This window comes from Pseudomonas defluvii (assembly GCF_001695625.1).
GTDB lineage: Bacteria > Pseudomonadota > Gammaproteobacteria > Pseudomonadales > Pseudomonadaceae > Aquipseudomonas > Aquipseudomonas defluvii.
Genome location: NZ_MBPN01000002.1, coordinates 1 through 57671 on the forward strand (window position 1 = coordinate 1; position 57671 = coordinate 57671).

Below are 57671 nucleotides of genomic sequence, written 5' to 3' on the forward strand. Positions count from 1 at the left end.
GGCTTTCGTCGAGCGACCAGCCAAAGCGCAGCAGTACAGCCGATCAAGCCGCCTGCCCCCGTTGAATCGCGATGCTCCAACTCGCCCTGATACACAATGGTCACCGTTTCGAACCCCCGGTGGGGGTGCTGCCCGACCCCACGCCGGGCAGCGGTCGGGGTAAAGGTGTATGGGCCGGCGTAGTCCAGCAACAAAAACGGGCTGATGTGCCGCGCCAGGTTGTCGTAGGTGAACAGGCTGCGAACCGGAAAGCCGTCACCCACCCAATGGGGCTGGGGGCTGCGGTAGATGCCTTGGATCGTTTTCATGAGATACCTCCTCTCGTGCATGGCTTTTTCGGAAGCGTCCTACAACCAGCAGCACCCTCTTCGCAATAGACTGCCTGACTGAACGACAAGGAGTGTGCACGTATGGCGAACCCCGGCTACATGACCATCACCGGCAAGGCTCAAGGACTGATTTCAGCAGGCTGTTCAAGCCAGGATTCCATCGGCAACAAATATCAGTCAGCGCATACTGACGAAATCATGGTGCTCGCTTACCACCACAACATGGCCAACATTGGCAATATCAATAAGCCCACACACAGTCCGATCCTAATCACCAAGGGCGTTGATAAATCGTCTCCGCTGCTTGCTCAAGCGCTTTCCAGCAGAGAAGAAATAAACTGCACGATCAGTTTCTACCGCGTCTCGTCCTTTGGCATACAGGAAAAATTCTATTCCGTTTCGATTCACGGCGGAATCATTGTCGATCTAACGTCTGATCTACCCCATGCTGTTTTGCAAGGCGACGCCGAACCTGAAGAACAATTGGCCATTCGCTACCGCCAGATTACGTGGACCCACCACTTGGCAGGGACCACCGGTCAGAGCTTCTGGGGGGAAGAGGGATGAACCCTAACCGTCATGACATCTGGGACGTCAATAGCGCCGCTGGCAAGTTGGTAGGGCAAGCCCTCTCAGTCAGTGCTCGCCATCTTGCCTCCGGTACGCTGCGCATACAGTTCAATCGGGAAGTCACCTATTACGCAAAGCACATTGCCGATGATGTCGCGCTGGGACACACCACCCCAGAGCGAGGCATACAGACCATAGTGCAAGAGCAGCGCGACCTCTTGAACCAATCCAGAGCCTTGTCGCACAAAGGTAAAAACGCAATCACCCATCGGGTTGAACGCATTCCGCTGACTGAGCTCACGCGGGTCGTATTGAAACGCGACCCTGAGCGGTTGTTGCGCTTTGTCCACGCTCAAAACCTTAAGACAAGCACCAATAAGGAAATCACAACGCGGGCTGCAGCACCGCAGTCGCCCTTTGACCCTTTTGCATTTTTTCCTCGTGAGCACTGGCCAGAGCCTATCCAGGTAAACGAGCCGGGGTTCTACGTCGTACCCAAGAGCACAACGGCGGCCACGTTAGAGGCTCAGTTGTTTACCGTCCCTAACCCGGTCGTTATTGCCAAATTCAGGGCCCTCAACCCGAACCTGAACCAGGTAAAAGCGGGCCAGATGATCGTGCTGAGTGACCCCAACAACCCGCAATGCACCCGTGAAGAAGCTCAATTGATGGCGGCAGCTGAGAAGGTGAATGCGGCGCTCCAGGCCCTGACACCTGATGAGGCTGATTTCATGGTGCGTCACCATGACGAGATTTTGTCGTTTCTCACGCAGGGTTCCACCTCTATTGGTGTTGGGGAGGCGATATTCGCCAGGAACCTGGAAAGCGTGAAAGGCTCACTACGGGATATTGAGGCCCTGCACCAACGTACCTTCCAGCGTGACGGGCATCTGCGCTCGCCTGAGTTCTTTGCCGAACGCAAGCGCCTGTTTGGCCAGCTCGATAACCACCTCACGGGTCTGACCAAAAAAGGTATCGGCTTCCCCGATCACCCGAACCTCAAGAGTGCCCTAGGGATTTCCAGCCGTAGCCTGGTACACCGCTGGACCAAGGCGGGGACGCCAGACCAGATCCCCGGCTATGCCACACACATCGACGGGGTCGCCAAGGCTGCTAAGTACGTCAAGTACGGCGGCTGGCTAGGCACTGCAGTCGGTGGAGGCGCCTCATACATGAAAGTTCAGGACGTGTGTACCGCGGGTGATGCAGAGGCCTGCGAGCGCATTAAATTCACTGAAAGCGGTGGCTTCATAGGTGGAATCGCGGGCGGCGTTGCCGGTGGTGCGATTTTAAGCGCGGGTGCGACGGGTGCCGTTTGCGTGGCTCTCGGGCTGCCTACAGGTGGCGTGGGTAGTCTTGTATGCGGCCTTGTGGTCGTCGGTGCGGGCTCCTTGGCAGTGGGGGGCGCACTAGGAAAGACTGGAGAAAAGACAGGTGAATTAATTTATGAGGTTACTAAGTGAGCGTGAGTACCGCTGACAAAATTTTCCTCTGTGCCAGCTTAATTGGTTTCGGAGGTGTCTTCGTGTTCCTTGGTCTTGCGCTGCACCTCGCCTATACCAAGATGGATGTAATGTTGGGCCATTTGAAGAACTGTCCCGCTGTTATGGCCCGAGCCTCCTTCAAGAACGGCGGCCCTTGGGGGAGGCTGTTTGTGCTGGGCGCAATAATGGGGCTAATGACCTCGCCTCGTCTCTATCTCCGCGATGGAGGAGGTAGCGCAGAGGATCTAAAGAACTTTCCTTCAAACCTTAAACATAAACTGATCGTACTGCACTGGGTCGGTTGGGGAGGCATATTGTTGCTGTTTGGATTGTTCACATTAGACGCACTTGGACTTGTCTAAGCCTTGCGTTGTTTTGCTCCCACTGCACCTAAAACGCCCTCAGCGTTCCATCTACAGAACAGTCCGAGCAGAACCGTCCAAGAGAAAAGCCTCGACGCGCTTGGCGCTGTCAGCAGGATGCTCCTGCATGAAGCAATGCCCACCGGGCACCACTGCCGAGGTGACGCAACGGTTGATGCTTACCCAGCGCGCGACCGAGGGCGGTACGAAGGGGTAGGTCTGCTCGCCGTGCAAAACCAGCGTTGGCGTCCTGACCTTGGCCAGTGATGCCCACAACCGCCGCGGAAAGGAACTGAACAATTCCATCTCGCGGCTGGGCCGACACTTCAACGCTACCCCTTCGCCACAATCCGTCAAGGCATGCTCCACATAAGCCTGCAGCGCCGCATCGCTCCAGCCCTTGAAGGTTCCCCGCCCCTGAAGCCCTGCATGGGCAGCGGCACGGTCCGGCCAGTGGCTGCGGCGCGTGGCCGCCTTGCGCGCCAAGGTATGCCGACGGTGCATGCCCACCATCGACGCCACGCCCAACACGGCGATCATCGAGCGGCTGAACAGTACCGGATCAAGCAGCACCGCCCGTTGAAACAGCGTCGGTTCATGGGCCAGGATCAAACTGGTCACTACCCCACCGAAGCTGTGCCCCAGCGCAAAACAGGGCACGTCGGCATAGGCGCCACGCCCAGCCTCAAAGGCCTCAACAGCCAACTCGGCGGTACGGTTCCAACCAAGAAACGCCCCACCATGGTCGCTGTCGCCATGGCCCTGGACATCGCTCAGCCACAGATCGAAGGACTCACTGAGCACCTCCAGCATGGGCCGGTAGGCCAGGCAGCAGAAACCGGTGCCGTGCAGAAAATGCAACAACGGCTTGCCACTGGGCGGCGAACGCCAGCCACGCAAGGTGAAACCGGCTGAAGACGGAAAAGACCACGGAACGAGGTGCATGCAGGTCACTGAATACAGGGCGGCACAATAGCCAGGGAGGCTGATTACAACGTCGCCCCCTGGCAAGTTCAAGCACCTTGCGATTTAGTCGGCGTGTTTGTCTGAAATCGCCGGTTCCACGCCTCGCACGCTTACTGAAAACTGTGTGAGGCAAACAACAATGGGTACAGCGAAATCACCAGCAATGCCGCCATCAGCCAATTGAATGCCATCAACCAACGTGGGTTCTGCAACACCTGACGCAACGCACTGCCAAACATGACCCAGACACAGACGCTGGGCAGGTTGACCAACGCGAACAGTGTGGCAATGACCATGACATTGGTCAGGTAACCCTGCGCCGGGGTGTAGGTGGTAATCGCACCAACCGCCATCACCCAGGCCTTCGGATTAACCCATTGAAACGCCGCCGCGCCCCAGAACCCCAGTGGCCTGTGCGTTTCCGAGCGGGTCGCCGACAGCGGGCCGGACGTTGCGATCTTCCAGGCCAGGTACAACAGGTATGCGGCACCCACATAACGCAACACGGTGTAGAGGGGAGGAAACGTCTTGAATACTTCACCCAGTCCAAAGCCTACCGCCAGCACCATGACCATGAATCCGACACTGATGCCGACGGCGTGAGGAATCGAACGACGCACGCCAAAATTCACCCCGGAGGCCAACAACATGGTGTTGTTCGGCCCCGGCGTAATCGAGGACACAAAGGCAAAGAGCACAAAGGCTAGAAGCAGATCGAGGGAGGCAAACATGGCTGCGGCATCCTTGGAATAGTTGTGTCACGACACTAACGGAGCCCGCTGCTGCAACAGCCATACAGTTACCGAAAAATAGTGCACTACACCTACCTGTGCCGCACCTGCGTGATGGCGCTTGCCGACTAGCCACGGGGCAAGCGAATCCTGAACTGCGCACCGCCCAGCGCCGACTGCTCCGCCGTCAGGCTTCCACCCTGGCTCTCGATCGCCCGTCGACTGATCGCCAGGCCAAGCCCAAAACCACCGGTGGTGCGATCGTGGCTGCGGTCCAGGCGGTAGAACGGCTGGAAAATCCGCTGACGCTCCTCAGGTGGAATGCCAATGCCGTCGTCTTCCACCGTCAACAGGCAGGCACCCTGCTCGTCCATGTCCACGCGCAACAGCAAACTGCGGTGACAGTAGCGCATGGCGTTGCGTATCAGATTCTGAACCGCCCGCGCCGTGAGCCTCGGGTCGAGCACGAAACGCGGCAAGCCTGCTTCGGCCTGCACCTCCCACTCAATACCACGGCCATCCAGTTCCTCGGCGAAACTGCCGAGGATACTGTCGACATACTCGCTCAACGACACCTCGACGCGTTCAGCCAACTGCCCGGGCGTCTGCAAGCGGCTGTAGGACAGCAGTTCCAGGACCAGCTCATCCAGTTCCCGCACATGGCCAACCAGTTCCAGCAGGCGCTTGCGACTGGCCGGCGGCACTTCGTCGAACAGCAACACCAGCCCGAAGTCGAGCCGGGTCAGTGGGGTGCGCAGTTCATGGGAGACGGCATTAAGCAATTCACGCTGTTGGGTCAACAAGCGCTCAATATCCTGGGCCATGGTGTCGAAGACCGTGGCCAGGTCGCCGATATCCGAGCGCGGCGAAATGTGCGTACGCTCCGACAACTGCCCTTGGCCCAGGCGCTGGGCCGTCGCCTGTAGCCGTTTCAGGTCTCGCCAGTGCGGCCAGACCCAGAGCAACAGGCAACTGAGCAAGGCCGCGCCGATCAATACGGTAATCCCCCAGGACAACAGGTTGATCTCCAGAGGGTCCGGCGGGTTGCGCAACTCAACCAGCCACTGGTCGTCCAAGGGGGCAATGGCGGTGCTGTAGTAGCCCCATTCGCCCACCCGAACGACAAACTGCCCGGCGCCCAGGCGCGCGCGCTCGACAGGGCTCAGTTCAGTCTCGTCCTGACGGCGCAATTCGACTTCCAGCGGTGCAAAGTCAGCTGCCAACGCTTGCGCCACTTCAGGCCACTGGGCCGAGGGCACGTGCTGGAACTGCTTGAGCATCAAGCGCTGCACACCTTGGGCCTGCTGCAGGTTGTAGGCTTCGTAGCGCTCGTGGAACACGCTCAGGATCAGTTCGGGAATCAGGAAGATGGCCCCGGCGTAGCTGACGATGGTGATCAGGTACAGGCGGACAAGGATTTTCAGCATGGTTCGGGCAGCGCCTTCAGCATTCCCATTCGACTCGGCTGAACAAGTAACCCTTGCCCCAAACCGTCTTGATCTTGCGTGCTTCGCCCGCATTGTCGTCAAACTTGCGGCGCAACTTGGAGATAGCGACATCCACCGAGCGGTCAGTGCCGTTGAACTCGATACCGCGCAGGTGCTGCAGGATGCAATCCCGGCTGAGTACCGTGCCGGCATTACGCGCCAGCACCACCAACAGGTTGAACTCGCCGCTGGACAACTCCACCGGTTGCGCGTCCCAGTGCACACTGCGCTCGGTGAGGTCGATCTGCAGGCCACCGATCTGGATCAGGTCCGAAGCCACTTGAGGTTCATTGACGCTACTGCGCCGTAGCAACGTGCGCACCCGCGCCAGCAGCACCCGAGGCTCACAGGGTTTGCTGACATAATCGTCGGCCCCCATCTCAAGGCCCAGCACCTGGTCATGGCTGTCATCACGCGCGGTGAGCATCAGGATGGGCAACACGGCCGACTCGGCACGCAGCAGCCGACAAACCTGCAAACCGTCCAGGCCCGGCAGCATCAGGTCGAGGATGACCAGGTCGGGCTTGTTACGGCGTGCTTCCTCAAGCACGTGGTCGCCGCGAGCGATCACCCGGACGAAAAAACCGTTGCGTTGCAGGTAGCTGGCGATCAGTTCGGACAGCGCGCTGTCGTCTTCGACCAAAAGAATATTTGTCATGGAAAGTGCGTAAGCGCAAATGAGTCCGGCAGGATATCGAACCTCGCACACGCGAGGCGGTAATCTTCACACTTTTTCACAGACCGCCTACAGAGCTTAACAGTTGCGCCGGGGGTGCCTGCCTTAGCATGGCCGGGTCATTTTCGGAAGATCCGCATGTCCAGCCCAAGCCCCTCCCGTCTACGCACCCTACCCGCCCTTGTCCTGCTCGGCCTCACGCTGGCGGCCTGCGACAAGCAAGCCCCGGTCGAAGAAAAAGCACCGCCACGCCCTGTTTCGGTGGAAACCGTGCGTGTCGAACCCTTGGCCATCAGCAGCGAGTTGTCCGGGCGCATTCTGGCCCCGCGCACCGCAGAGGTGCGCGCGCGAGTCGCCGGCGTGGTGCTCAAGCGGGTGTACCGCGAAGGCAGCGACGTCAAACAGGGCGAGGTCTTGTTCCGCATCGACCCGGCACCGTTTCAAGCCGACTACGACAGCGCCCGTGCCGCCCTGGCCAAAGCCGAGGCCAACCAGTTCCAGGCGCGCCTGCAGGACCAGCGCTACAGCGAGTTGATCGCCATCAATGCGATCAGCCGCCAGGACTACGACAACGCCCGCGCCGCCGCTCTCCAGGCCAATGCGGACGTCGCTGCTGCCAAGGCTGCACTTGAGCGCGCACGCCTGAACCTGGGGTATGCCACCGTCACCGCGCCGATTTCCGGGCGTATTGGCCGCGCCTTGGTCACCGAGGGCGCACTGGTCGGGCAGAACGAGTCGACGCCTCTGGCGACGATCCAGCAACTGGACCCGATCCACGCCGACCTGACCCAGTCCACCCGGGAGCTGAACGCCCTGCGCCGGGCACTGCGCGCCGGCGAGCTGCAACAGGTCGGCCAGGACCAGGCACGTGCCACGTTGATCCAGGACGACGGCACGGCTTACCCGTTGCCCGGCAAGTTGCTGTTTTCGGACATCAGTGTCGACCCGAGCACCGGGCAGATTACCCTGCGCAGCGAGTTCCCCAACCCTGATCTTGACCTGCTGCCGGGCAGTTTTATCCGCGTTCGCCTGGAACAGGCCATCAAGCAACAGGCAATCAGCGTGCCGCAGCGCGCCATCCTGCGTGACAGCGCCGGCCAACCGCGTGTGCTGCTGGTGGATGCCGAGCAACGCATCAGCGAGCGCCCGATCGTGCTGGGCAGCGCGCAACAGGACCGCTGGATCGTCAGCGAAGGCCTGATTCCAGGCGAGCACGTAGTCATCGAAGGCCTGCAACATGTGCGCGTAGGTGATCAGGTGCACGTCACCCCTGCCGCCAAGGATGCCGCTTCTGTCGTACAGACCACTGGCCAATGAGGGCCTGATCAATGCCGCAATTTTTCATTGACCGCCCGGTGTTCGCCTGGGTGGTCGCGCTGTTCATCCTGCTGGCCGGCGCGCTGGCCATCCCGCAACTGCCGGTGGCCCAATACCCTAACGTAGCCCCGCCACAGGTAGAGATCTATGCCGTCTACCCGGGTGCATCGGCACAGACAATCGATGAGAGCGTCGTCAGCCTGATCGAGCAGGAGCTCAACGGTGCCGACCACCTGCTGTACTTCCAGTCGCAAAGCAGCCTGGGCAGCGCCACCATCACCGCCACCTTCGAGCCGGGCACCAACCCTGAACTGGCTCAGGTGGATGTGCAAAACCGCCTGAAAATCGTCGAGTCGCGTTTGCCGCGCGCGGTCACTCAGCAAGGCCTGCAAGTGGAGAAAGTTTCCACCGGGTTCCTGATGCTGGTGACCCTGACGGCTGAAAACGAGTCTCTGGACGAAGTCGCCCTCAGCGACTTCCTGGCGCGCAACGTCATGAACGAGATCCGCCGCCTCAACGGTGTCGGCAAGGCGCAGCTGTACGGCGCCGAGCGCGCCATGCGCATCTGGATCGACCCGCAGAAACTGATCGGCTTCAACCTGACCCCCGAAGACGTCAACCTGGCCATTGCCGCACAAAACACCCAGGTAGCACCCGGCAGTATCGGTGACCTGCCAGGCCGGGCGACCCAGGAAATAACCGCCAACGTGGTAGTCGAAGGCCAACTGTCGACACCGGAGGCGTTCGCCGACATCGTCTTGCGGGCCAACCCGGATGGCTCGCGGGTAACCCTCGGCGACGTCGCACGGGTAGAGATTGGCAGCCAGGAGTACCAGTTCGGCACGCGCCTCAACGGCAAGCCGTCGACCGCCTTCAGCGTACAGCTGTCACCAGGTGCCAACGCCATGCAAACCGCGACCCTGGTCCGCGCCAAGATGGACGAGTTGTCGCGCTACTTTCCGGCAGGCGCCCGCTACGACATCCCCTATGACACCTCGCCGTTCGTGAAAGTCTCCATCGAACAGGTCATCAACACCCTGCTCGAAGCGATGCTACTGGTGTTCGCGGTGATGTTTCTGTTCCTGCAGAATATCCGCTACACCCTGATCCCGACCCTGGTGGTGCCTGTGGCGCTGATGGGGACCTTTGCAGTAATGCTCGGCATGGGGTTCTCGATCAACGTACTGACCCTGTTCGGGATGGTGCTGGCCATCGGCATCCTGGTCGATGACGCCATCGTGGTGGTGGAAAACGTCGAACGGATCATGGCCGAGGAAGGCCTGCCGCCCCGAGAGGCCACCCGCAAGGCCATGGGCCAGATCAGTGGGGCCATCGTCGGGATTACCCTGGTGCTGGTCGCGGTGTTCCTGCCGATGGCCTTCATGCCAGGCTCCGTGGGAGTGATCTATCAGCAGTTCTCGTTGGCGATGGCGGTGTCGATCCTGTTCTCGGCCTTCCTCGCCTTGAGCCTGACACCCGCCCTGTGCGCCACCTTGCTCAAGCCCATCGAAAGCAGTCATGCGCAAAAGCGCGGTTTCTTTGGCGCGTTCAACCGGCGCTTCGAGCGCCTCACCAACGGCTACCAATCCTGGGTGACCCATGCCCTAAAGCGCAGCGGACGCTACCTGCTGGTGTACGGCCTGCTGCTGGCCGGCCTGGGCTACCTGTTCAGCCAACTGCCCTCCTCGTTCCTGCCGACCGAAGACCAGGGCTACACCATCACTGACGTCCAGCTCCCGCCCGGTGCCAGCAAGCCACGTACCGAGCAGGTTGCGGCGCAGATCGAAGCGCACAACGCTGAAGAACCCGGTATCGGCAACACCACGGTGATCATGGGCTTCAGCTTTTCCGGCACCGGGCAGAATGCGGCGCTGGTCTTCACCACACTCAAGGACTGGTCCGAGCGAAGCGCCGAGGACAGTGCAGCGGCCATCGCCGAGCGCGCCACCGCCGCTTTCAGCCAGTTCAAGAACGCAATTGCCTACTCGGTGCTGCCGCCACCGGTCGACGGGCTTGGCACGTCCAGCGGCTTTGAGTTCCGCCTGCAGGACCGTGGCGGTCTCGGCCACACCAACCTGATGGCCGCACGCGATCAGCTACTGGCCGCTGCCGAGAAAAGCCCGGTGTTGATGAACGTACGTGAAAGCGCCCTGGCCGAAAGCCCTCAGGTACAACTGGAGGTAGACCGCAAGCAGGCCAACGCCCTGGGCGTTTCCTTTGCCGACATCGGCACCGTGCTCAACACCGCTATCGGTTCGACCTACGTCAACGACTTCCCCAACCAGGGCCGGATGCAGCGGGTGGTGGTACAGGCCGAGGGCGACAGCCGCAGCCAGGTCGAAGACCTGATGAAAATCCATGTCCGCAACAGCGGCGGCAAGATGGTGCCACTGTCGGCGTTCACCCGCGCCCATTGGGTATCCGGGCCGGTGCAGTTGACGCGCTACAACGGTTATCCGGCGATCGCGGTGTCCGGTGAACCAGCGCCCGGCTACAGCTCGGGCGAGGCCATGGCAGAGATCGAGCGCCTGGTCAGCCAGTTACCACTGGGCATGGGCTTGGAGTGGACCGGCCTGTCGCTGCAGGAGCGGCTGTCCGGCAGCCAGGCGCCCATGCTGATGGCGCTCTCGCTGCTGGTGGTGTTCCTGTGCCTGGCGGCACTCTATGAGAGTTGGTCGATCCCGACCGCGGTGCTGTTGGTGGTGCCCCTGGGCGTGCTGGGCGCGGTGCTCGCAGTAACCCTGCGAGGCATGCCCAACGACGTGTTCTTCAAGGTCGGCCTGATCACCTTGATCGGCCTGTCGGCGAAGAACGCGATCCTGATCATCGAATTCGCCAAGCATCTGGTGGACGAAGGCCACGACCTGATAGACGCGACGGTACAGGCCGCGCGCCTGCGCCTGCGTCCCATCGTCATGACCTCACTGGCGTTCATCCTTGGCGTCGTGCCGCTGGCCATCGCCACTGGCGCCAGTTCGGCCAGCCAGCAGGCGATCGGCACCGGGGTAATTGGCGGCATGCTCAGCGCAACGCTGGCCGTGGTATTCGTACCGGTGTTTTTCGTGGTGGTCATGCGCCTGGCGGGCACGCGACGACGCCAGCCTGAGGGCACGGTCAGCCTGGAAAGCTGATGGACAGCCAAAGCCGGTCATGGGATCGTGAGCGGCTTTGGCGCTACAGGTAAACATCATGATCCAGCTTCCGTCGCCCTGCTCCATCCTCCTCTTGGCGGGCGGTCGTGGCCAGCGTATGGGCGGACGCGACAAGGGCCTGATTCCCTGGCACGGGCAGCCCCTGATTGCCCACGCCCAGGCCGTGGTGCGTCCACTGACCGATGACCTGATCATTTCCTGTAACCGCCACGCCGAGCAGTACCGGCCCTATGCCGATCATCTGGTCAGTGACGAATCAGGCGACTATCCAGGCCCGTTGGCCGGTGTGCTCAGCGGGTTGGCCCAGGCGCGTCACCCGTGGCTACTGGTGCTCGCGTGCGATGCACCGCTGATCGACCGCACACTGGTTCTTGACCTGCTGAGCCAGGCGAACGATCAGGGGCGACCGGCGATGATCCGTCAGGATGGCCACTGGCAACCGATGTTCTGCCTGCTGCCGAGCAGTCTGCTCGACGACCTTCGCCAGCGCTGGAGCCAGGGTGAGCGCAGCCTGCTGCGAGCCCTGCTGGCGCAGCCACTGCAGGCGCTGGACTATCCGCTTGACGATCCACGCCTGAGCAACTTCAACTCGCCAGAACACCTGGTGCCATGACTGTCAGCAAGCGCGAACCGGACACGGAAACGCGATATAGCGACCGCACTCAAGGCCTGAGGTCATCGAAGAACGCTTTACTGCCATCAACCTGAGACGATGCCCGGGGCAGGTTCTGCGCCTCCCCGGTCGGCGTCTCGACGTGCCAGTAACAATGCCTGACGGCGCGGGTAACCGCGACATAGGCCAGGCGCAGGACCTCATCCTTCTGCGCGTTGTCGTAGGCTTCAGGGTCACCGCTACGGCCAAGCCCAGCCTGGCGATAGACCTGGTTCTTATACGGGGAACGGGTCACGTGCTGACAATCGCCAAGCATGAACACCGCATCCGCCTGCAACCCCTTGGCGCTGTGGTAGGTCAACTGACGGAACCGGCGCTGCCCCGGCGCAAGGCTTTTCTCATGATTGATCAGTGGCTGTAAATACTCTGAAATCAATGACTTATCACTGCTTTTTCGATACAACATCATCACCGAATCGCCCTGCCGGTAATGCGCCATCAACTGCTGGGCAAGCGCAGCCTCGTCACGCGGCTGTACCGTGACCGGCACTGCATCCTCGGCCGCCAGGCCGCAGGCCTTGGCTTTCTTGCCGTTGATCGCCGGCGCCGGCTTAACGATGTGCTCGGCCGCATCGATGATGTGCTGGTGGCTGCGGTAATTGTCGCTGAGCATCACCCGCGTATTGGCCGGCGAGACGAATTCCTTGGTGAACTCCATGAAGTACTTGGGTGAGCTACCGCGCCAGCCGTAGATCGATTGCCAGTCATCGCCCACACACAGCAGCGACGAATGCTGGGCGGTGCGCCCCACATGCAATGCCGGCCCGCGCCGACGGATTTCACGCAGGCTGGCCCGTAGCCAGGAAACGATCTGCGGCGAGACATCCTGGAACTCGTCGATCATCAAGTGCGCCAAAGGCCTGAGCAAGGCATCGGGCAACAAGCGCAGGTTCTCGGGGTTGTTCTCCGAGAACAGGGCGAACATCCGGTTATAGCTCATGATCGGCGGCGACTGCGCCAACAGGTGGTTCTCCAGCGCCCGCCAGTACAGGCTCAACGCCTCGAAGAACAGTGCATCACTGTCACCTGCCGGAAAACTCATGCTTGCGACTGCCGCGCCCACATCCAGCCCGAGGTTCTCGATGAACCCGGCAGCACTGACGAAAGCATCCAGGAGCGGCACCGACGAGAGCTCGCCCTTGACCTTGTAGTCAAAGCCCGGCCCGGCCACGGCATCCGTTGCAAGGGAGGCGGTCAAGCGTTTGGCTGCCGAATAGTTTTCCAGCCATATCAAGGGTTTATCGCAGAAAGCTTGAAACAGTGTGCGCTTGATAACCCATTCGGCCCACACCGGTAACTTGGCGTTCGAACGTTTGTAGTCCTTGTTTTCCCCGGGATCGAAGCCCAGTACCACCCAGGCATCGAGTTCGGCAATATAGCCATGGACGTGAAAACGGCTGCCATTGATCTCCAGGGTTTCCCGACGTGGCTCAATGCCCTTGATCGGCCACGCGCCCGCCCTGAACCAGAGGTCTTCAATCGTGTCGCACAACTCCTCGTCGCGCTCGGCGGACAGTTGCGTCACGGCCACACGCTTCTGCACGTCGGGATGATCGCGGTCCAATGCCTTGAGCTGCAAGGCTTGGCGCCGCAGGGACATGATCAACTCGGCAAAGCGTGGGCTGCCCTGCATCAGGTCGCGGTAGCATAGGTTCAGTTGCTGGCGCTGGGCATCATTGATACGCAGGTCGAACGGGTTGGTCTCGGCATTCGACTCGCTGCCACCCGGTACCTCACTGCCCAGCGTCTCAAAGGCCCGCAGCTGGCTGAAACCCGGCAGGCTGCGCACCAGTGGCAGAATCCGCGAATGGAAGGTGCGCACCAACTCGCGGGCCTCTACCGGGCTCAGGTTGATACCCCACAGGGCAAACACCTGGGTCAGTCGTGCGATGAAGTCCTTGCGCGACTCGCGCGTGAACGTGACCACGGTCATGGCGTCCAGTTCATAGCCCAGGTAGTGACGCAACAGCAGAATACGCAGCACCAGGGACGTCGACTTGCCGGCACCGGCACCGGCAATCACGCAGGTCGAAGGCGTCTCACTGAAGATCATTTTCCATTGCGCAGTACTTGGCTGCGCCTGGGCTGGCAAGCGCTGCGCAACGTCGGCCTTGAAGCGTTTTTTAAGCTCCGTGGTGAGCGGCAGGCGCCAATCGTCGAACAGGCTGTCGTCCTGCCCCGGCACTGCGTGGGCATCGGGGCGGGTATCACGAATCACCAGAACCTGGCGGCCCGCCTCGAAGCCGTCGACACGGCCCTCCTCATAACCCTCGCGCAGGCCCTCGGCATGGCCGGTACGTTGACCGCTGGCATGCCCCTGAAACCACGAGTCGCGGTGCTGAGCCTGCAGCCGGCTCAGGCCTCGACCCAGTACACGGGCCAGCAGCCGTCTGACCCAGGGTAACTGGGCCGGCGGGGTTAATTCCGGGGGGTGCTTGGGGCGCTCGTGTGACACACCGACTCCAACTGAAAAGGGCTCTGCCGCCATGTTCGCTCCATTGACCGCAAAGCACCAGCCGAATGCTTACAGATCAGTCAATTAGGCGATGAAGTGAATCAATCACTGCACCTTAAGCATCTAATAAACCGATCAGAATCAGCCATAATTTACGCTTAATTTCGATCATTAATTGGGCGATCATCGTTCACATAAACCTTGCCGAGGAGATGAATCATGCTGCAACTTCGCCCGTTCGCCACACTGGGCCATGCCAACCACGGCTGGCTGGATGCCCATCATCACTTCTCATTCGCCGAATACCACGACCCCGAGCGCATGCACTGGGGCACCCTGCGGGTCTGGAACGATGACCTGATCGCCGCAGGCAGCGGTTTCCCACCACACCCACACCGCGACATGGAGATCATCACCTATGTCCGCGAAGGTGCTATCAGCCACCAAGACAACCTGGGCAACAAAGGCCGTACCGAAGCGGGCGATGTGCAAGTGATGAGCGCCGGGACCGGGATCGTCCACAGTGAGTACAACCTGGAGAAGGTTAATACACGCATCTTCCAGATCTGGATCATTCCAGAGCGCAGCGGCGAGGCGCCCTCGTGGGGCACCCGTCCGTTTCCCAAGGGAGAGCGCGGTGAAGGCTTCGTGACCCTGGCCAGTGGTCGTGAAGGTGATGAGCAGAGCTTGCGCATTCGGGCTGACGCACGGCTGGTCGCGGCTACCCTGAAAGCCGGAGAAAGCGCCGAGTACGTGCTGGACAGCGGACGTCGCGGCTATCTGGTGCCGGCCAAAGGGCTGGTCGAGGTCAACGGTGTGCGCGCCGCTGCCCGTGACGGCCTGGCGATCGAAGATGAATCGTTGTTGCGGGTGACTGCGCTGGAGGACAGCGAAATCGTTCTGGTGGATGTCGCCTGACCGCCCCCGCCAAGCCTGCTCCCATAGAACCTGTAGGAGCCGGGCTTGCCCGCGATACAGACGCCGCGAACTCACGGATACCCCACCGACGCTATCGCAGGCAAGCCTGCTCCAACAAAGCCCGCGCAGCCTGTGGGAGCGGGTCTTGCCCGCGATGCAGACGCCGCGCACTCACTGACACCGCATCGAGGCCATCGCAAGCAAGCCAGCTCCAACAAAGCCCGCGCCAGCCTGTAGGAGCCGGGCTTGCCCGCGATGCAAACGCCGCGAACTCACGGACACCCCACCGACGCTATCGCAGGCAAGCCAGCTCCAACAAAGCCCGCGCAAGCTGTGGGAGCGGGTCTTGCCCGCGATGCAGACGCCGCGAACTCACGGATACCCCACCGACGCTATCGCAGGCAAGCCAGCTCCAACAAAGCCCGCGCAGCCTGTAGGAGCCGGGCTTGCCCGCGATGCAAACGCCGCGCACTCACGGATACCCCACCGACGCTATCGCAGGCAAGCCTGCTCCAACAGGGCCCGCGCTAGCTGTGGGAGCGGGTCTTGCCCGCGATGCAAACGCCGCGAACTCACGGATACCCCACCGACGCTATCGCAGGCAAGCCTGCTCCAACAGGGCCCGCGCAAGCTGTAGGCGCGGGGCTTGTGCGCGACCGATGATCAAGAAATGGCGTTGTCGACCAATTCCTGGGCTTCGCTTACCAGGCGCTGCAAATGCGCATCATCGATAAAGCTTTCGGCGTAGATCTTGTAGATGTCCTCGGTACCCGACGGACGCGCCGCAAACCAGCCGTTGGCGGTCATCACTTTCAAACCGCCAATGGCCTGGCCATTGCCTGGAGCATGGCTGAGGATCTGCTGAATCGGCTCACCGGCCAGCTCAGTGGACTTCACCTGCTCCGGCGCCAGTTTGCTCAACAAGGCTTTCTGTTGCGGGTTGGCCTTGGCCTCGACACGCGTTGCGAATGGCTCACCCAGCTCGGCAGTCAGCGCCGCATAGGCCTGACTCGGGTTACGCCCGGTACGTGCAGTGATTTCCGCCGCCAGCAACGCCGGGATCAGGCCGTCCTTGTCGGTGGCCCAGACACTGCCATCCTTGCGCAGGAACGAAGCGCCTGCACTCTCTTCGCCACCAAAACCGAGCGAACCGTCGAACAACCCTTCGGCGAAGAACTTGAAACCCACCGGTACTTCATAGAGGCGACGCCCCAAGCGTGCCGTCACCCGGTCGATCAGGCCGCTGCTGACCACCGTCTTGCCGACGGCTGCATCGGCGCGCCACTGCGGACGGTTCTGGAACAGGTAGTCAATGGCAACCGCCAGGTAGTTGTTCGGTGCCAGCAGGCCGTTCGGCGTGACGATGCCGTGGCGGTCGTGGTCGGGGTCGCAGGCAAAGGCAACGTCAAAACGCTCACGCAGGCCGATCAGGCCCTGCATGGCATAAGGCGAGGACGGGTCCATGCGGATCTGGCCGTCCCAGTCCACGCTCATGAAGCGGAAGGTCGGGTCGACCTCAGTGTTGACCACCTCCAGGTTCAGGCGATAGTGATCGGCAATGGCCGACCAGTAGCGCACACCGGCACCGCCCAGCGGGTCAACGCCCAGGCGCAGGTTGGCACCACGAATAGCATCGAAATCAATCACATTGATCAGATCGCTGACGTAGTTGCCCAGGTAGTCATGGCGATGGGTCGTGCTGGCCTTGAGCGCCTGCTCGTAGTCCATGCGTTTCACATCTTTCAGGCCATCGGCCAGCAGTTCGTTGGCCTTGGCCTCGATCCACTTGGTGACGTCGCTGTCAGCCGGGCCGCCATTGGGCGGGTTGTACTTGAAACCGCCGCTCTGTGGTGGGTTGTGCGACGGCGTGATGACCACACCATCGGCAAGCCCGCGGCTGCGACCACGGTTGTAACAGAGAATCGCGTGGGACACTGCTGGCGTTGGCGTGTACTCATCGTCCTTGGCCAGCATCACTTCGACGCCATTGGCCGCCAGCACCTGCAGTGCGGTAGCCGCTGCCGGGGTGGACAGTGCATGGGTGTCGATGCCGACGAACAGCGGACCATCGATGCCTTTGACCTTGCGATACAGGCAGATGGCCTGGCTGATAGCCAGCACATGGTCTTCGTTGAAACTCAACTCCAGCGAACTGCCGCGATGCCCGGAGGTACCAAACGCCACGCGTTGGGTGGCGATGCCGGCGTCCGGCCGGCCAGAGTAATAGGCGGTCAGCAGTCGAGGGATATCGACCAGGATCGACGCAGGTGCCGGTTTGCCCGCCAGGGGACTGAGCTTCATGCAAAACCTCAAGAATGGGTGTTCAGGGTAATGAAAGGACACAGTTTACTGGCAGTTTGACCTTAAGGCGACGAGGAAGCTCCCTGCCCTGACGACTATTTTTTTTGCGGTGCCCACCAGACTGGAAACATCTGCTGTACCTTCTGCTCGGCGAATCGATCATCAATCAGCATGACCACCCCACGGTCCTGCGGGCCACGAATGACGCGCCCTGCGGCCTGGATAACCTTGCGCACGCCCGGGTACAGGTAGGTGTAATCGAAGCCCGCGCCAAACCGCTCGGCCATGCGCTGCTTGATCTGCTCGTTGACCGGGTTGACTTGTGGCAGGCCCAAGGTGGCGACGAATGCGCCGATCAGGCGGGTTCCCGGTAGATCGACCCCTTCGGCGAACGCCCCGCCCAACACCGCGAAACCAACCCCTTGCCCACCTTCGACAAAGCGTTCGAGAAACGCCTGGCGTGCCTCCTCCGCCATCCCTTGCGACTGACGCCATTGGGGAATGGCCGGGTACCGCGTTGCCAGCATTTCGGCCACGTGCTGCAGGTACTCGAAGCTGCTGAAAAACGCCAGGTAGTTGCCTGGTTGCCGGGCGTACTGCTCGGCAATCAGCTCGCTGATAGGCGCAATAGACGCCTGACGGTGCTGGTAGCGCGTCGACACATTACTCACCACGCGCACCTGCAACTGCTCTGCGACAAAGGGCGATGCCACTTCCAGCCAGGCAGTGTCGCCTGGCATCCCCAGCAGGTCGGCATAGAACTGCCGGGGGCCGAGGGTGGCGGAAAACAGCACAACGCTGCGCGCCGCCGCCATTTTCGGCGCGATCAATGCCGCGGGCAGCACGTTGCGCAGGCACAGGGTGGACAGGCTGCGCCGCCCCTGCCCCTCGCGCTTACTGATGTCGAACAGGAAGTTCTCATCAAAGACCTCGCTCAAGCGGCTGAACTGCAGCGCACGGAAATAGAAGTCCATCAGTGCAGGGTCCAGCCCCGACGGGGCCTGATTCATCTGTTCCTGAATCAGCGTCAGGCAGCGCTGCAAGGCCTTGAGAAAGGCCGTCGGCAACTCGGCACTGGCCCTGTAGGGCGCAACCTGGTCATTGTGCAGGGCATTCCATTGACGATTGAGTTGCTGCAGGGCACTGCTCATGCCGACAGGCTTGCTGCGACGCAGGCTCTGCAACAACCACTGATCGAGGCTCGCGCTGTACATCTGACGGGCGCGCTCGACCAGGTTGTGCGCCTCGTCCACTAACACCGCCACCCGCCATTGGTTGGCCTGGGCCAGGCCGTACAACAAGGCGCTTTGATCAAAGTAATAGTTGTAGTCGGCGACCACCACATCGACCCAGCGCGCCATCTCCTGGCTCAAGTAGTAGGGACAGACCTGATGCGTCAGCGCCACCTCGCGCAACGCGGCTTTATCCAGCAAGGCGACTTCCCGGGCCGCCTGGCGAGCCGCCGGCAATCGGTCATAAAAGCCCTTGGCCAACGGGCAGGATTCGCCATGGCAGGCGTTCTGCGGATACTCGCAGGCCTTGTCCCTGGCCACCAGCTCAAGGCTGCGCAGCGCCAACGTCGGGGCACTGGTCATGACCTGGCGCACCGCCTCCAGCGCCAAGGCCCTGCCCGGCGTCTTGGCGGTCAGGAACAGTACTTTGTCCAGCTGTTGCGGCACGACAGCCTTGAGCATCGGGAACAACGTGCCCAGGGTCTTGCCGATACCCGTTGTGGCCTGGGCCATCAGACAACGGCCGGTGCTGACCGCCTTGTACACCGTTTCGGCCAGATCGCGCTGGCCGCTGCGCATCTGCGCATAGGGAAAGCTCAATGCCTGCAACCCGCTGTTTCGCTCGCTCAGGCGCTGCATCTGCGGGATCGCCCAACCCAGAAACATTGCACATTGCTGCTTGAAGTACTGTTCCAATGCCTCGGCCTGGTAGTGCTGCTCGATACGCGTCTCGCGGTCACTGTCGACATCAAGGTAGACCAGCGCCAGGTGAATGTCGGTCAGTAGCCGCGCGCTGCACAGCAGCCAGCCATAAATGCGCGCCTGCGCCCAATGCAGCTCGCGGTGGTTATGCGGTTGGCTGGCAAGGTCGCCTCGGTAGGTCTTGATTTCCTCCAGACGGTTGGCTGATGGCGCGTAACCGTCGGCGCGGCCGCGCACGCGCAGTTGCTCGTAACAGCCTTCCAGGGTGACTTCTGCTTCATAGTCGGGCCCGCGCCGAGCAACCACCCGGCGATGCCCGGCTATCCCTTCCTGCGCCGTGGGCGACGGGGTGAAGCGCAGGTCAAGATCGCCCTGTTTTGCGGTGAATTCGCAGAGGGCACGCACCGCGACTACGTAGCTCATGACGCCTGCGGCGCCCATTGCACATGGCAGACCTCGACCGGCAGGCCATGCTCACTGCAGAACGCTATCCAGCGCAGCTGGTTGTCCTGCAGACGATCGCCAGGCCCCTTGACCTCGATCATTCGGTAACGCCGCGCCTCGGGCCACAGTTGAATCAGGTCCGGCATGCCGGCGCGGTTATGCTTGATATCTTCCAGCAAGCGCCGGAAACACGCGGACAGATGCTCAGCGGGAAGGCACGCCAAGGCCTGCTCCAACAGCGTTTCGTCAAGCACCTCCCACACCACGAACGGCGACTGCAAGCCGCGCTTCGCCACATGGTTGGCGCGAATCGTCTGGTGATAGCGACCGTCTTCCAACTGCGCCAGGCAATCGCCAAACAGCGCCTCACGACGCGCGTGGAAACCGGGGTCATGAAGGTCCTGAGGGCCACGTTGGAAAGGGTGGAAGAACGCCCCCGGCAGCGGCGCGAAAATCGCGTCCCAGCAAAGCAGGCCGAACAGGCCATTGAACAGGCAGTTCTCGACGTAGAATACCTGACCGCCCTCTTCCTCCAGGTGCTGTTGGACTGCCCGCTCGACACCCAGCGTCGAATGCTCGCGAGGCAGGCAGAGGTCGACCCGGTTTACGTCAGGTGCGCTGCGCCTCGGCTGCGCGGGCCCACCCAACTTGCGCCGCAGGCGCGGCAGTACGCGGTCCAACGCCTGCGCTTGCAGTGCATTCAGCGGCTGTTCACTGACCGCCTCAGCCAGATTCAGCGCGGCCGCCCACTGTTCGTCGCGCTCCAACACCCGTATGTGGCGCAATGGCGCCTGCGGGTGCGCACTGAGCGGATAGATCTGCTGGGCCAGCGCCCAGTTGCCTTCACGCTCACACTGCTGGCCCAAGTGGAACAATAAACGAGCGCGACGGCGCTCCAGCCAGGGGTTAAGGCTGTGCAGGCACTCGGCGCGCGCCAGTACCTGCTCGACGGCAACCCCCGCAGCCAACTGCTCGGCACACTCATGCAGGGCCAAGGCGACCTCGACATCGTTTCGCTCACGCATCGCCCGGGAATCGGCACTGAACGCCACCTGCTCGTAGCGCAGTACGCCAAGGTCAGCCAATACGAATTCGGACCAGTCCTGGTGCAGATTGCCAAAGAACAGCAGGCGCAAGCGGTCGCACAGGGCTTGCAAGCGCCACGCGTAGACAACCTCGGCAAACCCCGGATACCACTCGGACAAACGACGTGGCTCTGGGTACAGCGGTGCCAGTTGTTCAAAAAGCTCGGGTTTGGCCGCACGCGGGCGCGTCAATGCCGTGGCGAAACAGTCAACGATTTCATCCTTGCGCAGCATCTGGAACAGCTGTTCCAGGCTCAGCACGGCATCATCGTCGACCCACGCCAAGGCCACCAACGGCGCCAGGGCCTCAACCGACGGGCCGATTTCGGCGTATTCCAACTTGCTTGCGCGGAACAACTGCCCCTTGCGCATCACCATGCGCACCAGCATCGCCCGGGTGGCCTGCGGTTGTTGGCCGAACTGGTGAATGAAATCATGCTCCTGCTCCGAGAGCAGATCGGCATAACGCAGCAGCAACCAGTCCAGTACCTGCTGGAAGTTGTGGAGGTAGTAAAACGGATCAGAAACAGGGTGAGCGATCACAGCAGGCAGGCAACCAGAATGTCCAGGCACTGGTTATACATACAGACCAGCTGTCTTGGCAACTTCCCGTGATCAGCGGCTTGCCATGGCCCTGCCAGGCGACAGATCGCTTACCGGATGACAGAGCGTTTTACTCAACGTCTCGGCTTCAAGCCAGTACAACGTCTGCAAGGTCGACAGCGGCAAGCCACTGATGTTCACCAGCCACTGAACAACCGGCTCAGGTGCCCGCTGCTCACGCAGCGCCTTGTGCATGTAGGGCAACGCAACCAGCATACCCGGGTGACACTGGCGCAAAAACGCCTCCAGCCGCTTGCCGCCTTCGATAAAGGGCGCAAACAGCAGACAGATCAACTGAGCCTCACTCAAGCCATAGGCCTGAGTGGCAAGATCAGCGGCCTGCTGGCGACGCTGTGCCAACTGATCGGCGCCCTGCCACGCAGCCAGGACCTCGCGCTGCAGGAGCGGCGACATCTGCTTGCGCTGCATCCGAATACCGGCTCGCTTGAGGTAATCGCTCACGCCGTCCGCGTAGCACTGCCCGTGCACATGCTCGCGCCGAAGGCCCCACAGGTGCGCGCTCAGCAGTGGCGTGACGCAATCCGATTCGCTGAGCACGCACGAATGCTCACTGCACTGGAAACCAAGAAACGCGCTTAACACCTCACACTCCGCGTCAAACGGCTGGTGAACCAGATCATCGATCGCAATGAACCGCAAAGGACGTTGATTGCCGGAGAAGTACTGGTTTTGCAGCGGCAGGCCCAGCAACCGTTGCAGGTGTTGACGCCGCACCGCGCTCAGCGCGTCGATCATCGCCCGGGGAAATGTCGCAACCTGGGCACTGAGGCCAACACCCGCTCGCCCCAGCTTGCGCCGCCCCCAGGCCAGGTAGCGCTTGCGCTCAGGCAAGGGGTCGGCGCTGATGACCGCATCCACACCGCCGTCCCATGCCATTGCATGCCGGTACAGGTCGGCCAGGCCCGCGTAACAGCACCCACAGAATGGGGGGCAAGCCACCCCGCCCGCCAGATGCCCGGCCAACAACAGATCGTTGCGGTCTGCCTGACGCTGGTTCGGCGACGAGAGCTGAGCACTGTCGAACGGCTGCATGACACCATCATCGAGCACCAGCACTTCAACACGCGGATCATCCTGGACAAACAGTGCCGAGTAACCACGCTCGATGTTCGCGATGACGTCAGCGGTTATGCCCGCATGCCGGGCGGTGGCAATGCGCAGGTTGAAGGTCGCGTGAGCGCGAGCCGCAATGCTCAATTGCGCAGCCCGCAGAAATGCCAGGGCATGAACACTGTCTTTGCCACCCCCATGGGCATACATCACTTTGAAGCTACCGACGCGCTCATAGCCGCCCGCGGCGACGATCACGCGCTGGATCAACAGTTGCAATGAAGCGCGCTGAGCCGGGGAAAAGCGTTCCATCAGCCGCTGAAGGACTTGTCGATAGACATACTGCATGGCCTGGTCATGAACGCTACTCATAGTGCTTACCTGCTGTACCGGAAAAGCTGACGACCGTGTTCGACCTCGGGAGCAGGTCGGGGGGAGAAATGAAGATGGCCATAGATGTTTCCTACAGAGCCATAGGACGTTTAGAGGACAAACGCGCAGGCGCAACGCCTGTCCCAGGCTTTGTCGTGAATCCGCAGAGGTCGCCTGTAATCAGTCGAACAATCATTTCTCGCTCCGTGAGAGGACAGTGAGTGGGGTATCCAGTTAACGTGTCGGACAGGCCGCAGTACTTTTTCCTATTCATTCAACAGTAAGCCAATACGCGCTCATACGTTTCAGCAAACCGAGTAGGAAATTTCTGAAGCTCACTCAGAGCGCCAAGCGCAGGCGTCTTGGCGCGGGATATCGCAGGCAAGCCCCTGTGAAGTGACTTGCCTACGATGGTATTGGCGGGGGTAAATACCAAGGTGCCAACTATTGCAGTTGGCCATCCAATACAGCGATCTGCTTGAATCCATCGCCGTCACGCAGCAAAAACACCGCATCCATACCCCGCTGCTGCGCCAAGGCAACGCCTTCATCCGGGCCCAGCACCATCAACGCGGTGGCCCAGGCATCCGCGTACATGCAGCTGGTGGCAACCACCGAAACCGCCGCCAGCGGCGAGCTGAGTGCGCGGCCACGGGCCGGGTCCATGGTGTGTGAATACACTACGCCGTCGCGCTCGACCCAATGCCGGTAGTCTCCGGAGGTGGCGATGGAGGCATCGCTGAGTTCCATGACCCCCATCACCTCTCGCCGGCCACGCAGCGGCTTTTCAATCGCGATGTTCCAGGGTTCGCCCGAGGGCTTGTGCCCGGAGGCACGCATCTCACCATCGATGCCGACCAGGTAGTGCCTGATGCCCGCCTGTTCCAGGCAGTGAGCCAGTTGGTCGACAGCAAAGCCTTTGGCGATGCCATTCAAGTCCAGGGTAATGGGCAAGCGTTTACGTACACGCTGAGCGCTGAAGTCGAGTTCAAGGGCCGCAGAGGCGCGGTTTCGCCTCTGGCCTCCCTTCACCAGCGGCAGTTCGGCGGATTGGCAGCCCGCACCAAACCCCCAGGCGTTGACCAGGTCGCCCACGCCGATATCGAAGGCCCCCTGTGACTCATGCTCAATACGCAGCGCAGTCGACAAGACCCACAGCAAGGTGTCGGGAATCACCCTCCACGCCCCCACCGGCAAGGCGTTGAACTGCATCAACGCGGAGTCGGGCTTCCAGGTGGACATCTGCTGGTCCACGGCATCGACCGCCTGAAACAACTGCGCATCCAACACCGCCAAGTCCTGGCCCTCTGGCGCATAGAAGACGGCGCTGTAGCGGGTTCCCATGGTTTCGCCATTCAGGCTGTAGCGCTCAAGCGCCGCCGCTTCAGAACACATCTTCACGGTATCGCCCCTGTACGTTAAGGGTTTCGACGTTCAGGCAAATGGGTGCCAACAGCCCATCAAACACCTGCCTGACGCTTTCTGCCATTTCACGCCCACCGCACACCAGCACCTGCGCACCGCTCTGGATGAGCGCCTGCAACTTCAGCGCATCGGCGCGAATACGGTCTTGAACATAAGCGCGCTCCGCACCTCGAGAAAACGCCGTGCTCAAGTGATGGAGCCGTCCGTCCTCCAGGTAGGTACCCAGTTCGTCCTCATAGAGGAACTCCGTTGTGGCCGAACGCCCACCCCAGTACAGGTTGATCGGGCGCGCCCGGTGGTTCTTGCGGATAAAACCTACCAAAGGTCCGATCCCGGTACCCGCGCCCACCAGAATGACCGGTGCCTGCCCGGCACTGGGGCGGAAATGCGGGTGTTGCTGAACAAACGCTTCGATGCGACCGCCAAGCGGCAGCGTATGCAGGTATCCCGAGCACAGCCCCTGCGCATGCCGGCGCACACAGATCTCCACCACCCCATCGCTACGGCTGGTGGCAATCGAGTAGAACCTCGCCTCTTCCCCGCGGCTCGGTACCACACCCAGCAAGTCACCGGGCTCGAACGCTGGCAAGCGGTCCTTGCCCAGTAATCGGGACAGCAGATTACGACCGCTGCCGGGTACCGGTGCAAAACGCAAGACGGCGGTACTGGTTGCCTCGGTTTCGCCATAGACCACCCGCTCGATCAATTCGAGGCTGCGTGTCGGCACCGAGACGCGTGCCGGTTTCAGCAGCAATTCGACCCCCAACTGTTCGGCAAGGGCACTGCCCCACTGGCTGAAGGCCTCGGCATCGCCACGGTCAACCGTTGCCAAGGGCAGCAACATCGAGCAACCCGCGCCCTGCAAGGCATCCTGTACCCGGTGGGCATAGGCGCAGAACTGTTTGAAACGCGAGTCACCAAAGCCCAGCACCGCAACGCTCAGGTCCGGGCCCAACTGTGCCTGTTGCAGACGCGCCATGAACGCACTGGCGGAGTCCGGGGCGTGGCCGTCGCCGTAGGTCGAGGTCAGTACCAGCAGGCGCTTGGCCTGGCGATAGCGCGGTTGCAAGCTGTTCATGGTGGCGGTATGCACGGCATGGCCAGCGTTCGTCAGCGCATCATGCACGGCACTGGCAAATGCCCAGGTGGTCGCCGACTGACTGCCGACCAACACCACGGTATCCGCCTGTTGCGCGCCGACGTTGGCACGCAGTGTCGGCGTCAGCTTGCGCCGTTGCCACCAGATCAGTGTGCCGGTAATGGCCAACAACGGCACTGCCGACACACACAGGCCACACAGCAGGCTCAACCACCAGTAGCCTTCGCCGGTGTGCAATTGATAGACCGTCTCATACACCTGACGCGTCAGCGTGTGGGCCTGATAATTCAGCAGTTCGCCTGATGCCGGGTCGACGTAGCCATCGCCAGACGCAGTTCTAAGGGTGATGACTCCGTTGCTGTCATTGGGCTTGGGAAACTCCAGCTCACGCAGGTCAGCGATATCAACCGCCTTGAGTGCCTTGAGGTCAGCAACGGCCGCATGCGGGCCTTGTGCAACCTGGCTGGGATAGGCCGGCTCAAGCGCCATGCCATCGTCGATCAGGCCAAAGGTGACACCGGACATGTACAGGCCTGTCACCGACAGCAGTATCAGCCCCGGCAGGCTCAGGCGGCCAGCGGCCGAGTGCCAGCGCTGAGAACGTTCGCCCGTTGACCGGGACAGCAGCATGCGCCACCCGCCCATTTTTCGGGCCAACAGCACCACACCAGACAGTGACAGCAGCGCCATCACCAGGGCGACGACACCACTGACGCCGCGCCCCACATCGCCCGCGAAAAACGAACGGTGCAAGTCCCGCATCCAGGCCATGAAGGCACCCGGCTCATAGGAGCCAAGCGCTGCCCCAGTGCGCGGATCGACACGCAAGGTGTCGCCGCCGTGCTTCGAATCGACGGTCACCCGAACTTCGCCTGACGGCGCGCGCTCGATCAGTTCGACACCGGCAACCTGCTGGGTGATCCGCGAGGCGACGACGGCGGCGCTGACCCCCTGCAGCGGGCTGCCGACATCCAGACGCGTGAGTGTCGGTTGCAGTGCCAGGGTCACACCACTCAGGGCGACGACCATGACCAGCACACTCAGCGCCACACCTGGCCATGAATGAAGTTTGCGCAGCATTAGCCTGTACCTCACCGGTATCAGAGATCGTAACGGAAGCTATCGACGTAACCGTTGCCCGACGTGGCCTTGCCTGAACCTTCGCGGGTCAGCGGCACCTGAACTTCGGCGCTGTTTTCGCGCTTGTCTTCCACCGCAGTATCGATGCGGATTTGATAGCCGGCGTCGATCAATGCATCAGCAATGTCCACCGACACTTTCAGCGTTTCACCACTGCCGACGCTGGCACCACTGACGCCGTCGAATTCGGCAGCATTCAGGCCGCTGCCACGGGCCCAGTCACGCAGATGCTTGTAGTACTTGGCCTTCTTGCCGGCCACCCACAGGGTACGTTCGTACTTGCCCTGAGCATCGGTCAGGTAAATGGCAACATAGGCACCGTTGCCCCGATAGGATTGCAAGGTGCTGGTGAGGGTGACTTCCCGAGCGTGAGCAAATGCTGGGGCAGCGGCGACACCCGCGAGTGCAAGGGAAAAGACAGCCTTTTTCATCGAGAAGCCCTCAGGCAGAGGAAAAGATGACTTCACGATAACGGCCATTACTTAATGGAAGCTGAACAGGCTTTCAGCGGTGCTTAAGGGTTCCTTAAGGTGCTTGTGCACCAACAGCGCGGGTACGGGCCAGGTCAGTCAACGCGCGTTTTGCCCAACAGCAGGAGCAATGACAGCGCCGAAAACACGGCACCGGCGTAGAACGCCATCGCCGCACCATAGGCTTGCCAAAGCCAGCCGGCAATCACACTCGCCAGCAGCAAGGCCAGCCCACCGACCAGGTTGAACACCCCGAATGCCGTGCCTTTCAGAGCGGCGGGCGTGGTATCGGCGACCAGTGTGGCCAGCGTGCCCTGGCTAAAGCCCATGTGCAGCCCCCACAGCGCAACGCCGACCATCATCGCCCAGGCGCTTTGGGCATGCGCCAGAACAACGTCCGCCAGTATCAGCAACACCAGGCTCATGGACAACAGCGACGTGCGGCTCACGCGGTCAGACCACTTACCGACCGGGTATGCCGACACCATGTAGAAACCCGCCATCACCACCATGACCACAGGCACCCAGGTGGCCGCGAAACCTGCCTGCTGCGCACGCAGGATCAAAAACGCCTCACTGAAACGTGCCAGTGAAAATACCGCACCAATGGCCACGACCCACCAGTACTCGGCGGAAAACTGCTTCAACGAGGCCATTCGCAACGGCGCACGGAAGTGCCGCTCGCCAGCCTCATGGACAGGCTCGCGGATCCCCACCAGTAACAACCCGACGGCCAGCGCTGCTGGAATCACGGCAAACCACAGAACCGACGAAATCGCCCCGGCAAAGACGGTCATCAGCAGAATGGCCAGCAGCGGCCCGAGAAAGGCACCCACGGTGTCCATCGCCTGGCGCAAGCCAAAGCAGGCACCGCGAATGGCGGCGGGCGCCACATCGGCGACCAGTGCGTCGCGTGGCGCCCCGCGTATACCTTTGCCGATCCGGTCCAGAATACGTGCGGTAAATACCACACCTGCCGAACTGGCCAGCGGGAACAGTGGCTTGGTCAGGGCCGCAAGCCCATAGCCAAGCAACAACAATTCCTTGCGCCGCCCGATGAAGTCGCTGAACGCCCCGGAAAACACTTTCACGATCAGGGCGGTGGCTTCTGCCACCCCTTCGATGATGCCTACCGCCAGGATGCTGATGCCGAGCTCACCTACCAGATACAGTGGCAACAGGCTATGCACCAGCTCGGACGACAGGTCCATGAACAGGCTGACAAAACCCAGCGTCCAGACCGTTCGCGGGATACGTGGAAGCGAACGATCGGCCCCCCTGTTCATCGAGTAGCCCCCTGACGATGACCTTGGCCGGCGGGAACACACCCGCCGCGGATGCAACCAGAGCATAGTCGATCGCCCCGCCCGCCTCCTGCGCCTTGGCCCTCGTCATGTTTGGGATTACGCCAGGACCTCCGGCTCGTTCACCGTGGGTTTTACCGTCGCCCGTGCGTCGAAAGCGCCACCCGTCAGCACTTGATCGGCAAGCGTCACCGGCTTTTTCCCAGGCAACAGCGGGAACACCAGTTCGGCAAAGCGAATCGACTCTTCCAAATGCGGGTAACCCGACAGTACGAAACTGTCGACACCCAGTTCGGCGTACTCCTGCAAGCGCGCCGCAACCGTTTGTGGGTCGCCGACCAATGCCGTACCCGCGCCGCCACGCACCAGACCGACCCCGGCCCACAGGTTCGGGCTGACTTCCAGTTGGTCGCGCCGCCCGCCGTGCAAGGCAGCCATGCGTCGTTGGCCTTCGGAGTCCATGCGGGCGTAGTTGGCCTGGGCGCTGGCAATGGTGTCGTCGTCCAGGTGGCTGATCAGCCGTTCGGCGGCAGCCCAGGCTTGCTCGGTGGTCTCGCGCACGATCACATGCAGACGCACGCCAAAACGCACTGTACGCCCGTATTTCGCCGCACGTTCACGCACATCGGCAATTTTTTCGGCCACCGCGGCCGGCGGTTCGCCCCAGGTCAGATAAGCATCCACGTGCTTGGCCGCCAGCTCATGGGCGGCTGCCGAGGAGCCACCGAAGTACAGCGGTGGATAGGGTGTCTGCACTGGCGGGAAGACGTTCGAAGCCTGTTTGACGTTGACGTGTTTGCCTTGGAAATCCAGGGTCTTGCCGGCCAGCAGTTGGCGCCACACGGTAAGGAATTCGTCTGCTGCTTCGTAGCGCTGGTCGTGATCGAGGTAAACGCCCTCTGCCGCCAGCTCAGTGGCATCGCCACCGGGTACGACATTGAGCAGCAGGCGGCCGTTCAGCGCCTGGTCGAGGGTGGCGGCTTGCCGCGCCGCCACCGTCGGGCCGCTCACCGAGGTGCGCAATGCGACCAGCAGTTTGATCCGCTGGGTCACCGGCACCAGGCTCGCAGCGGTGACCCACGGGTCCAGGCAACTGCTGCCGGTTGGAATCAACAAACCGTCGTAGCCCAGGCTTTCAGCGGTCACTGCAATCTGGCGCATGTAGGCGTTGGTCGCCGGGCGACCGGACGACGACTTGCCCAGGTAGCGGGTGTCACCAGAGGTGGGTAGAAACCAGAAAATCTCCAAGCTCATAGGTACAGGCCTCAATAATAAATGCGCGGCTGACAGGGCAACCCGTTCTGGCGCAAGGCGCGCGGCATCCGTGCCGTCGGTATGTTGCGCGCGCTCTGCGGCGCGCTGAGCAGCAACGTGGCTGTATGGGACAGCGGTGAGCAAGAGCTGTACCAGTTGCCGCCGGGCCTGGCTCAAAGCCTCTCGGGCCAGAGAAAACCGGCCGAGCGACCAGCGCTCATAGCCCGCTGACGGCGTGGCAACTATTGCCCAGCCAACAACACTGTTGATTGGCTGTTGCCAGGAAAACACCTGCACCGGGAACCCACAGAAAATTCCACAGGCCGCGATCCAGAGCCGCCCGGCACGTCACGGCAACGCCTTAAGCTAATAACTAAAATGTCTTTATTTAATGTTTGTTAGATCAATTACATTCAACACCGCACACACCGATACTGTTGTGCCTTACGCAGCTCAGCAGTGTTGCCAGCCCAACAGCCCGTCTACGACTGAACGGCTGGGCGCCAAACGGGGCGCTACAAACACCGTCTTTTTACTCATAGGCCCGACCATGCAACTACTCACGCTGCCGCCCTCACCCGCACTGGCCACGTCGATCCGCGCCACTGCGCAGGTTTTCGAAGACCCTAAATCGCAAGCGCTGCTGGCGCACCTGCAACAGATCGCGCCCAGTGACGCCAGCGTGTTGATCATTGGTGAAACCGGTACCGGCAAGGAGTTGGTGGCGCGTCACCTGCACAACCTCAGTGCCCGGCGCAACAAGCCGTTTATCGCGGTGAACTGCGGCGCCTTCTCTGAAACGCTGGTGGAAGCCGAGTTGTTCGGCCACGAGAAAGGCGCCTTCACCGGCGCCTTGAGCGCCAAGGCCGGCTGGTTTGAAGAGGCCAACGGCGGCACGCTGTTCCTTGACGAGATCGGCGACTTGCCAATGCCCATCCAGGTCAAACTGTTGCGCGTGTTGCAGGAGCGGGAAGTGGTGCGCCTGGGCTCACGCAAGAGCATCCCGATCAATGTGCGGGTACTGGCCGCCACCAACGTGCAACTGGAAAAAGCGATCAATGCCGGGCATTTCCGCGAGGATCTCTACTACCGCCTGAACGTCGTCAGCCTGGAACTCAACCCTCTGCGTGAACGACCAGGCGATATCCTGCCGCTGATTCGCCACTTCATTGCCGAGTACAGCAGACGCCTCGGCTACGGCGAGATTGTGATGGATGCCGAGGCTCAGCAGAAACTGGTGAACTATTCCTGGCCAGGCAACATTCGCGAGCTGGAAAACGTCATTCACCACACGTTGCTGATCTGCCGTGACAACCTGATACGCGCCCATGACCTGCACTTGTCCAATTTGCGCATAGAGCGCCAGGAGAGCAGTAACCACAACGACAGCGCCGAAGCCCTGCTGGAACAGGCCTTCCAGAAACTGTTCGAAGAGGAAAGCGGTGCACTGCATGAGCGGGTCGAAGCGCTGTTGCTGCGCGCCGCCTACCGTTTCTCCCACTACAACCAGGTGCACACCGCCAACCTGCTTGGCCTGAGCCGCAACATCACCCGGGCAATGCTGATCAAAAGCGGCGAGCTGGTGGTCAATAAGCGCCAACCCGTACAGCGCGAGACCGGTACCCGGGCATTCAACCTCTCGATCTGAACACCGTGATCAATATAAAGAAGCCCGAGACTACCCCATCGACAGCCCCGGGCTTTTCAGCTTCAATAGCGCAAGCCTCTTCAGCGTGGCGCGAGGTACCCCAGCAACTACACACGGTCGGCCAGCGTCGCCGCTTTTGCGATCAGCGCCTCGGCATCGCCCTGAACCGGCACGCCGACCAGCAAGCGCCCTTGGGCGCGCCCCTGAATACGCTCGACACCACCGTGCAGCAAACGGCTCTGGGGCCCCAGAGCCCGGGCAATCGCCAGCAGGTCCACTTCGTGCCGGTGGCCGCTGAACTGCAGGCTCAACAACCGTTCATCCGTCACGGCCCCCGGCCCGGCGTGCAACCGCTGTTGCAGATCGGCAGGTACGTCACTGAGCTGATGGCCCAGCAGGGTACGGGTGATCTCATGCTGTGGGTCACCGAACAGTTGCCAGACCTCGCCCTGCTCCACCACCTCTCCACGCTCCAGCACGACCACCCGGTCGCAGATCGCCCGGATGACTTCCATTTCGTGAGTGATCAATACTCGGCCACCACCTTCGGCGGCCTTTTGATGAGGCAGCGCAGGAACCATGCCAGTATTTTTATCCTTATATTTCAGTAACTTATGATTATTATTGAAATCCAAGCAGTGTAAAAAGCAACAAAGTGTTGGGTGTCTGTTGCCTGGCGAACAGTTCGCCAGGGATCACCGGCACGTTACGCAGCAGAACCCCGCGATAAACAAAAGCGATACCCGCTTAAAGATTCCCAAAAGGCCGCCCCTTCGCAGATGCAGGAATGGGGGTTGTACCGTGTGGCCTTCGGCCCGGTGATGAGTGCCGGTATGGTGGGCCTGGCGATTCTGGCCAACGGTCAGGCTAGGCGCCGTGTCAACCGGCAAAGGGATCGCTGGATTTCAGCGACCCAACGGTACCTTTGCCAGCGGCATCGTGCCCGTCACGGGCTATTTGTTGGCGATCACTGCGGCGAGTAACGGCGCCGCCTGCTCATCGGTCAGTGCAGGGTGGATCTCCATGCTCATGAGGTCGGTCCATTCAAGTGCCCACTTTTGCATCAACGCGGCATCGCTGGCTTCTGCGATGCCGACACCGGTCATGCGCCCGATGGCATGCCAGCGCCCCAGCAGGGTCACACCTGCGGGTGGAGCGCCTCCCGTCTTGAGAAACCGCTCGATTGCCGCGTTACGACGTTCCGACGAAATTGACCAGCTGACAATGAATAACATCGGCCACCTCCTGCCAGGGATTGGCACCTGTTTTTCGGTTCGCGCACCGAGCCTGTATAACAACCCGGATACGCTGCGGTTTGTACAGTTTGTACAGTTTGTACATTGCTCCTGAGTGAACTGAAACACTGCTCCCTTGTGAAGGCATAGCAGCCGCGAGCATTGACCGTACGACCACTGATCCTCTTTCCACGCCGCAGCGCTGGCAGCTCCAGCGTGCTTTGCTTCTGCCACCCGAGCGCTGAATGCTTGTGGAGCGTACAGCGCATGGCTTGCGAGTACACTCTGACGACAAGTATTGGGATACCAAGGTTGTAATCAGCGCGACAGGTGGGGCGTGTCATTGACCAGCACGTCCCGTTACCAGGTCGAACAGTGGCTCAGTGCTTGAGGCAGGCAGCGTCTGGACGTCCAGTCACACCTGGTGTTGAGAGGCCCAACTGCCCGCCTCAAATCAATACAGGCTTCGGGCTAGAGGCTCAGCCCGACACATCTGCGAGCCCTGGGGGGAAACAGCAATTTGGCCTTACCCTGTGATTCACAACGATTGAACGCATGGAGGTGCCACAAGCGACCCAAGATCTATTACTGACCAGCATTCCGCATACCGAAGTCATCACGGCAGAAGATGCCGATTACCTTTGGCGGGGGCGCCGGGCGGCCTACCGGCGAGGTACTGTCGATGGCCGCACTTTTGCTGGTTGCAAAGCAAGGAACTCGCGTAGCGAATTTTCTGATTGGCCAATCCTGCGATTTACCGCTGCGCAGGCATGCTGCGGCCAGTGTCGTAACGGCCGTGATTCAGGTCGTATTTGGATGCGCCTCGATCTTACCGGTCAGTATAGTCAACGCCATCCCTATGCCGGAGCACCTTAAATTGGACAATACCCGTGAGCGCTTGATTGACGCGGCGATGAAGCTGTTTCTGTCACAAGGTATATACATGACGGGGGTGATGGCCATTGCCGCGATGGCGGGTGTTACCAAGATGACGCTCTACAGCCATTTCCCTTCCAAGGATGCGCTGATAGTGGCTTGCCTTGAAGAACGTGACCGACGCTGGCGCGAAGAGGTAGCGCGCACCTTGGCAGGGCATCCTGAGCCGGTCAGTGGCATGCTCGCGTTTTTCGATTTGTATCAACGCTTTCTTTTGCAAGATAGCGAGCGTGGGTGCCTGTTCGTCAACAGTGCGGCTGAATTCCCGCAGTTTAGCCACCCTGTGCATTTGGCAGTCAGTAGACACAAGCAAGGGATACGCGAAAATCTTACTGCCTTGGCCATGAGCGCCGGTATAAGCGACCCTGACGTAGTTGCTGAGGGGCTGTTTGTCTTGCTGGAGGGCAGTTTTGTCAGCGGCGCCATGGGCCAGGACGTGCGGGTATTCGACACTGCCCGGCACGTAGCTCATTGCTGGATCCGGAAGCAGCAGGGCCAGCAGGAGCAGAGCGTATGATCCTAGGCTTGTTAGCAGCCATTGCCGCTACTTTTTCATGGTCGCTGCTCTATATCTTTCCGAGTTTGGTCGGCGATTACAGCCTGTTTGATCTGGCCGTGGTGAGCTATGCCTTTGCCGGTTTAGGTAGCCTGCTCGTGCTGTTTGTTTACCGTAGCGAAGTGCGGCAATTGCAACTGAGCGACTGGGCCATTGCCGCATTGCTGGGCTTCTTGGGCTACATCGGCTACTTCTTTCTGATCACCACTGCGGTCTTGGCAGCTGGGCCGGTGATCCCTCCGGTAATGATGGGGTCAGTACCGATCGTGCTCGCGATTGCCGGCAACATGCGAAGTTCCAGCGTGCCCTGGCGCGCCATTGCCGGGCCGCTGCTGGTCGCGGCTTTGGGCATCAGTTTGGTCAACTTGAGCGTGTTTGATTTCAGCGCCGCAAAGGTGGCGCTCCCGACCAATTCGATACTGCTCGGGCTGCTCGCATCGTTAATGGCCATTGGATTTTGGACAGGTTTTGGCCTGCTGAATGAAAGTGCTTTGGCTCAACGCCCACGCATGTCGCCCATGTTGTGGTCAGCCATGCTGATCTTCATGTGCAGCGTCGAAATGCTGGCCTTCATCCCAGTTGGGCTGTACTTGAAACTCTCCCACTTCGCTAGCCATCCGAACGGGTTAGCAGGTACTCAGGCGCTAATCGTATGTGGGTTAATTCAGGGAGTAGGTGCCACCCTTGCAGGTGCCTGGGCGTGGTCAATTGCAACGCGGCGCCTACCTCTAGCTCTAAGCGGGCAATTGATCGCCAGCGGAACCATTTATGCAACTACGATGGGCCTTCTCATTGACCAACGATGGCCCTCTCCTATGGAAGCAGTTGGGACAGGATTGTTATTCGTAGGGGTGGTGTGGGCTATTCACGCCTTTTATCGCAGGCAAACACGCCTCGCGACGCATGGCGGGATAACTGATCTTGGCCAAAACTAATGCGACCGTGCCGATATGGGCATTGCATGTGTCCACTTTGGTTTGATTTGGCGGGGCACTGACGCTTCAGGCTTACGGTGTCACTTGATAGCCGCGCTGCTGCATGCACGTGCTGTAGGCAGAGGATGTACTGGCGCTGTTCTGGTCCGCATTGCGCCGGTCTTGGCGCCGGTCCTGGCGCTGCCGCGATCCACCGACCGCCATCCCGGCCACCGCGGCATTCTTGGCCTGGTTCTGCCGGTAGTCTTGCTTTACATCATCGTCGACCCGGTCATACACCTCGTCATGCTGACGCATACGCGCCCCGGCAACCGCCGCCCCCGCGACCGCGCCGGTAGCGGCACCACGGGCACGACCACCCGATTGCGTAGTGTTGGTGCTGCTGGCGCTGCCAGCCTGTGCCTGGCAGGCGCTGATGTCCTGCTGGACAGTCTCCGGGGACTGGCCCTTGAGCGGTGTGACGGTCTCGGCCGTGGCGCCAAGGCAAAACAGCGAGAGGAGCGTTGCTACACAGGGAACGAGGGCGGTTCTCATAAGGGCTCCACTGTCATTTAGCGTGGTCTTAGGATTGAAGTCTAGCGCGACAGATCGACCCTCCCCCTACGGCTGGACCTACGGTCTCAAGGGCACAGCGCGGACGCTTCGCGATAGCTGACCCTGCGCTACTCACTCCAGTGGAAGTTAACCGTGCCGGTTGACGCGCCGGCGAGCGCAATGCTGCGCCGCTGTTCACGGCCATCAGTGCGGGCAATCACAAGGTATTTGTCTGCCGGCAACTGTACATACACCAGCGGCCCTACCTGACTCAGCGACAGTACAGGCTTGCCACGTTCAGTCTGAATCACCAGATCGACATTGCTGACGTACTGGTTAGCGGGCCCCGTTGAAAAGGTCAGGTGCAGGTTATAGCCCTTCGTCTGCTGAAGGGCCGTCGACTCGTCCAGGCCAATGCCTCCGCTGAGGTAGCGGATTCCGTTCTGCTCCTGAGGTTCCAGTTGTACCGCCGAGCTATCGACTGTTTCTTCAGTCGTCGCGTACAGCATCGCTGAAGACAGCCCGAGCAGCAGCGCCAAGGCAAGCCTTGAACCTGTCAGTTTATGAGTGAATATCATGATGGCGTGCTCCTTGATGCGCTAGCGCGCATAGGGGTGACAACTACTTGGCTTCGTGGCCGATGATTCCGCCAATCGCGGCGCCGCCGACAGTGCCCATGGTGCTGCCCCCGGTCAAAACGGCACCACCGACAGCGCCAATGCCCGCGCCAATGGCCGTGTTACGCCCCTGTGTCGACATGCTCGGACAGCCACTCAGGCTGACGAGCAAACCCACCATCAAGGCGCTATACGTGAATCTGTGCAAGGTGCTCATACTGTTCTCCGAGGAGAACTGGCAGGGATCTACCTATGACCCAGCATGCGCGTGCCCGTCCGCCAGCGTCTGTGCGCTAGTACACGTAGGCCTATGTGTTTCAGCGAACAGACCCTGTGTCGCCAATCCCTCAGACTCAGGAAACGGAACGACACGGTGCCGGTTCGACACCGCGTTCCGATTGGCTCCGAGGCGTAGCGCGAGCAAAAGCCCTGCCCTGCACTCACGACAAAGGACGTACACCATGGTCATTCATTTCAAGGTCGCCGGGCATCTCGCCTGCGGCCATCACGGCGACAACCTCAGCGCCACACTTGAGCTTTCAAAGGTGAAATGCCGCAGTTGCCGTAACACCGATGCCTTCAAGGCAGCCCGCAGAGACCTGCGTAACGCCACGCGCCGTTCCGCACGGCACGCAAAGGGGGCTCACGCCATCAATGACTGGCGCGCGGACTGGCGGGCAAAACTCGCGGCGATGCCCGGTCGTCAGCGACTTCCAAGGGGATTCCACGGTCAATCATTCGCCTAGCAATGCAGGTGGCAACCGTTGGCCGGATGCCTCGTTTCGTCAGGGTATCCGGCTCACACGGGTGTCGAGCCAGACTGTGACGTTCCTGCAACAACGGTGGCAGCAAGGCTCAGGCACTCGCTGCCCCGTACGCTCGACCGCGAAGCCTGTAGACATCATCCGTCAAAATCATATTTGATAATGATTATCAACACGACTACTATCGCCACGCCTGATCGGGCAGTCATCGTGTTTAACGAGCGTGGTCGTTGTGTCAGAACACCGTCAAAAACTTGAACTTTACCTCTCACACCGCAAGGCGCTGGTGGAGTATGCGTCGCCAATCGTGGGCTGTCGGTCCAAGGCTGAAGACGTGGTTCAAGAGGCCTGGCTGCGCTTCAATGACATCAACGCCGATCGAACACCCTTGGCTCAGCCCGTGGGTTACCTCTACCGTATTGTGCGTAACCTCGCCCTTGACCTGAATCGGCGCCTCTCCCGGGAAAACCGTCACCCGGCCAGCGAGGACGAGCTCGAAGGGTTGCCTTCTGAAAATCCTTCGCCAGAATGCGAAGCCCTCTACAGCGATGAGTTGCAGCAGCTTCAAAATGCCTTGGCCCAATTACCCGAGCGATCTCGCCAAGCGTTTGTCATGCACCGCTTGCACGGCATGACCTTCAAGGACATCGCACAACGCCTGGGCATTTCCTTGAGCCTGGCCCATCAACTCGTTCGGGACGCCCTCACCTACTGCGCGGAGCAATTGAGCGATGACTGACAACACGCCAGCGGTACGCCTGCATGCCATTGCAGCAGGTGTTGCCCACACGACCTGCAACGCCCGTGCTTGAGCCTCGCGCCGAAACACCCGCGGCGGTGAACAGTCGTCCTGGGGATCCAGTCTGGGAAACGGCGCTGGACTGGTTCCTGCGCGTGCAGGAAAACCCTGCCGACCAAGCCTTGCACGATGAGCTGCAGGCCTGGCTTGAGGCGTCCCCTGCGCATTTGCGAGCCTATCGCAAGGCCGAGAAAGTCTGGCGGATAAGCGGGCAATTGATGAGCAGCCCCCTGCTCGATTGCCCTTTGCCTGCGCCGATCACCCCACCAGGCGCACGACGTCGCTGGCTGCGCCGCATGGTCGTCAGTGGCGCCGTGGCCGCCTGTGCGATGCTGTTGGTGCTCCCCGACTGGCAAGGCAACACTGCCGACTACAGCAGTCCTGTCGGCGAGCACCGCCAGGTCATCCTGAGCGATGGCAGCGTGGTGGAACTGGACAGCGGCAGCGCTATCGATGTCCAGTTCAGCGCCGATAAACGCCAGGTAACCTTACTGCGCGGGCAAGCGTTCTTTTCCGTCAAGTCCCAGCCTCAGCGCGTGTTCCAGGTATCCGCCGAGGCGATAACCGTCACCGTCACCGGCACCGCCTTTGCCGTCGAGGTGTCGCCCGACACCATTGATGTGAGCGTGGCAAACGGCTCGGTCAATGTCGAAGACCAACGTGGTCATGGCGCCACACTGGAACCGCTCAAGCCAGGCCAGCGCATCAGCTTCTTGCGTCAGGACCAGAGTATTCAACGCACCTCCATCCCCGTGGAGCAGATTGCGGCCTGGCGCCACTGGCAGATGTTGGTGATCGATCAGCCAGTGAGCGACGTCGTTGCACGCTTGCGTCCTTACCAACCTGGGCTGATCGTCCTCAACGACGAGGCGCTGGGCAAACGCCGGATCACCGCCGCGCTCGACCTGCGCTCGCCACGGCAAGCGTTGCAGGCAGCCATCGCCCCCTTGGGCGGCCATGTGACAACGTTGAGCCCCTACGTACTGATGGTGTCCGGCGCCGACTGAGTCGGTGCACTCCCCTCGCTGCGCCAAGCCTGAGCCTGAGCCTGAGCCTGACAATCGCCGCTTCATCGAATCGGCGATTTTTTTATTTATTTCTGGAAATTACGAAAGGTCGAGCGTCATTAACCTGAAGGCTACTGAAAACCATTCGCATTAGCGAGCCTGAATTTCACGTCACAGGTACACGAATGTCCCGCTCGAAGCGCTCTGTCTCCTCTACGCCGCAGTCTTTCTTGCCCAAATCCAGTGTGCTCGCCCTGCTGATGACGCTGCCATACCTGGCGCACAGCGCGCCCACAGCGGCCACCACGGAGCTGCTGGCACCCTCGGCATACCGCACCTATTCGTTCGACATACCTGCCGGCTCACTGGGCAACGCGCTGATGCTGTTTGCCCAACAGTCGGGCGTGCAGGTCAGCGTCGAAAGCGCATTGCTGCAAGGGCTATCCTCAGGGAGAGTCAAGGGCCAAATCAGCCTGGAACAGGCACTGGCGCAACTGCTCACCGACAGTAACCTTGCCTGGCAACACAGCGCAGACAACGCCGTCTCGATCCATAGGCGCGATGCGGTCGATGTGCTGCAGTTGGACAGCACCCGCGTCAATGGCCAGGCCGCTGAGTATCAGGCGGACAGGACCATCGACCGACGAACCATCGAATCACTGCCCAGCGGTAACGGCGACATCACCAGCCTGCTACGAACCAATCCCAGCGTGCAGTTCGACGACGGCCAGCTCTCGGGCAAAAGCCCCGGAGAGATCAGCCCGGCCAACGTCAGTATCAACGGCGCCCGTTACTGGCAGAACCTGTTTGTGGTCGATGGCATGAGCATAAACAACGATATCGACCCTGGTTCGACAACCAACAGTTATGACCAGGTTGAGGGGCGCAGCCAGGGGCTGGCACTGGACACTGATCTGCTGGATGAGATCAAGGTTTATGACAGCAACGTGCCGGCCGCCTATGGCGGTTTCAATGGCGGGGTGATTGAGGCCAATACCCGTAACCCCAGCAAGGAACTGCACGGCAAAGTGTCGACTCAAATGACCCGCTCGTCCTGGACCCGTTATCACCTGGACAAGGACGACCCGGACCTGGATGAGTTCGAGGCAGGATATGGCACAGGCAATCAGCCGGAGTTCGACAAAGTCATCACCCGCGCCACGCTGGAAGGTCACCTGACCGACACGTTTGGCTTGATGGGCGGTTTCTCGCGCAAGGACTCCACCATCCCGACCCGCACCTTTGCCTTGAGCCACAACTCGGCTCAAGCCAATGAGGCGCACGAGCAGACACGCCGCATCGACAACTACTTCTTGAAGTCGGTCTGGCAGATCAACGATGACTGGGGCCTGGACGTCAACCTGACCCACGCGCCGGAAACCGCGCATACCTATGGCAACAATGCCTTGTATTCGGCCAGGAACACCACGGCAGGCGGCGAAAGCATCGCAGCACGCTTGGTATGGAATGCCCCGCTGGCCAGGGTCGAGCAGAACCTGAGCTGGAGCCAACTGGAAAACTCTCGCTCATCCGAGTCTGACTACCTCATCGCCTGGCGCTCTTCGACCACCAAGAACTGGAGCAACTCGACCACAGCCAGTGAAGGTGGCCTGGGTGACATCGAGCAGGAACAGAAAAACCTGAGCTACAAGCTCAAGGCCGACTGGAACAGCTTCCGCACCTTTAGCCTTGAGCACACGCTGCAAACCGGCCTGGAGCTGTCACACAGTTCAACAGCCTATGACCGCTCTTCGCCCTATACCAGCTACGCCGTTTCAGGGATGACCAAGACCTCGACCTGTGTTGGCGACGACCCGCTGTGCTCGATCGGCAAGACCGTCAACGGCTGGGATGGGCAGTACGCAAAAACCAAAACCGTCACCCAAGGCAAAATTGACTTCGATACCCGCGCCTGGGCAGTCTTCCTTCAGGACGACATGCGCTGGGGGCGCTTGAAAGTCAGGCCTGGCGTACGTGTCGACGCCGATGACTACATGAATACGACCACGGTTGCCCCTCGCCTGGCGGTGGAACTGGACGTATTTGGCGACGGTCAGACCCGACTCACCGGCGGTGCCAACCGTTATTACGGGCGCAACCTTTCCGCCTATAGACTGCGCGACGGCATTGCGGCCCTGCAGAGCAACTACACACGTGCCAGCCAAACGTCGGACTGGGTGTACACGTCCCGCGTGGCCAACGGCGCCAAATTCAACGAACTGGATGTACCCTACGACGATGAGCTGACCCTGGGCCTGACACACATCCAGTGGAACACCGAGTTCGCGCTGAAGTACGTCAACCGCAAAGGCCATGACCAGATTTCACGGGCCTGGGGCGCCCAGATTGGTCAACCCAGTACCGATACCCAGGTGCTGGCCCGCAACTACTTCACCTATTACAACGGCGGTGAGAGCGAGTCCGATATCTACACCCTGACCATCACCCCGCTGCGCGACTTCGCCTTGTGGGGTACACGCAGCAGCGGCCAGTTGGCGCTCGACTGGACCGAAGTGCAAAGCTCAGGGTTGTCCGATTACACCACCAGCATTGGCCTGCTGTATGTCGACGATCCCATCATTCAGTACCAGGGCACGTTCATGAACTATTCGGACCGCCCTGCCGAGAACTACAACCGGCCCTGGACCGTACGCCTGACTACCCTCACTGAGATCCCCCAACTTAACCTGAAATGGGGCAACTTCCTGCGTTACCGCGATGGCTACCGGCGCATTGCCGGTACCGGTGAAACGGTCGATTACAACGGCCAGCAGGTACGCGTCTGGGAAGAAACCGATTACGCCGCCGCACTGACCTGGGACACCCGACTGGCCTGGGAACTGCCTACTGCCAAGGATCAGGCACTGTTCGTCAATCTGGACGTGAGCAACCTGCTGGATAAAGCCATTGTCAGCAACACGGACAGTGACGACATTGCCACTTACGAGGTGGGCCGCCAGTTCATGGTTGAAGTGGGGTACCGGTTTTGAACGCACCTGCAGATGGACGCCCATTTGACATGAAGCGACCGCTCAGGCGCACCTTCCTGACTGCGGCCTGGCTTATGGCCTTGCCGCTGGCTGCCAACATAGCTGGTGCCGCCGAACCCTGCGAAGCCCTGGCAGGAACACTGCGCGCCTATCAAACCTGTATCGGCCAGCTGTACCGTCAACCTGTCGCGCAATGGCCCGCGCCGCAGATTGACCCGGACGTGCCCTGGGAAGAAATGGGCCCCTTGCCTGAACGGGCCTCCTCCCCGCCCGAGAACCCCTACACCCAAGCCAAAGCGGCCTTGGGTGAGCGTCTGTTCAACGACCCGAAACTGTCCCGCTCCGGCCAGATTGCCTGCGCCTCCTGCCACGAACCCGACGAGGCATTTGCAGACGGACGCCGGGTTTCCTTCGGCCACGACCGTCAAAACGGTCGGCGCAACGCCCCCAGCGTGGTGATGAGCGGCTTTACCCGGCACCTGTTCTGGGACGGTCGCAGCACCAGCCTTGAGGCTCAGGCACTACGTCCCATCAACGACCACGTCGAGATGGCGTTCAGCACCGACGAACTGCTCTCACGCCTGAGCGCTGACGCCGAGTACCCCGGCCTCTTTGATCAGGCATTCGCCAGTAAAGGCCCGGTCACGGCCGAACGCATTGCGCAGGCACTCGCCACCTACCAGCGCACACTGGTGACCGCTACCCGCAATACCGCGTTCGAGCAACTCCTGCGCGGTCGACCACAACGCATGAGCGACGAGCAATTGCATGGCCTGCACCTGTTCCGTACCCAGGCTCGCTGCATGAACTGCCACTTCGGCCCGAGCCTGAGCGACGATCAGTTCCACAACCTGGGGCTGACCTATTACGGCCGCAAGTATCAAGACCTCGGACGCTACGAAGTGACTGGCAACGTCGACGATGTCGGTGCCTTCCGCACACCGTCACTGCGCCTGCTCAGCAAGACCGCACCGTGGATGCACAATGGTCTGTTCGTCAACCTGGAGGGCACCATCGCCCTGTACAACAGCGGCATGCCTCGACCACGACCGGCCGAGCAACAGAAAAATGATCCGCTGTTTCCCAAGACCAGTGATCGCCTGAAGCCGCTGGGGCTGGACATGGATGAACGCCGGGCACTGATGCGTTTTCTCGAAACGCTGTAAAACCAGCGTTTGACCAGACCTGCGGCCAGGCATCACACGTTCAGCAGGAACATGGCCTTGGCCAGAAACAGGATGCCGAGCATGTGCAACAGCACGCTGAGATGGAGCCACCGTGATCGTGATGCGGTCATGCGGCCGGTGCGCATCAGGTACACCACGCCGATGAACTGCACGAGGATACTCAGGGCCAGGCCGATTTTCAGCGCCATCATGGTCCCGAGGCTGCTGCCCAAGGGATTGTGCAGCACCGCGCGATACTGCCAGGCCAACCCCAGGCCTGCACCGTAAAGCACCGGTATCACCCAGCGCATGACACTGCGCGCACGCAGGCCCAAGGCTTTGGACAACTGCTCGCGCGGGGCCTGCTCCAGTTGTCGGGTCACCCGACTGAGGATCATCACCTCAAAAAAAACACCGCCAATGAAAAAGGCTGCCACCGTCAGGTGGATAAACTTCAACAACAGGTAACTCATAGCGTCTCCATCAGCCTGGGTGACCATCAGCACGCGTGCGCCAGAGCATGGGCGCATAGCAGAAAAGGTACTGGGCAAACGCCCCCGCCCAGCAGGCAGCCGCCAGCCAAAGTGCCGGCTGGTGCCAGAAACTGACCGCCAATACGCGAAACAGGCTGCCCAGGTTGAGCAATACGAATGCCCAGGCAAACCCCTGTGGCAGCACCAGAGGACGCCCGGTGTGCCCCAGCGAGACACGCGCCAACATGGCCAGGACCAGCCCGCCCAAGGCGCCGACCGTGAACGTATGCAACGCCAGGCTTACACTGCCGAGCAGGCCGAAATGCCAGAGCGCCATGCCAAAGCAGGCCATTGCCAACCAGGCATACGCCACATGCAGTGACCACAACAACGGCTCCTTCAGCAGGCCACGATCAAACCAGCGCAACAGACGAATACCATGCCCCGCGGCCAAGGCAATAAAGACCAGCCCCAGCCAGGCGTGCACCTGCAGCGCAAGCCCCGACGCATACAAGATCGCCAGCGAAACCGTGACAATCAGCAACGCCCAGTCCAGCCAGGCCCAAGGCTGAACGGCAGCCGCACGCCCGAGCCCCCGTTGGGTAAAGAATGGAATCACCCGCCCGCCAATCAACCCCATCATGGCGGCGACCAGCCAGACTGCCGCCCAGACGCCTTGGCGCTGCCAACCGTCGTTTGCCTGCTGCAGCCCGAGCTGCGTCAACAGGTCGGCCCCCAACAGCAACACCAGGACCGCCACAATCGGATAGTTACGGGTTTGCCGTACCGCCCACAGCTGATGCGCCATGACCAAGGCCACACAGGCAAAGAACATCAGGTTGGCCGTCATCAGCAACGGTGGTGAACCCGTCCACCATGCCAGCCGAGCCGCCAACCAGATCACCACCAGCACGCCGAGGGGCTTGCCAGACAGGCCGGGGCGCCCCGTCCAGGTCTGTACCGCAGTCAGCAGAAAACCGGCAATGATCGCGCCGGCAAAACCGAAGACCAGTTCATGTCGATGCCACGCCAGCCAACCGCCCAGGGGCTGCGCTGTAATGCCATCCCCCAGCAAGGCGAAAACCCAGAGGGGTACGGCCAGGGCGGCCAAGGTACTGCCAAGCAGAAAAAAGGGCCGAAAACCCAGGCGCAATAATGGCCACGTGCTCATGGCCTGGCGTTTATCGAGAATCTGCATGGTTTCTCCGGGAGGCAGGCCGTTCATCCACCTCAGTCTCGCAGCTCTATGCCCATGTCGTCATGACAGACATCAAGCATTGATCCACAGATTTCGCCACCTGCTCACCTTGTTCTATGCGATATGGCGGCAACCTTGATCATCAGCGCCTATAGTCCAATCTCCTATCGCTGACAGGGAAGCGTGCGATGCCATCGCGTCGAATTCCACTTTATGTCCACATTGCCTACCTGTTCGTTGGCCTGCTGCTGACCTTCGCCATCATCAGCAATGGCTATCAGTTTCTGCAGAGCCGCGAACAGATGGTCAGTGGCGCGAAAAAACACTTTGAACTGGTCCGTCAGCTCGCCATTTCCGAACTGGACGCCCTCTACCGACCCACGGTGAGTACGGTGTCATTACTGGCCCATCAGCGCCTGATGCGTGCGCAGACGCTCGAGGCACGCTTGGATAGCCTGCAGTTTCTGGCCGCCGCCCTGGATAGTCAGCCCGCATTGACTTCGCTGTACATGGGCTACGACACCGGTGATTTTTTCATGATTCGTCCGTGGCGCAATGAAGCCGCATTGGTTCCACTGTTCAACCCTCCCGCCGGGACACGCTGGATCGTGCAGAGTATTCAGGTGATCGACGGTCAGCCTTTGGGTGAGCATCTGTTCATCGGTCCGGACTTTCAGGTGATAGAGCGACGGGCACGGCCGGACTACCGCTACGACCCACGCGGCCGTCAGTGGTTTATCGCCGCTAAACAGCGCGGTGATCTCTACGTCACCGATCCGTACGTGTTTTTCTCCACTGGACAGCCCGGCGTGTCCTTTGCACACCCCACCGAGAACGGCAGCGGCGTTGCGGGGGCAGACATCACCCTAAGCTCGCTGAACGCACTGATGCTGGAGCTTAAAGCCACCCCGGACAGCCGCATCGCCCTGCTCAACGCCATGGGCGAAGTGCTCAGCTGGCAAAAAGGTGCACCGCAGATGCTTGATGACGGCGCTGGCAAACTGCGCTTGCCCCGCCTGGATGAGTTGCAGGCGCCGATACTGCAACGCCTGGTCAGCACACTGAACGAGCGCACAGAGGACGGCCTGAGCTTTCAGGCTGCTGGCGACGACTGGCAAGGCATCCGCATTGCCCTGCCCACGGTCGGCGGGCAGACCCTGACACTGTTGATGGCGGCGCCCTATCGTGAGCTGCTGGCTGACGCCATCGCACTGCGCAACCGCGGCATGCTGATTGCCTTGGCCTTGCTGGTCCTTGGCGTACTGATGGCCCTGGCCATGGCGCGCCTGGCGTCCAAACCCCTGCAAGCCTTGACCGCCGAAGCAGAAAAAATCGAGCACTTCAACTTCGACGAGCCCCTCGAGGTAGAGTCGCAGATTGCCGAGGTGGTCGACCTGTCTCGCGCCATGGGCAGCATGAAAAACACCATTCACCGCTTCCTTGAGTTATCGATTGCCCTCTCCAGCGAGACCAACTTCCAGCGGCTGCTGGCCCATCTGGTACGTGAAATGCAGGAGATCACCAGCGCCGAGGTCAGCCTGATCTACCTGGCAGATGCTGATGCCACTCGTCTGCAACTGGCCCGTATTCACTGCCGAAACAGCCCGTTCGACGCAGCGCCTGGCAGTGATATCGAGCTTGCCGTGGCCCATGATCATCCTTTGGTACGGGCCATGCGCACGGCCACACCCTGCGCAGTGTCGGCTGATGAGTTGCAGCGCAACTTTCCGCCGTTCAGCAACATCGATCAGCCCTTGTCATTGTGGGTACTGCCGCTGAAGAGCCGGGCAGGCGATCTGCTTGGCGCACTGGCGCTGCTGGTCGACGAGCAGCATCACCCGCTGAGCCCGGAATTGATGGCCTTTGTCGAGGCACTGTCCACAACCTCGGCGGTGGCGCTGAACACCCAGCGCCTGATCGATGAGCAGAAGGTTCTGCTGGAAGCCTTCATTCAGTTGATCGCCGGGGCCATTGATGCCAAGAGCCCCTACACCGGCGGGCACTGCCAACGTGTGCCTGAGCTGACCAAGATGCTCGCACGCGCCGCCTGTGCCGAACGCAGCGGGCCTTTCGCTACCTTCAACCTGACTGAAGAACAGTGGGAGGAACTGCACATTGCCGCCTGGCTGCACGACTGCGGCAAAGTCACGACACCGGAGTACGTGGTGGACAAGGCGACCAAACTGGAAACCCTGCACGATCGTATCCATGAAATACGCATGCGCTTTGAAGTGCTCAAGCGCGACGCAGAACTGGCCTGCTGGCAGGCAATCGCGGCGGGTGGCGATAGCGATTTGCTGCAGGCCACACTGGCTGAGCAGTTGCATGAGCTGGACGAGGAATTCGCCTTCGTTGCCCAGTGCAATGAAGGCGGCGAGTTCATGGCCCCGGAGCGGGTCGAGCGGCTACAGCGCATCGCCGCGCGCACCTGGCGGCGTACCCTTTCCGATCGCCTTGGCATTTCCCATGAGGAGAAAGCGCGCAAGAACCTCAGCCCGGAGCCGGCAATGCCCGTCGACGAGCCACTACTGGCCGACAAACCCGAACACATTTTCCCTCGCGGGCCGCGCGAACAGATGCCTGCCGACAACCCTTGGGGCTTCAAGGTCAAGGTGCCCGAACATCTGTACAACCGCGGCGAGCTCTACAACCTCAGCATTGGCCGAGGCACCCTTGTCGAGGAAGAACGCTACAAGATCAACGAACACATCATCCAGACCCTGATCATGCTGGAGAAGCTGCCGTTCCCAAGGCACCTGCGGCGCGTGCCGGAGATCGCCGGTGGCCATCACGAGAAAATGGACGGTACCGGCTACCCCAAGGGCCTGACACGCGAGCAGATGAGTGTGCCTGCCAGGATGATGGCGATTGCCGATATCTTTGAGGCGCTCACCGCCGTCGACCGCCCCTACAAACAGGGCAAGACCCTGTCCGAGGCGATCAGGATCATGGGCTTCATGCGCAAGGATCAGCACATCGACGCTGAGCTGTTCGCGTTGTTCCTGCGCTCGGGTATCTATCGTCAATACGCCGAGCGCTACATGCCCCCGGCGCTGATCGACGAGGTGGATATTGCCGCCTACCTGTAGCCGCTTGCGTTTATACGGATATCCCGGCCTGCTGCACAAAGGCACGCGCCTGACGGGTCAGTTGATCGAGGTGCCGGTCACGCTGCTTTTCCGCTTCCACCATCGCTTTCTTGCCCTGTTGCTGGAGCAGATAGGTGTGTATCTGGCGTACCTCCACGGAACGGTAAATCGGCGCTACATCCAGCACCGCCACATGCCCGTGGGTGCTGTGGTCACGGGTGTTCATCAGTACTTGCGGGCCACGCACGCCGATGACCTGAAACCCCATCGACTCAAAGCACGGCACTTTAGCGGTAAAGCACGCCAGCTCGGCATGTGGGTAGCGACTCAGCATGGCCTGCACCATCGCCCGGGCAATCCCCTGACGCCGGTGGCTGAGCGGCACGGCCATATAGGCGACCGAGCACGCCTCGGGATCACCCGTCGCGGGCAGGTACAGCAGAAAGCCGACAACCGTTGCCGGGTCGTCGGCATCCAGGGCCACGATCAGCTCGACAGGCATTCCCCTGGAACCGTCCATCGCCTCTAGATAAAGATGAACCTCGTAGCCAACGCCGTATTGGTAAAGCCGGTAGAGCGGGTTGCTCGGCGCAATGGCCACCGCGCTGATGTCCGTGACGTAATCGACGACCATCTGCATGATCTGGCTTCTGATCGCCTCGGGGGGTGGGCTTTCAAGGCGGGTGACAGTGAACATTGCGTTTCGAACTCCGGGACTAAGGCATGCCCATGGCCTGAGACGTTGGCGCTGGGCGCCGACATGATAACCCGTCTTTACGCCGCTGGCCTGCTACACGGCTCACCGATGATGAGGGGGTACCAGAGCAAAACCGCGCTCAACCGCGCAGGCGCCCTGCCAGTGCCGGTATCACTGTCGCTGGCACCGGGCGTGCCAACAGGTACCCCTGGCCCAGCTCGCAGCCCAGCCGCAGCAGTTCGTCGGCGGTGCATTGATCTTCGATGCCTTCGGCCAGGGTTTCCAGCCCCAGCGAGCGCGCCATCTGGATGATCGCTTCGACGATGGCGTGGCCATCGGCGGCGCTGGTCATACCGCGCACAAAGGACTGGTCGATCTTGAGCGTGTCTACCGGCAGCCGACGCAAGTACGCCAGCGAGGAATAGCCGGTGCCGAAATCGTCGATAGACAGCTTGATGCCATAGGATTTAAGGCTGATCAGCGTCGCCAGCACCTGCTCGGTGTCTTCGATCAGGCTCGACTCCGTCAGTTCCAGCTCCAGTGCCGACGCTGGCAAGCCGGCATCGCTCAGCGCCTGCTTGATTACCGCTTCCAGCGAATGGTGGTGCAGTTGCACGGGCGACAGGTTGACCGCGACCCTTGGAATATCCAGCCCACTGGCCCGCCATTGTGCGGCCTGCCGACAGGCCTGCTGGATAATCCAGTCGCCCATTGGCACGATCAACCCGCTTTCTTCAGCCGCAGTAATGAAACGGTCTGGCGAGATCAGCCCTTGGGTTGGATGCTCCCAGCGTACCAGCGCTTCGGCACCGACAATACGACCGCTGCCAAGCTCGAACTGCAACTGGTAATGCAGCGTCAGCTCATGCTGGTCGATAGCCTGGCGCAGGCTGTTGAGCAGTTGCAGGCGCTCACTGACCTCCAGGTTCATGGCAGCGCTGTAGAAGCGCCAGGTCTTGCGGCCAGCCTGCTTGGCCTTGTACATGGCTGTTTCTGCGTTACGCAGCAATTCAGCCGGTGCGTCACCATCGTGGGGCGCCACGGCAACGCCAATGGACACCGACGCGGCAATCGCTTGCCCGCCAATCTGGAAGGGTGCGGCCAGCAGGTCCAGGATAGTTTGCGGAACGCTGGCAATGTCATCGGCATTCGTCGTGCCGGTCAGCAGCACAGCGAATTCGTCGCCCCCATAACGACACACGGTAGCCGTCGCCGGCAACCCTTCACGCAAGCGCTCACCTATCGCTCGCAGCAGTTTGTCGCCGTGGGCATGGCCCAGGGAATCGTTGACCAGCTTGAATGCATCAACATCCAGAAACAGCAAGACAACCGGGTTATCGTCACCGCGCATACTGACCAGTGCCTGAAGCGTCCGGTCTTGCAGCAATGCCAGATTAGGCAGGCCGGTCAGCGTATCGTAGAACGACATGACCTCGATGCGCTTCTCGGCAGCCTGGCGGTCGGCGATTTCTACAGCAAGACGCTCGTAGGGTTCGCGCACACTTGAGACAAACACAATGCGGTAGATCAGGCAGTACGAGAGAACCTTATAGAGGTGCCCGGTCAGGCTGTAGAGCTCGTTGACGTTGTGATAGGCGGTGAAGCAAAGCTCCGAAAGAATGGAAATCAGTGCAGCAGCCAACAGGCCATTGGCGTCATAGGCAAGGCTGCGCCGAGCGCGCCAGAAACACACGGAAGCGATGGCCAGCACGCCAATGATGGCCCACTCCATTGCGATCTTGAAGGGCGTCAGGCCCATGCCCTCAACGAAGGTGTGCGGCCAGACATCGGGGAAAAACAGGCCGAGCACGTAAATCACCGCCACCATCACCAATGCCGCGAGCAGCATGGGCAAGCGCGGCGTGCTACTAGTCAGTGGGCGCCAGGAACGGATGGAGATCAGCAACAACGTGCCTGCGGTCAGTACGCGCGATACCAGCCAGAAATTGATCGCTTTTTCGGGAGATGAAAGCGTAACGAACACTGGCATGCCCCTATAGGACAGCACATGTGCCAGATCAAGCAGCGCAATTGAGAGGAACGCACAGCCGAGCAACAACAGGTTACTGGGCTGCCCTGGCCGATAGCTGTGCCAGGTCACCGCGAATACCAGCACCGCAACGGTAATGGCAAAGATTTCACAAATCGAATGCAACGCAACCGGAAACCAGCCGGCACTGACTTGAACCGCAGCCGGCGCAAGCCATACGGCAAGCAGCACCAACCCGAGAACAACGACCATGATCAGGTGGTTACTGTCGCGAGGCTGACGGTCTGTAGCGGGGAGTGTCGGAGAAGAACTGCTCGGATAGGTCATAGGCACAATCAGGCTGTGTTTCCGATAGCAGCATGGATACCGTCAGCTGCGGGCGGTCGCCATTGTATAAGGCGGCCTGAGCTAAAACCATATTTAAAATGGGTTTACTGGTGTCCTTCAAGGCCCTGAAGCCGCGTAAATCAAGGCACGTACGTCCCAACATTGCGACAACCCGGCGGGTTAAAGATTTCTATTCTCACAAGCAATGTTATAGAGTAACCAGCCTTAATGCCTATCAACCCCCGCATTGCGAACGGCCCATGACCCCTGCTCTTGCTCACACCACAACCACTACCACTGCCAACCGGTTGCTCTCGATTGATGCCTTGAGGGGGCTGGTCATGCTCTTCATGTTGCTGGACCACGTCCGGGAGACCTTCCTGCTCCACCGACAAGTGTCCGACCCGATGGACATAACGGTGACAGAGCCTGCGCTGTTCGTCAGCCGGACCCTGGCCCACCTGTGTGCGCCTGTGTTTGTCTTGCTGACCGGGCTGTCGGCTTACCTGTTCGGTGAAAAGTACGCCGATAAAGGCGATGTGAGCGGTTTTCTGTTCAAGCGTGGGCTGTTTCTGCTGGTACTGGAGTTCACCCTGGTCAACTTCGCCTGGACGTTCCAGTTGCCACCCACGGTTATCTACCTGCAGGTCATCTGGGCGATTGGCCTGAGCATGATCGCCTTGTCAGCCCTGGTCTGGCTGCCACGTCAGGTCCTGCTGGGTTTGAGCCTGCTGATCATTGTCGGCCACAACCTGCTCGACCCGCTGCACTTCCCGGAAGGGACGGCGCTGCACGTGCCGTGGGCGATTTTGCATGATCGCGGCTGGATCGAGCTGTCGGATACCCTGCGGCTGCGCACCTCTTATCCCGTGCTGCCGTGGATTGGCGTCATCGGCCTGGGCTATGCCATCGGCCCCTGGTTCGCACGCAGTGCAACGCCGGCTGCACGCCAACGCAAACTGCTAGGCTGGGCAAGCCTCGGTTTAATTGGCTTTGTTGCCTTGCGCCTGCTCAATGGCTACGGCGAACGCCCCTGGACGGCCAGCGAGGCTCCGTTGCATACGTTGATGAGCTTCTTCAACATCACCAAGTACCCGCCATCCCTGCTCTTCCTTGCCCTGACTCTGAGCCTTGGCCTGTTGCTGCTGCTAACGTTCGAGCGCCTCCAGAAACACAAGGCCATCGGCCCGTTGACCGTGCTCGGGTCGGCGCCAATGTTCTTCTACCTGCTGCATCTGTACGCGCTGAAAGGGCTGTATGTGCTCGCCGTGGCGCTGTTTGGGCTGAACCAGGGCGACTATTTCGGGTTCGATGGCATCTGGGCCATCTGGTTGACCGCCGGGGTGCTGGCGGTGGCGCTATACCCTGCAGTACGCAGGTTCGCGACTTTGAAGGCTCAACGCCGCGATATTGCCTGGCTCAAGTATTTCTAACGGCCACTGCACAGCATCGCCATGGTCGGCCCACGGCGATGCCGAGGCGGTATTAAACCAGCAATTGCGGATCGATCATGTCGCACTCAAAGGCCAGCCAGCCGCCATTCGGTTCGGCATGGCCGTTAACAATCGGGCCGTAGTAGGACAGCCCGTTCTTAAGGGTAATGCACACATGCGTCGGTGCATCCGGCGCCGCCAACTGGCCGGTGAAATGCACCTTCTTCAGGTTGTCCGTCACTGCTTCCAGGCCAATGGCTACGTTTTCATTGTCGACCGCCTCGACCTCTCCCGCGCTTTGCTCAGCGCTGACGGTCACGGTGGCTGTGTCTTGGTACATGCTTGAACTCCATCGGCAGGGCATTCGGCACAGTGCCGCGCCAAAAAAACACTAGGGTAAGCCAGTGACGGCATTAGCTGAAGCGCCTACGCGAAAACATTTAGCCGCGACACGGCCAAGGCGACGGAGATCCCCCTACATCAGTTGAGCACCCAACGCTGGCGAATGCGGTCACTCACCGCGTCGACAATCAACACCAGCGCCAGCATGGCGATGATCACGGTGCTGGCCCGCGACTCCTGGAACAGGCTGAGCGTCATGTACAGCATCTGGCCCAGCCCTCCGGCACCAACGAAACCCAGTACCGCGGCCATGCGGATGTTGTTTTCCCAGCGGTACAGGGTGTAGGCCAGCAGTTGCGGCCAAAGGTTGGGCAGCATGCCGTAGCAGAACGCCGAAACCTGGCTGCCGCCCTGCAAGCGAATGGCCTGGGCCGCTGCAGTGGGTGTGTTCTCGAAGGCTTCAGCATACAGCCGGCCCAGCACACCCGCCGTGTGCAGGGCCAGCGCCAGGGTACCGGCATTTGGCCCAAGCCCTGCGGCCAATACCATCAACACCGCCCAGACCAGTTCGGGTATCGCCCGCAAGGCATTGAGCAGCAGCCGGGCGAGCCCACGCAGGGCCCCACCGAACAATCCGGCCGCAGGCAATGCCAGAAGCAGGCCCAGTGCAGCCGCCAACAACGTGCCTACACCCGAAATGGCCAGTGTTTCCAGCGCCCCTCGCGCCACGGCCTGCAGGTGCTCACGGCTGGTATCAGGGCTGAGGAAACGCGCCGCGTATTCCCCCATCTTGCCCACCCCACCCTCACCCACCAGCGCCCACAGATCCAGGCTCAAGTAAGCAAACGACGACACGATCGCGGCCAACACCGCAAACAGCACCAGCAGGTCGATCAGGCGCCTCATGCCAGCCTCCTGCGCAGCAAGCCACTGAGTTGATCGGCCAGCCAGACCAGCAGCAGGAACGTCAGCAACATACTGGCCACTTCCGCGCCAGCAAACATGCGCATCGACAAATCGATCTGCTGGCCCAGCCCGCCAGCGCCAACAAACCCCATCACCACCGAAGCCCGAATCGCGCACTCCCAGCGGTAGATGGTGTACGACACCAGCTCTGTACCCGCACAGGGCAAAATGCCGTAGAAAAAGGCCCCAAGACGCGTGCTGCCAGCTTGCAGCAACGCATGGGCAGGCCGCTGATCGACCGACTCGAAAATCTCCGCATAGACTTTGCCCAACATGCCGCTGTAAGTAATGGCGATAGCCAGCACGCCCGCAGTCGGCCCCAGGCCCACGGCCCTTACGAACAGCAACGCCCAGACGATTTCCGGCACACTGCGCAGAAACACCATGAGCGCACGCACCGGCCAGCGCAGTGCCAAAGCCAAGGCACTGGGGCGCCCGCCCCGCGAGGCTGCGGACAACGACAACGCGCGGCTGGCCAGCAGGCTGGCCGGGACCGCCAGGAGCAAGGCCAACGTCATGCCCGCCGTGGCAACGGCGAGGGTTTGCAGCGTGGCGCCCCATAGCAACTCAAGGAACGCCTGGTCATGAGCCGGCGGCCAGAAAGCGCTGACGAAGCTGCCGATCTGACGACGGCTGTCGGCCTGAAACAACACACCGAGGTCGAGTTCGCTCAGGTGCAGCCCCGGCCAGAGCAGTGCCAGCGCCAGCAGGGTCAGCAACAGCCGTGGCGCGGTTGCCGGGTCGCGCAGGTCACGACTCAGCATCGGGGAATCTGCAGGGTCAGCGGCGCAACGGGCTGAACCGGCGAGGTCAGTTGCTCGTTGGCGTACAAGGCATCAAGCAAGTCCTCGGTCACTTCAGCCGCCGGTTTGTCGAACACCAGACGGCCTTCACGAATACCGATCACCCGCGCGAAGTGGGCCAATGCCAGGTCTACCGCATGCAGGCTGGCGACCAGGGTAATACCTCGTACGCTGGCGTAGCTGCACAGGGTCGCCAGGCTATGCGCAGCGAGCACCGGGTCCATCGCCGAGACCGGCTCATCGGCCAGCAGCAAGTCTGGCTGCTGGTACAGCACCCGGGCGATGCCGACTCGCTGCAATTGCCCGCCGGAGAGTTGTTGGCACTGCACGAACAGTTTGTCCGCCAGGTCCAGGCTCGACAGCACGGCGCGCGCGCCAGCCACATCGACGGGCCGCAACAGGCTGAGCAAGCCTCGCAGGGTCCCCCACTGCCCCAGCCGGCCGGCCAGTACGGTCGTGACCACCCGCTGACGCGGCGGCAAGGGTGGAACCTGATGAATCAGCCCCAGGCGCGCACGCAGCTTTTGCCTCAGCCGCGCCGAGAGGTGCCAGGGCCGCTGGCCGAGCACCTCCAGCTCGCCGCTGCCTGGTTTGGTGGCGGTGGCAATCAGGTGCAGCAAGCTCGACTTGCCAGCACCCGAGGGGCCAATAATCGCCACCTGCTCGCCGGCCTCGATGGTCAGGTTCAGGTCACGCAGCGCTTGCAGCGCACCATGGTTGAGGCAGGCCCCGGTCAGTCGGATCGTCATTTCAGCAGTTCAGCAGCCCGAGCGGCCTCTTCAATACCCGCATAGTTCTCCGGGCGCGTTTCGATGAAACGGGTAGCCGCCTGCAAATCAAGAATGGCCTTGTGCTCGGGGTTGGCCGGATCAAGGGCCAGGAACGCCGCCTTGATCTTCTGCGCCAGCGCCGGGTCAAGGCTGCCACGCACGGTCCAGTTGTAGTCGAAGTACGTAGGCGTCGTGGCGAACACGTGTACCTTGCTGGTATCGACCTTGCCAGCGGCCACCAGTTTGTCCCACACACTGGCGTTGAGCACACCGCCGTCGACCTTGCCCGCCTGCACCCAGGCAGCCGTGGCGTCATGGGCACCGGAATACGCTACGCGGCTGAAGAAGGTTTCTGGCTTGATGCCGTCCTTGAGCATGAAGTAACGCGGCATCAGGCTACCGGAGGTGGACGATACCGAGCCAAAGGCAAAGGTCTTGCCCTTGAGGTCAGACAACTGTTTGACCTGCGGGTCGGCCGTGATGAATTTGCTGGTGAACCGGGCATCCTGTTCGCGCTGTACCAGCGGCGTGGCGCCAGGGCTTTTCAGGTGAACCTGGACGAAGGTGAAACCGCCAAGCCAGGCGAGGTCCAGACGGTCACTGGCCAAGGCCTCGACCACCGCCGGGTAGTCGGCCACCGGCACAAACTCCACCTTCATGCCCAATTGCTGCTCAAGATAAGCGCCCAGCGGCTTGAACTTGCGCAGCAGCTCGGTTGGGGCTTCATCGGGAATCGCACTGACGCGCAAGGTTTCGGTGGCCTGAGCCAGAAAAGCGGAACCACTCAGTACCAGGCCGGCAAGCAGTGCCAGGGTGTTTTTGAGCATGGGAGTTCTCCGGTTCGACAGCGCAATAGGTAGGGCTTACAGGTGCCGAATTATAGGAGTTAGCAGCACAAAGACCAGCTTTGATAGAATCCGGCGCTATAACTCCTTGAGGTGCGACATGAGCGAACCAATTCGCCTGACCCAGTACAGCCACGGTGCCGGCTGCGGCTGCAAGATTTCCCCCAAGGTGCTGGACGTGATCCTGGCCGGTAGCGGCGCCCAGCATCTGGACCCGAAACTCTGGGTCGGCAATGCCTCACGCGATGACGCCGCCGTCTACGCACTCGATGACGAGCGCGGCGTAGTCTCGACCACCGATTTCTTTATGCCGATTGTCGATGACCCCTACGATTTCGGCCGCATTGCCGCCACCAACGCCATCAGCGATATCTACGCGATGGGTGGCGACCCACTGATGGCCATCGCGATTCTCGGCTGGCCAGTGAACCTGCTACCCGCAGAAGTGGCCCGCGAAGTGATTCGTGGTGGCCGCGCCGTATGCGATGCCGCAGGCATTCCCTTGGCCGGTGGCCACTCCATTGATGCACCCGAGCCGATTTTCGGCCTGGCCGTCACCGGCGTGGTCGAAAAACGCCACATGAAACGCAACGACACCGCCACACAGGGCTGCCGCCTCTACCTGAGCAAGCCACTGGGGATTGGCATCCTCACCACGGCGGAAAAGAAAGCCCGGTTGCGCGAGGAGGACAAACACCTGGCCCGCGACTGGATGTGCACACTGAATACACCCGGCAGCCGTTTCGGCAAGTTGTCAGGTGTTCAGGCGATGACCGACGTTACCGGTTTCGGCCTGCTCGGCCACCTTGTGGAAATGGCCGACGGCAGCAACCTGACCGCACGCATCACCTACAGCGCCGTACCGCGCCTGCCCGGCGTCGATTACTACCTGGCCGAAGGCTGCGTGCCTGGCGGCACTCAACGCAACTTCGACAGTTACGGCGAGAAGATCGCAGCCCTGAGTGATGAACAGAAAAACCTGCTCTGCGATCCGCAGACCAGCGGCGGCCTGTTGGTTGCAGTAAGCCCCGAGGGTGAAGCCGAATTTCTGTCTGTGGCCGCCGAACTGGGCCTGACACTGGCTCCGATCGGTGAGCTGGTCGAGCGACAGCGGTACGCGGTAGAGGTGTTGTAATGGCTGACAACACCCTCGACTACCGCACACTGTTTCTCAATGATGTGCCGCTGATGGACGTTCGCGCCCCCGTTGAATTCAACAAAGGGGCCTTTCCCGGTGTAGTCAACCTGCCGTTGATGAATGATCAGGAACGTCAGCGAGTCGGCACCTGCTACAAGCAACGCGGCCAGCAGGCGGCCATTGAACTGGGTCACCAACTTGTCTGCGGCGCTACCAAGGACGAGCGCATTGCCGCCTGGGCTGCCTTTGCCCGGGCCAATCCAAACGGATACCTGTACTGCTTTCGCGGCGGGCTGCGCTCACAGATCACCCAGAAGTGGCTCAAGGACGAGGCCGGTATCGACTACCCGCGTGTAGTCGGTGGCTACAAGGCAATGCGCACCTTCCTCCTTGAGACCACCCAGCAGGCCGTGGCGCAGTGCGATTTCGTGCTGGTCGGCGGCCTCACCGGCACCGGCAAGACCGAGGTGATCCATGCCTTGCGCAACGCCATCGACCTGGAGGGGCTGGCCAACCACCGTGGTTCCAGCTTCGGCAAGCGCGCCACCGGCCAGCCGGCACAGATTGACTTTGAAAACCGCCTGGCCATCGACCTGCTGAAAAAGCGTGATGCCGGTATCGAGCAGTTCGTACTCGAGGACGAGAGCCGCCTGGTCGGCAGCTGCAACCTGCCCCTGGAGCTCTACCAGGGCATGCAGCAGTACCCCATGGTCTGGCTCGAAGACAGCCTGGAACACCGTATCGAACGCATCCTTCAGGACTACGTCACGGGTCTGTGTGCCGAGTTCATC

48 protein-coding genes (1 of these 48 running past the window's edge) are annotated in these 57671 nt (G+C 61.0%); 19 read left to right on the forward strand and 29 right to left on the reverse strand.

Annotated elements, in window-relative coordinates:
* Positions 1–308, reverse strand: a 308-nt coding sequence (locus EKA13_RS00585; protein WP_141685660.1) for a pirin family protein, incomplete at its 3' end; no start/stop codon positions are given.
* Between the two features lie 102 nt (positions 309–410).
* Between EKA13_RS00585 and EKA13_RS00590 the strand changes: the two genes are divergently transcribed.
* The 3 genes from EKA13_RS00590 to EKA13_RS00600 are packed head-to-tail and all read left to right on the forward strand — an operon-like array spanning position 411 to position 2745.
* Complete coding sequence (locus tag EKA13_RS00590; RefSeq protein ID WP_065757597.1) at positions 411–896, forward strand: Hcp family type VI secretion system effector; 486 nt, start codon at positions 411–413, stop codon at positions 894–896.
* Complete coding sequence (locus EKA13_RS00595; protein ID WP_065757598.1) at positions 893–2362, forward strand: hypothetical protein; 1470 nt, start codon at positions 893–895, stop codon at positions 2360–2362. The genes EKA13_RS00590 and EKA13_RS00595 overlap by 4 nt, the downstream gene beginning before the upstream one ends.
* Positions 2359–2745: a hypothetical protein gene (locus EKA13_RS00600; RefSeq protein ID WP_065757599.1), complete on the forward strand. Its 387-nt coding sequence runs from the start codon at positions 2359–2361 to the stop codon at positions 2743–2745. The genes EKA13_RS00595 and EKA13_RS00600 overlap by 4 nt, the downstream gene beginning before the upstream one ends.
* A gap of 51 nt (positions 2746–2796) precedes the next feature.
* On the opposite strand, the gene EKA13_RS00605 is transcribed toward EKA13_RS00600, so the two are convergent.
* The 4 genes from EKA13_RS00605 to EKA13_RS00620 form a co-directional block, all read right to left on the reverse strand.
* On the reverse strand, positions 2797–3690 hold the full coding sequence (locus EKA13_RS00605) for an alpha/beta fold hydrolase (RefSeq protein ID WP_065757692.1): 894 nt from the start codon (positions 3688–3690) through the stop codon (positions 2797–2799).
* A gap of 131 nt (positions 3691–3821) precedes the next feature.
* Entirely contained in the window at positions 3822–4442 is a 621-nt protein-coding gene (locus tag EKA13_RS00610; RefSeq protein WP_065757600.1) for a LysE family translocator, read from the reverse strand.
* 128 nt (positions 4443–4570) lie between these two features.
* Positions 4571–5869: an ATP-binding protein gene (locus EKA13_RS00615; RefSeq protein ID WP_065757601.1), complete on the reverse strand. Its 1299-nt coding sequence runs from the start codon at positions 5867–5869 to the stop codon at positions 4571–4573.
* 16 nt (positions 5870–5885) lie between these two features.
* Complete coding sequence (locus tag EKA13_RS00620; protein WP_065757602.1) at positions 5886–6587, reverse strand: response regulator; 702 nt, start codon at positions 6585–6587, stop codon at positions 5886–5888.
* 156 nt (positions 6588–6743) lie between these two features.
* On the opposite strand from EKA13_RS00620, the gene EKA13_RS00625 reads away from it, so the two are divergent.
* From EKA13_RS00625 to mobA, 3 genes are read left to right on the forward strand one after another with little or no spacing between them, the layout of a single operon-like run.
* The gene (locus EKA13_RS00625; protein ID WP_065757603.1) at positions 6744–7922 is read left to right on the forward strand and encodes an efflux RND transporter periplasmic adaptor subunit; all 1179 of its coding nucleotides are present in this window, start codon (positions 6744–6746) and stop codon (positions 7920–7922) included.
* An 11-nt stretch (positions 7923–7933) separates the two neighbouring features.
* Positions 7934–11053: an efflux RND transporter permease subunit gene (locus tag EKA13_RS00630; RefSeq protein ID WP_065757604.1), complete on the forward strand. Its 3120-nt coding sequence runs from the start codon at positions 7934–7936 to the stop codon at positions 11051–11053.
* Positions 11054–11111: 58 nt separating this feature from the next.
* Complete coding sequence (mobA, locus tag EKA13_RS00635) at positions 11112–11687, forward strand: molybdenum cofactor guanylyltransferase MobA (RefSeq protein ID WP_065757605.1); 576 nt, start codon at positions 11112–11114, stop codon at positions 11685–11687.
* 49 nt (positions 11688–11736) lie between these two features.
* Here mobA and EKA13_RS00640 read toward each other — a convergent pair whose 3' ends face one another.
* Positions 11737–14235: a UvrD-helicase domain-containing protein gene (locus EKA13_RS00640; protein WP_065757606.1), complete on the reverse strand. Its 2499-nt coding sequence runs from the start codon at positions 14233–14235 to the stop codon at positions 11737–11739.
* Positions 14236–14421: 186 nt separating this feature from the next.
* On the opposite strand from EKA13_RS00640, the gene EKA13_RS00645 reads away from it, so the two are divergent.
* Positions 14422–15120 (forward strand): pirin family protein, encoded by a 699-nt coding sequence (locus EKA13_RS00645; RefSeq protein WP_065757607.1) that lies wholly within the window; start codon positions 14422–14424, stop codon positions 15118–15120.
* Between the two features lie 663 nt (positions 15121–15783).
* Here EKA13_RS00645 and pgm read toward each other — a convergent pair.
* The 9 genes from pgm to ssuD all read right to left on the reverse strand — a co-directional run bounded on the left by pgm (position 15784) and on the right by ssuD (position 29622).
* Positions 15784–17421, reverse strand: a complete 1638-nt coding sequence (pgm, locus tag EKA13_RS00650) for a phosphoglucomutase (alpha-D-glucose-1,6-bisphosphate-dependent) (protein ID WP_065757608.1) — start codon at positions 17419–17421, stop codon at positions 15784–15786.
* A 95-nt stretch (positions 17422–17516) separates the two neighbouring features.
* Positions 17517–19778: an ATP-dependent DNA helicase gene (locus EKA13_RS00655; RefSeq protein ID WP_065757693.1), complete on the reverse strand. Its 2262-nt coding sequence runs from the start codon at positions 19776–19778 to the stop codon at positions 17517–17519.
* Positions 19775–21427: a VRR-NUC domain-containing protein gene (locus EKA13_RS00660; protein ID WP_065757609.1), complete on the reverse strand. Its 1653-nt coding sequence runs from the start codon at positions 21425–21427 to the stop codon at positions 19775–19777. The genes EKA13_RS00655 and EKA13_RS00660 overlap by 4 nt, the downstream gene beginning before the upstream one ends.
* A gap of 72 nt (positions 21428–21499) precedes the next feature.
* Positions 21500–22930 carry a hypothetical protein gene (locus EKA13_RS00665; protein ID WP_065757610.1) on the reverse strand — a complete coding sequence of 477 codons (1431 nt, stop codon included), beginning with the start codon at positions 22928–22930 and terminating at the stop codon, positions 21500–21502.
* 444 nt (positions 22931–23374) lie between these two features.
* The gene (locus tag EKA13_RS00670; RefSeq protein ID WP_065757611.1) at positions 23375–24325 is read right to left on the reverse strand and encodes an FAD:protein FMN transferase; all 951 of its coding nucleotides are present in this window, start codon (positions 24323–24325) and stop codon (positions 23375–23377) included.
* Positions 24315–26534 carry a PepSY domain-containing protein gene (locus EKA13_RS00675; RefSeq protein WP_065757612.1) on the reverse strand — a complete coding sequence of 740 codons (2220 nt, stop codon included), beginning with the start codon at positions 26532–26534 and terminating at the stop codon, positions 24315–24317. The genes EKA13_RS00670 and EKA13_RS00675 overlap by 11 nt, the downstream gene beginning before the upstream one ends.
* A gap of 20 nt (positions 26535–26554) precedes the next feature.
* Entirely contained in the window at positions 26555–27025 is a 471-nt protein-coding gene (locus EKA13_RS00680) for a DUF2271 domain-containing protein (protein WP_065757613.1), read from the reverse strand.
* 134 nt (positions 27026–27159) lie between these two features.
* Positions 27160–28350, reverse strand: coding sequence for an MFS transporter (locus tag EKA13_RS00685; protein ID WP_065757614.1), 1191 nt, complete (start codon positions 28348–28350; stop codon positions 27160–27162).
* Positions 28351–28467: 117 nt separating this feature from the next.
* Positions 28468–29622, reverse strand: a complete 1155-nt coding sequence (gene ssuD, locus EKA13_RS00690; protein WP_065757615.1) for an FMNH2-dependent alkanesulfonate monooxygenase — start codon at positions 29620–29622, stop codon at positions 28468–28470.
* A gap of 550 nt (positions 29623–30172) precedes the next feature.
* On the opposite strand from ssuD, the gene EKA13_RS00695 reads away from it, so the two are divergent.
* Positions 30173–31270 carry a sigma-54 interaction domain-containing protein gene (locus EKA13_RS00695; protein ID WP_065757616.1) on the forward strand — a complete coding sequence of 366 codons (1098 nt, stop codon included), beginning with the start codon at positions 30173–30175 and terminating at the stop codon, positions 31268–31270.
* Positions 31271–31377: 107 nt separating this feature from the next.
* Here EKA13_RS00695 and EKA13_RS00700 read toward each other — a convergent pair whose 3' ends face one another.
* Both EKA13_RS00700 and EKA13_RS00710 read right to left on the reverse strand, forming a co-directional pair.
* Positions 31378–31851, reverse strand: coding sequence for an NIL domain-containing protein (locus tag EKA13_RS00700; RefSeq protein ID WP_065757617.1), 474 nt, complete (start codon positions 31849–31851; stop codon positions 31378–31380).
* A gap of 372 nt (positions 31852–32223) precedes the next feature.
* Positions 32224–32505 carry a DUF3303 domain-containing protein gene (locus EKA13_RS00710; RefSeq protein ID WP_065757618.1) on the reverse strand — a complete coding sequence of 94 codons (282 nt, stop codon included), beginning with the start codon at positions 32503–32505 and terminating at the stop codon, positions 32224–32226.
* A gap of 877 nt (positions 32506–33382) precedes the next feature.
* On the opposite strand from EKA13_RS00710, the gene EKA13_RS00715 reads away from it, so the two are divergent.
* Both EKA13_RS00715 and EKA13_RS00720 read left to right on the forward strand, forming a co-directional pair.
* On the forward strand, positions 33383–33958 hold the full coding sequence (locus EKA13_RS00715) for a TetR/AcrR family transcriptional regulator (protein ID WP_083199713.1): 576 nt from the start codon (positions 33383–33385) through the stop codon (positions 33956–33958).
* Positions 33955–34932 (forward strand): DMT family transporter, encoded by a 978-nt coding sequence (locus EKA13_RS00720; RefSeq protein ID WP_065757619.1) that lies wholly within the window; start codon positions 33955–33957, stop codon positions 34930–34932. The genes EKA13_RS00715 and EKA13_RS00720 overlap by 4 nt, the downstream gene beginning before the upstream one ends.
* A gap of 72 nt (positions 34933–35004) precedes the next feature.
* Here EKA13_RS00720 and EKA13_RS00725 read toward each other — a convergent pair whose 3' ends face one another.
* From EKA13_RS00725 to EKA13_RS00735, 3 genes are all read right to left on the reverse strand, one after another.
* Positions 35005–35466: a hypothetical protein gene (locus EKA13_RS00725; RefSeq protein WP_065757620.1), complete on the reverse strand. Its 462-nt coding sequence runs from the start codon at positions 35464–35466 to the stop codon at positions 35005–35007.
* Between the two features lie 128 nt (positions 35467–35594).
* Positions 35595–36044: a hypothetical protein gene (locus tag EKA13_RS00730; protein WP_065757621.1), complete on the reverse strand. Its 450-nt coding sequence runs from the start codon at positions 36042–36044 to the stop codon at positions 35595–35597.
* Between the two features lie 43 nt (positions 36045–36087).
* Positions 36088–36300 carry a glycine zipper 2TM domain-containing protein gene (locus EKA13_RS00735; RefSeq protein ID WP_065757622.1) on the reverse strand — a complete coding sequence of 71 codons (213 nt, stop codon included), beginning with the start codon at positions 36298–36300 and terminating at the stop codon, positions 36088–36090.
* 244 nt (positions 36301–36544) lie between these two features.
* On the opposite strand from EKA13_RS00735, the gene EKA13_RS00740 reads away from it, so the two are divergent.
* The 5 genes from EKA13_RS00740 (at position 36545) to EKA13_RS00760 (ending at position 42809) form a co-directional block, all read left to right on the forward strand.
* Positions 36545–36829, forward strand: coding sequence for a hypothetical protein (locus EKA13_RS00740; RefSeq protein ID WP_065757623.1), 285 nt, complete (start codon positions 36545–36547; stop codon positions 36827–36829).
* Positions 36830–37079: 250 nt separating this feature from the next.
* The gene (locus EKA13_RS00745; RefSeq protein WP_176717381.1) at positions 37080–37586 is read left to right on the forward strand and encodes a sigma-70 family RNA polymerase sigma factor; all 507 of its coding nucleotides are present in this window, start codon (positions 37080–37082) and stop codon (positions 37584–37586) included.
* Positions 37587–37609: 23 nt separating this feature from the next.
* A complete protein-coding gene (locus EKA13_RS00750) occupies positions 37610–38653 on the forward strand; it encodes a FecR family protein (protein WP_083199710.1) in 1044 nt (347 codons plus the stop codon).
* Positions 38654–38883: 230 nt separating this feature from the next.
* Positions 38884–41643, forward strand: coding sequence for a TonB-dependent receptor plug domain-containing protein (locus EKA13_RS00755; RefSeq protein ID WP_245704285.1), 2760 nt, complete (start codon positions 38884–38886; stop codon positions 41641–41643).
* 29 nt (positions 41644–41672) lie between these two features.
* Entirely contained in the window at positions 41673–42809 is a 1137-nt protein-coding gene (locus EKA13_RS00760) for a cytochrome-c peroxidase (protein WP_065757625.1), read from the forward strand.
* Between the two features lie 32 nt (positions 42810–42841).
* On the opposite strand, the gene EKA13_RS00765 is transcribed toward EKA13_RS00760, so the two are convergent.
* Both EKA13_RS00765 and EKA13_RS00770 read right to left on the reverse strand, forming a co-directional pair.
* Positions 42842–43282, reverse strand: a complete 441-nt coding sequence (locus EKA13_RS00765; protein ID WP_065757626.1) for a CopD family copper resistance protein — start codon at positions 43280–43282, stop codon at positions 42842–42844.
* Between the two features lie 10 nt (positions 43283–43292).
* Complete coding sequence (locus tag EKA13_RS00770; protein ID WP_065757627.1) at positions 43293–44480, reverse strand: NnrS family protein; 1188 nt, start codon at positions 44478–44480, stop codon at positions 43293–43295.
* A 188-nt stretch (positions 44481–44668) separates the two neighbouring features.
* On the opposite strand from EKA13_RS00770, the gene EKA13_RS00775 reads away from it, so the two are divergent.
* Positions 44669–47569: an HD domain-containing phosphohydrolase gene (locus EKA13_RS00775; RefSeq protein WP_065757628.1), complete on the forward strand. Its 2901-nt coding sequence runs from the start codon at positions 44669–44671 to the stop codon at positions 47567–47569.
* Positions 47570–47579: 10 nt separating this feature from the next.
* On the opposite strand, the gene EKA13_RS00780 is transcribed toward EKA13_RS00775, so the two are convergent.
* Together EKA13_RS00780 and EKA13_RS00785 are read right to left on the reverse strand one after the other, a co-directional pair.
* A complete protein-coding gene (locus EKA13_RS00780) occupies positions 47580–48266 on the reverse strand; it encodes a GNAT family N-acetyltransferase (RefSeq protein WP_065757629.1) in 687 nt (228 codons plus the stop codon).
* A gap of 139 nt (positions 48267–48405) precedes the next feature.
* Positions 48406–50583, reverse strand: coding sequence for a putative bifunctional diguanylate cyclase/phosphodiesterase (locus EKA13_RS00785; RefSeq protein ID WP_065757630.1), 2178 nt, complete (start codon positions 50581–50583; stop codon positions 48406–48408).
* Between the two features lie 260 nt (positions 50584–50843).
* Between EKA13_RS00785 and EKA13_RS00790 the strand changes: the two genes are divergently transcribed.
* Positions 50844–52016: an acetyltransferase domain-containing protein gene (locus tag EKA13_RS00790; protein WP_065757631.1), complete on the forward strand. Its 1173-nt coding sequence runs from the start codon at positions 50844–50846 to the stop codon at positions 52014–52016.
* Positions 52017–52068: 52 nt separating this feature from the next.
* Here the strand turns inward: EKA13_RS00790 and EKA13_RS00795 are convergent, their stop codons facing one another.
* The 5 genes from EKA13_RS00795 to EKA13_RS00815 all read right to left on the reverse strand — a co-directional run bounded on the left by EKA13_RS00795 (position 52069) and on the right by EKA13_RS00815 (position 55724).
* Positions 52069–52356: a hypothetical protein gene (locus tag EKA13_RS00795; RefSeq protein ID WP_065757632.1), complete on the reverse strand. Its 288-nt coding sequence runs from the start codon at positions 52354–52356 to the stop codon at positions 52069–52071.
* Positions 52357–52496: 140 nt separating this feature from the next.
* A complete protein-coding gene (phnE, locus tag EKA13_RS00800) occupies positions 52497–53264 on the reverse strand; it encodes a phosphonate ABC transporter, permease protein PhnE (RefSeq protein ID WP_065757633.1) in 768 nt (255 codons plus the stop codon).
* Complete coding sequence (locus EKA13_RS00805; protein ID WP_065757634.1) at positions 53261–54088, reverse strand: PhnE/PtxC family ABC transporter permease; 828 nt, start codon at positions 54086–54088, stop codon at positions 53261–53263. The genes phnE and EKA13_RS00805 overlap by 4 nt, the downstream gene beginning before the upstream one ends.
* Positions 54082–54876: a phosphonate ABC transporter ATP-binding protein gene (locus EKA13_RS00810; RefSeq protein ID WP_065757635.1), complete on the reverse strand. Its 795-nt coding sequence runs from the start codon at positions 54874–54876 to the stop codon at positions 54082–54084. The genes EKA13_RS00805 and EKA13_RS00810 overlap by 7 nt, the downstream gene beginning before the upstream one ends.
* Entirely contained in the window at positions 54873–55724 is an 852-nt protein-coding gene (locus EKA13_RS00815; RefSeq protein ID WP_065757636.1) for a putative selenate ABC transporter substrate-binding protein, read from the reverse strand. Before EKA13_RS00815 ends, EKA13_RS00810 begins: the two co-directional genes overlap by 4 nt.
* A 118-nt stretch (positions 55725–55842) precedes the next feature.
* On the opposite strand from EKA13_RS00815, the gene selD reads away from it, so the two are divergent.
* Both selD and mnmH read left to right on the forward strand, forming a co-directional pair.
* Positions 55843–56877 carry a selenide, water dikinase SelD gene (gene selD, locus EKA13_RS00820; protein WP_065757637.1) on the forward strand — a complete coding sequence of 345 codons (1035 nt, stop codon included), beginning with the start codon at positions 55843–55845 and terminating at the stop codon, positions 56875–56877.
* A protein-coding gene (mnmH, locus tag EKA13_RS00825) for a tRNA 2-selenouridine(34) synthase MnmH (RefSeq protein ID WP_065757638.1) crosses the window boundary here: on the forward strand, positions 56877–57671 show its 5' portion. The gene runs 309 nt beyond the window's last position; 795 of the gene's 1104 nt are visible here — the first part of the coding sequence; the start codon lies at positions 56877–56879; the stop codon falls past the right edge of the window. The genes selD and mnmH overlap by 1 nt, the downstream gene beginning before the upstream one ends.

What these genes read in the sequence shown, in the direction of transcription:
- EKA13_RS00590 (WP_065757597.1), top strand. Translation starts at nt 411, where the DNA reads ATGGCGAACCCCGGCTACATGACCATCACCGGCAAGGCTCAAGGACTG.
- EKA13_RS00595 (WP_065757598.1), top strand. Translation starts at nt 893, where the DNA reads ATGAACCCTAACCGTCATGACATCTGGGACGTCAATAGCGCCGCTGGC.
- EKA13_RS00605 (WP_065757692.1), bottom strand. Translation starts at nt 3,690, where the DNA reads ATGCACCTCGTTCCGTGGTCTTTTCCGTCTTCAGCCGGTTTCACCTTG.
- EKA13_RS00610 (WP_065757600.1), bottom strand. Translation starts at nt 4,442, where the DNA reads ATGTTTGCCTCCCTCGATCTGCTTCTAGCCTTTGTGCTCTTTGCCTTT.
- EKA13_RS00615 (WP_065757601.1), bottom strand. Translation starts at nt 5,869, where the DNA reads ATGCTGAAAATCCTTGTCCGCCTGTACCTGATCACCATCGTCAGCTAC.
- EKA13_RS00620 (WP_065757602.1), bottom strand. Translation starts at nt 6,587, where the DNA reads ATGACAAATATTCTTTTGGTCGAAGACGACAGCGCGCTGTCCGAACTG.
- EKA13_RS00625 (WP_065757603.1), top strand. Translation starts at nt 6,744, where the DNA reads ATGTCCAGCCCAAGCCCCTCCCGTCTACGCACCCTACCCGCCCTTGTC.
- EKA13_RS00630 (WP_065757604.1), top strand. Translation starts at nt 7,934, where the DNA reads ATGCCGCAATTTTTCATTGACCGCCCGGTGTTCGCCTGGGTGGTCGCG.
- mobA (WP_065757605.1), top strand. Translation starts at nt 11,112, where the DNA reads ATGATCCAGCTTCCGTCGCCCTGCTCCATCCTCCTCTTGGCGGGCGGT.
- EKA13_RS00640 (WP_065757606.1), bottom strand. Translation starts at nt 14,235, where the DNA reads ATGGCGGCAGAGCCCTTTTCAGTTGGAGTCGGTGTGTCACACGAGCGC.
- EKA13_RS00645 (WP_065757607.1), top strand. Translation starts at nt 14,422, where the DNA reads ATGCTGCAACTTCGCCCGTTCGCCACACTGGGCCATGCCAACCACGGC.
- pgm (WP_065757608.1), bottom strand. Translation starts at nt 17,421, where the DNA reads ATGAAGCTCAGTCCCCTGGCGGGCAAACCGGCACCTGCGTCGATCCTG.
- EKA13_RS00655 (WP_065757693.1), bottom strand. Translation starts at nt 19,778, where the DNA reads ATGAGCTACGTAGTCGCGGTGCGTGCCCTCTGCGAATTCACCGCAAAA.
- EKA13_RS00665 (WP_065757610.1), bottom strand. Translation starts at nt 22,930, where the DNA reads ATGAGTAGCGTTCATGACCAGGCCATGCAGTATGTCTATCGACAAGTC.
- EKA13_RS00670 (WP_065757611.1), bottom strand. Translation starts at nt 24,325, where the DNA reads ATGTGTTCTGAAGCGGCGGCGCTTGAGCGCTACAGCCTGAATGGCGAA.
- EKA13_RS00675 (WP_065757612.1), bottom strand. Translation starts at nt 26,534, where the DNA reads ATGCTGCGCAAACTTCATTCATGGCCAGGTGTGGCGCTGAGTGTGCTG.
- EKA13_RS00680 (WP_065757613.1), bottom strand. Translation starts at nt 27,025, where the DNA reads ATGAAAAAGGCTGTCTTTTCCCTTGCACTCGCGGGTGTCGCCGCTGCC.
- EKA13_RS00685 (WP_065757614.1), bottom strand. Translation starts at nt 28,350, where the DNA reads ATGAACAGGGGGGCCGATCGTTCGCTTCCACGTATCCCGCGAACGGTC.
- ssuD (WP_065757615.1), bottom strand. Translation starts at nt 29,622, where the DNA reads ATGAGCTTGGAGATTTTCTGGTTTCTACCCACCTCTGGTGACACCCGC.
- EKA13_RS00695 (WP_065757616.1), top strand. Translation starts at nt 30,173, where the DNA reads ATGCAACTACTCACGCTGCCGCCCTCACCCGCACTGGCCACGTCGATC.
- EKA13_RS00700 (WP_065757617.1), bottom strand. Translation starts at nt 31,851, where the DNA reads ATGGTTCCTGCGCTGCCTCATCAAAAGGCCGCCGAAGGTGGTGGCCGA.
- EKA13_RS00710 (WP_065757618.1), bottom strand. Translation starts at nt 32,505, where the DNA reads ATGTTATTCATTGTCAGCTGGTCAATTTCGTCGGAACGTCGTAACGCG.
- EKA13_RS00720 (WP_065757619.1), top strand. Translation starts at nt 33,955, where the DNA reads ATGATCCTAGGCTTGTTAGCAGCCATTGCCGCTACTTTTTCATGGTCG.
- EKA13_RS00725 (WP_065757620.1), bottom strand. Translation starts at nt 35,466, where the DNA reads ATGAGAACCGCCCTCGTTCCCTGTGTAGCAACGCTCCTCTCGCTGTTT.
- EKA13_RS00730 (WP_065757621.1), bottom strand. Translation starts at nt 36,044, where the DNA reads ATGATATTCACTCATAAACTGACAGGTTCAAGGCTTGCCTTGGCGCTG.
- EKA13_RS00735 (WP_065757622.1), bottom strand. Translation starts at nt 36,300, where the DNA reads ATGAGCACCTTGCACAGATTCACGTATAGCGCCTTGATGGTGGGTTTG.
- EKA13_RS00740 (WP_065757623.1), top strand. Translation starts at nt 36,545, where the DNA reads ATGGTCATTCATTTCAAGGTCGCCGGGCATCTCGCCTGCGGCCATCAC.
- EKA13_RS00750 (WP_083199710.1), top strand. Translation starts at nt 37,610, where the DNA reads ATGCCATTGCAGCAGGTGTTGCCCACACGACCTGCAACGCCCGTGCTT.
- EKA13_RS00760 (WP_065757625.1), top strand. Translation starts at nt 41,673, where the DNA reads ATGAAGCGACCGCTCAGGCGCACCTTCCTGACTGCGGCCTGGCTTATG.
- EKA13_RS00765 (WP_065757626.1), bottom strand. Translation starts at nt 43,282, where the DNA reads ATGAGTTACCTGTTGTTGAAGTTTATCCACCTGACGGTGGCAGCCTTT.
- EKA13_RS00770 (WP_065757627.1), bottom strand. Translation starts at nt 44,480, where the DNA reads ATGCAGATTCTCGATAAACGCCAGGCCATGAGCACGTGGCCATTATTG.
- EKA13_RS00775 (WP_065757628.1), top strand. Translation starts at nt 44,669, where the DNA reads ATGCCATCGCGTCGAATTCCACTTTATGTCCACATTGCCTACCTGTTC.
- EKA13_RS00780 (WP_065757629.1), bottom strand. Translation starts at nt 48,266, where the DNA reads ATGTTCACTGTCACCCGCCTTGAAAGCCCACCCCCCGAGGCGATCAGA.
- EKA13_RS00785 (WP_065757630.1), bottom strand. Translation starts at nt 50,583, where the DNA reads ATGACCTATCCGAGCAGTTCTTCTCCGACACTCCCCGCTACAGACCGT.
- EKA13_RS00790 (WP_065757631.1), top strand. Translation starts at nt 50,844, where the DNA reads ATGACCCCTGCTCTTGCTCACACCACAACCACTACCACTGCCAACCGG.
- EKA13_RS00795 (WP_065757632.1), bottom strand. Translation starts at nt 52,356, where the DNA reads ATGTACCAAGACACAGCCACCGTGACCGTCAGCGCTGAGCAAAGCGCG.
- phnE (WP_065757633.1), bottom strand. Translation starts at nt 53,264, where the DNA reads ATGAGGCGCCTGATCGACCTGCTGGTGCTGTTTGCGGTGTTGGCCGCG.
- EKA13_RS00805 (WP_065757634.1), bottom strand. Translation starts at nt 54,088, where the DNA reads ATGCTGAGTCGTGACCTGCGCGACCCGGCAACCGCGCCACGGCTGTTG.
- EKA13_RS00810 (WP_065757635.1), bottom strand. Translation starts at nt 54,876, where the DNA reads ATGACGATCCGACTGACCGGGGCCTGCCTCAACCATGGTGCGCTGCAA.
- EKA13_RS00815 (WP_065757636.1), bottom strand. Translation starts at nt 55,724, where the DNA reads ATGCTCAAAAACACCCTGGCACTGCTTGCCGGCCTGGTACTGAGTGGT.
- selD (WP_065757637.1), top strand. Translation starts at nt 55,843, where the DNA reads ATGAGCGAACCAATTCGCCTGACCCAGTACAGCCACGGTGCCGGCTGC.